Source organism: Stenotrophomonas sp. Y-13, assembly GCF_046267925.1.
GTDB lineage: Bacteria > Pseudomonadota > Gammaproteobacteria > Xanthomonadales > Xanthomonadaceae > Stenotrophomonas > Stenotrophomonas acidaminiphila_A.
Genome location: NZ_CP176501.1, coordinates 3,008,564 through 3,065,682, shown reverse-complemented (window position 1 = coordinate 3,065,682; position 57,119 = coordinate 3,008,564). Strand labels below are relative to the sequence as shown.

Annotated in this window: 46 protein-coding genes and 1 other RNA gene (2 of these 47 running past the window's edge); 39 read left to right on the top strand and 8 right to left on the bottom strand. The window is 71.7% G+C overall.

Going from position 1 to position 57,119, the window contains the following annotated elements; genetic code table 11:
• The 18 genes from ACJ7VY_RS13820 to ACJ7VY_RS13735 form a co-directional block, all read left to right on the top strand.
• Positions 1-634, top strand: the 3' portion of a protein-coding gene (locus ACJ7VY_RS13820) for a glycosyltransferase family 2 protein (protein ID WP_293762684.1). The gene continues 203 nt to the left of window position 1, outside the view; only the last 634 of its 837 coding nucleotides appear in the window; the start codon falls outside the window, past its left edge; it ends in the stop codon at positions 632-634.
• Positions 635-911: 277 nt separating this feature from the next.
• On the top strand, positions 912-1,367 hold the full coding sequence (gene bcsD, locus ACJ7VY_RS13815; protein ID WP_409475851.1) for a cellulose biosynthesis protein BcsD: 456 nt from the start codon (positions 912-914) through the stop codon (positions 1,365-1,367).
• Positions 1,368-1,389: 22 nt separating this feature from the next.
• Positions 1,390-1,698, top strand: a complete 309-nt coding sequence (locus ACJ7VY_RS13810; protein WP_409475850.1) for a hypothetical protein — start codon at positions 1,390-1,392, stop codon at positions 1,696-1,698.
• A gap of 88 nt (positions 1,699-1,786) precedes the next feature.
• Entirely contained in the window at positions 1,787-3,937 is a 2,151-nt protein-coding gene (bcsA, locus tag ACJ7VY_RS13805; RefSeq protein WP_409475849.1) for a UDP-forming cellulose synthase catalytic subunit, read from the top strand.
• Positions 3,934-6,252 carry a cellulose biosynthesis cyclic di-GMP-binding regulatory protein BcsB gene (gene bcsB / locus ACJ7VY_RS13800; protein WP_409475848.1) on the top strand — a complete coding sequence of 773 codons (2,319 nt, stop codon included), beginning with the start codon at positions 3,934-3,936 and terminating at the stop codon, positions 6,250-6,252. The genes bcsA (ACJ7VY_RS13805) and bcsB (ACJ7VY_RS13800) overlap by 4 nt, the downstream gene beginning before the upstream one ends.
• A 2-nt stretch (positions 6,253-6,254) precedes the next feature.
• Positions 6,255-7,421 carry a cellulose synthase complex periplasmic endoglucanase BcsZ gene (gene bcsZ, locus ACJ7VY_RS13795; protein WP_409475847.1) on the top strand — a complete coding sequence of 389 codons (1,167 nt, stop codon included), beginning with the start codon at positions 6,255-6,257 and terminating at the stop codon, positions 7,419-7,421.
• Positions 7,403-11,818, top strand: coding sequence for a cellulose synthase subunit BcsC-related outer membrane protein (locus tag ACJ7VY_RS13790; protein ID WP_409475846.1), 4,416 nt, complete (start codon positions 7,403-7,405; stop codon positions 11,816-11,818). The genes bcsZ (ACJ7VY_RS13795) and ACJ7VY_RS13790 overlap by 19 nt, the downstream gene beginning before the upstream one ends.
• 108 nt (positions 11,819-11,926) lie before the next feature.
• Positions 11,927-13,105 carry a nicotinate phosphoribosyltransferase gene (pncB, locus tag ACJ7VY_RS13785; protein ID WP_409475845.1) on the top strand — a complete coding sequence of 393 codons (1,179 nt, stop codon included), beginning with the start codon at positions 11,927-11,929 and terminating at the stop codon, positions 13,103-13,105.
• Between the two features lie 197 nt (positions 13,106-13,302).
• Positions 13,303-14,820, top strand: a complete 1,518-nt coding sequence (locus ACJ7VY_RS13780) for a BcsE family c-di-GMP-binding protein (protein ID WP_409475844.1) — start codon at positions 13,303-13,305, stop codon at positions 14,818-14,820.
• On the top strand, positions 14,817-14,999 hold the full coding sequence (gene bcsF / locus ACJ7VY_RS13775) for a cellulose biosynthesis protein BcsF (RefSeq protein WP_161613776.1): 183 nt from the start codon (positions 14,817-14,819) through the stop codon (positions 14,997-14,999). Before ACJ7VY_RS13780 ends, bcsF begins: the two co-directional genes overlap by 4 nt.
• The gene (gene bcsG, locus ACJ7VY_RS13770) at positions 14,996-16,642 is read left to right on the top strand and encodes a cellulose biosynthesis protein BcsG (protein WP_409475843.1); all 1,647 of its coding nucleotides are present in this window, start codon (positions 14,996-14,998) and stop codon (positions 16,640-16,642) included. The genes bcsF and bcsG overlap by 4 nt, the downstream gene beginning before the upstream one ends.
• The gene (bcsR, locus tag ACJ7VY_RS13765; protein WP_104939628.1) at positions 16,639-16,818 is read left to right on the top strand and encodes a cellulose biosynthesis protein BcsR; all 180 of its coding nucleotides are present in this window, start codon (positions 16,639-16,641) and stop codon (positions 16,816-16,818) included. The genes bcsG and bcsR overlap by 4 nt, the downstream gene beginning before the upstream one ends.
• Positions 16,815-17,570: a cellulose biosynthesis protein BcsQ gene (bcsQ, locus tag ACJ7VY_RS13760; protein ID WP_409475842.1), complete on the top strand. Its 756-nt coding sequence runs from the start codon at positions 16,815-16,817 to the stop codon at positions 17,568-17,570. The genes bcsR and bcsQ overlap by 4 nt, the downstream gene beginning before the upstream one ends.
• Positions 17,567-20,200, top strand: a complete 2,634-nt coding sequence (gene bcsA / locus ACJ7VY_RS13755; protein WP_104939626.1) for a UDP-forming cellulose synthase catalytic subunit — start codon at positions 17,567-17,569, stop codon at positions 20,198-20,200. Before bcsQ ends, bcsA (ACJ7VY_RS13755) begins: the two co-directional genes overlap by 4 nt.
• A complete protein-coding gene (gene bcsB, locus ACJ7VY_RS13750) occupies positions 20,197-22,551 on the top strand; it encodes a cellulose biosynthesis cyclic di-GMP-binding regulatory protein BcsB (protein WP_104939625.1) in 2,355 nt (784 codons plus the stop codon). Before bcsA (ACJ7VY_RS13755) ends, bcsB (ACJ7VY_RS13750) begins: the two co-directional genes overlap by 4 nt.
• On the top strand, positions 22,548-26,117 hold the full coding sequence (gene bcsC / locus ACJ7VY_RS13745; RefSeq protein ID WP_409475841.1) for a cellulose synthase complex outer membrane protein BcsC: 3,570 nt from the start codon (positions 22,548-22,550) through the stop codon (positions 26,115-26,117). Before bcsB (ACJ7VY_RS13750) ends, bcsC begins: the two co-directional genes overlap by 4 nt.
• Positions 26,101-27,234 (top strand): cellulose synthase complex periplasmic endoglucanase BcsZ, encoded by a 1,134-nt coding sequence (gene bcsZ, locus ACJ7VY_RS13740; RefSeq protein WP_321989342.1) that lies wholly within the window; start codon positions 26,101-26,103, stop codon positions 27,232-27,234. Before bcsC ends, bcsZ (ACJ7VY_RS13740) begins: the two co-directional genes overlap by 17 nt.
• A gap of 67 nt (positions 27,235-27,301) precedes the next feature.
• A complete protein-coding gene (locus ACJ7VY_RS13735; protein ID WP_321989341.1) occupies positions 27,302-28,093 on the top strand; it encodes a DUF3667 domain-containing protein in 792 nt (263 codons plus the stop codon).
• Positions 28,094-28,132: 39 nt separating this feature from the next.
• Here the strand turns inward: ACJ7VY_RS13735 and ACJ7VY_RS13730 are convergent, their stop codons facing one another.
• Together ACJ7VY_RS13730 and ettA are read right to left on the bottom strand one after the other, a co-directional pair.
• Positions 28,133-29,449, bottom strand: a complete 1,317-nt coding sequence (locus tag ACJ7VY_RS13730) for an NCS2 family permease (protein WP_409475840.1) — start codon at positions 29,447-29,449, stop codon at positions 28,133-28,135.
• Between the two features lie 202 nt (positions 29,450-29,651).
• Positions 29,652-31,316 carry an energy-dependent translational throttle protein EttA gene (ettA, locus tag ACJ7VY_RS13725; RefSeq protein ID WP_104939620.1) on the bottom strand — a complete coding sequence of 555 codons (1,665 nt, stop codon included), beginning with the start codon at positions 31,314-31,316 and terminating at the stop codon, positions 29,652-29,654.
• A gap of 216 nt (positions 31,317-31,532) precedes the next feature.
• On the opposite strand from ettA, the gene ACJ7VY_RS13720 reads away from it, so the two are divergent.
• The 11 genes from ACJ7VY_RS13720 (at position 31,533) to thiL (ending at position 41,435) form a co-directional block, all read left to right on the top strand.
• Positions 31,533-32,006: an RcnB family protein gene (locus ACJ7VY_RS13720; RefSeq protein WP_104939619.1), complete on the top strand. Its 474-nt coding sequence runs from the start codon at positions 31,533-31,535 to the stop codon at positions 32,004-32,006.
• Between the two features lie 136 nt (positions 32,007-32,142).
• The gene (glyA, locus tag ACJ7VY_RS13715) at positions 32,143-33,396 is read left to right on the top strand and encodes a serine hydroxymethyltransferase (protein ID WP_313255679.1); all 1,254 of its coding nucleotides are present in this window, start codon (positions 32,143-32,145) and stop codon (positions 33,394-33,396) included.
• A gap of 76 nt (positions 33,397-33,472) precedes the next feature.
• A complete protein-coding gene (locus ACJ7VY_RS13710) occupies positions 33,473-33,991 on the top strand; it encodes a hypothetical protein (protein ID WP_409475839.1) in 519 nt (172 codons plus the stop codon).
• A gap of 72 nt (positions 33,992-34,063) precedes the next feature.
• On the top strand, positions 34,064-34,591 hold the full coding sequence (nrdR, locus tag ACJ7VY_RS13705; RefSeq protein ID WP_054667620.1) for a transcriptional regulator NrdR: 528 nt from the start codon (positions 34,064-34,066) through the stop codon (positions 34,589-34,591).
• Positions 34,588-35,106 (top strand): GNAT family N-acetyltransferase, encoded by a 519-nt coding sequence (locus ACJ7VY_RS13700; protein WP_104939616.1) that lies wholly within the window; start codon positions 34,588-34,590, stop codon positions 35,104-35,106. The genes nrdR and ACJ7VY_RS13700 overlap by 4 nt, the downstream gene beginning before the upstream one ends.
• Positions 35,099-36,193, top strand: a complete 1,095-nt coding sequence (ribD, locus tag ACJ7VY_RS13695; RefSeq protein WP_313248127.1) for a bifunctional diaminohydroxyphosphoribosylaminopyrimidine deaminase/5-amino-6-(5-phosphoribosylamino)uracil reductase RibD — start codon at positions 35,099-35,101, stop codon at positions 36,191-36,193. The genes ACJ7VY_RS13700 and ribD overlap by 8 nt, the downstream gene beginning before the upstream one ends.
• A gap of 1,397 nt (positions 36,194-37,590) precedes the next feature.
• Positions 37,591-38,223, top strand: a complete 633-nt coding sequence (locus tag ACJ7VY_RS13690; RefSeq protein WP_409475838.1) for a riboflavin synthase — start codon at positions 37,591-37,593, stop codon at positions 38,221-38,223.
• Positions 38,220-39,320 carry a 3,4-dihydroxy-2-butanone-4-phosphate synthase gene (gene ribB, locus ACJ7VY_RS13685; protein ID WP_293765246.1) on the top strand — a complete coding sequence of 367 codons (1,101 nt, stop codon included), beginning with the start codon at positions 38,220-38,222 and terminating at the stop codon, positions 39,318-39,320. The genes ACJ7VY_RS13690 and ribB overlap by 4 nt, the downstream gene beginning before the upstream one ends.
• 100 nt (positions 39,321-39,420) lie before the next feature.
• Positions 39,421-39,888 (top strand): 6,7-dimethyl-8-ribityllumazine synthase, encoded by a 468-nt coding sequence (gene ribH / locus ACJ7VY_RS13680; protein ID WP_054667615.1) that lies wholly within the window; start codon positions 39,421-39,423, stop codon positions 39,886-39,888.
• A complete protein-coding gene (nusB, locus tag ACJ7VY_RS13675) occupies positions 39,885-40,364 on the top strand; it encodes a transcription antitermination factor NusB (protein ID WP_104939612.1) in 480 nt (159 codons plus the stop codon). Before ribH ends, nusB begins: the two co-directional genes overlap by 4 nt.
• Before the next feature lie 96 nt (positions 40,365-40,460).
• Entirely contained in the window at positions 40,461-41,435 is a 975-nt protein-coding gene (gene thiL / locus ACJ7VY_RS13670; protein ID WP_161613792.1) for a thiamine-phosphate kinase, read from the top strand.
• A gap of 93 nt (positions 41,436-41,528) precedes the next feature.
• On the opposite strand, the gene ACJ7VY_RS13665 is transcribed toward thiL, so the two are convergent.
• Genes ACJ7VY_RS13665 through ACJ7VY_RS13645 form a run of 5 tightly spaced genes read right to left on the bottom strand, consistent with a single transcriptional unit; the run spans position 41,529 to position 45,885 of the window.
• A complete protein-coding gene (locus ACJ7VY_RS13665; protein ID WP_409475837.1) occupies positions 41,529-41,849 on the bottom strand; it encodes a nuclear transport factor 2 family protein in 321 nt (106 codons plus the stop codon).
• 26 nt (positions 41,850-41,875) lie between these two features.
• Positions 41,876-43,255: an FAD-binding oxidoreductase gene (locus ACJ7VY_RS13660; RefSeq protein WP_409475836.1), complete on the bottom strand. Its 1,380-nt coding sequence runs from the start codon at positions 43,253-43,255 to the stop codon at positions 41,876-41,878.
• Positions 43,252-43,794: a metal-dependent hydrolase gene (locus ACJ7VY_RS13655; RefSeq protein WP_312345566.1), complete on the bottom strand. Its 543-nt coding sequence runs from the start codon at positions 43,792-43,794 to the stop codon at positions 43,252-43,254. Before ACJ7VY_RS13655 ends, ACJ7VY_RS13660 begins: the two co-directional genes overlap by 4 nt.
• Positions 43,794-44,168 carry a YraN family protein gene (locus tag ACJ7VY_RS13650; RefSeq protein ID WP_104939608.1) on the bottom strand — a complete coding sequence of 125 codons (375 nt, stop codon included), beginning with the start codon at positions 44,166-44,168 and terminating at the stop codon, positions 43,794-43,796. The genes ACJ7VY_RS13655 and ACJ7VY_RS13650 overlap by 1 nt, the downstream gene beginning before the upstream one ends.
• Positions 44,158-45,885 (bottom strand): penicillin-binding protein activator, encoded by a 1,728-nt coding sequence (locus tag ACJ7VY_RS13645; RefSeq protein WP_240213255.1) that lies wholly within the window; start codon positions 45,883-45,885, stop codon positions 44,158-44,160. The genes ACJ7VY_RS13650 and ACJ7VY_RS13645 overlap by 11 nt, the downstream gene beginning before the upstream one ends.
• A gap of 81 nt (positions 45,886-45,966) precedes the next feature.
• Here ACJ7VY_RS13645 and rsmI point away from each other — a divergent pair, with 81 nt between their 5' ends.
• Positions 45,967-46,791 carry a 16S rRNA (cytidine(1402)-2'-O)-methyltransferase gene (rsmI, locus tag ACJ7VY_RS13640; protein ID WP_409475835.1) on the top strand — a complete coding sequence of 275 codons (825 nt, stop codon included), beginning with the start codon at positions 45,967-45,969 and terminating at the stop codon, positions 46,789-46,791.
• Between the two features lie 161 nt (positions 46,792-46,952).
• Positions 46,953-47,304: RNase P RNA component class A (gene rnpB / locus ACJ7VY_RS13635), an RNA gene on the top strand.
• 669 nt (positions 47,305-47,973) lie between these two features.
• Here the strand turns inward: rnpB and ACJ7VY_RS13630 are convergent.
• A complete protein-coding gene (locus ACJ7VY_RS13630) occupies positions 47,974-48,738 on the bottom strand; it encodes an NRDE family protein (protein WP_409475834.1) in 765 nt (254 codons plus the stop codon).
• A 375-nt stretch (positions 48,739-49,113) separates the two neighbouring features.
• On the opposite strand from ACJ7VY_RS13630, the gene ACJ7VY_RS13625 reads away from it, so the two are divergent.
• The 8 genes from ACJ7VY_RS13625 to ftsW all read left to right on the top strand — a co-directional run.
• Positions 49,114-49,515 (top strand): division/cell wall cluster transcriptional repressor MraZ, encoded by a 402-nt coding sequence (locus ACJ7VY_RS13625; protein WP_232528718.1) that lies wholly within the window; start codon positions 49,114-49,116, stop codon positions 49,513-49,515.
• A gap of 14 nt (positions 49,516-49,529) precedes the next feature.
• Positions 49,530-50,516, top strand: a complete 987-nt coding sequence (rsmH, locus tag ACJ7VY_RS13620) for a 16S rRNA (cytosine(1402)-N(4))-methyltransferase RsmH (protein ID WP_409476818.1) — start codon at positions 49,530-49,532, stop codon at positions 50,514-50,516.
• The gene (gene ftsL / locus ACJ7VY_RS13615) at positions 50,513-50,776 is read left to right on the top strand and encodes a cell division protein FtsL (protein ID WP_054667605.1); all 264 of its coding nucleotides are present in this window, start codon (positions 50,513-50,515) and stop codon (positions 50,774-50,776) included. Before rsmH ends, ftsL begins: the two co-directional genes overlap by 4 nt.
• A gap of 115 nt (positions 50,777-50,891) precedes the next feature.
• Positions 50,892-52,751, top strand: a complete 1,860-nt coding sequence (locus tag ACJ7VY_RS13610; RefSeq protein ID WP_313248133.1) for a penicillin-binding protein 2 — start codon at positions 50,892-50,894, stop codon at positions 52,749-52,751.
• Positions 52,748-54,292: a UDP-N-acetylmuramoyl-L-alanyl-D-glutamate--2,6-diaminopimelate ligase gene (locus tag ACJ7VY_RS13605; protein WP_409475833.1), complete on the top strand. Its 1,545-nt coding sequence runs from the start codon at positions 52,748-52,750 to the stop codon at positions 54,290-54,292. The genes ACJ7VY_RS13610 and ACJ7VY_RS13605 overlap by 4 nt, the downstream gene beginning before the upstream one ends.
• The gene (gene murF / locus ACJ7VY_RS13600; protein ID WP_313248135.1) at positions 54,289-55,671 is read left to right on the top strand and encodes a UDP-N-acetylmuramoyl-tripeptide--D-alanyl-D-alanine ligase; all 1,383 of its coding nucleotides are present in this window, start codon (positions 54,289-54,291) and stop codon (positions 55,669-55,671) included. The genes ACJ7VY_RS13605 and murF overlap by 4 nt, the downstream gene beginning before the upstream one ends.
• The gene (gene mraY, locus ACJ7VY_RS13595) at positions 55,661-56,746 is read left to right on the top strand and encodes a phospho-N-acetylmuramoyl-pentapeptide-transferase (RefSeq protein WP_104939600.1); all 1,086 of its coding nucleotides are present in this window, start codon (positions 55,661-55,663) and stop codon (positions 56,744-56,746) included. The genes murF and mraY overlap by 11 nt, the downstream gene beginning before the upstream one ends.
• Positions 56,746-57,119, top strand: partial view of a putative lipid II flippase FtsW gene (gene ftsW, locus ACJ7VY_RS13590; RefSeq protein ID WP_104939599.1) — the beginning only. 934 nt of this gene lie beyond the right edge of the window; 374 of the gene's 1,308 nt are visible here — the first part of the coding sequence; the start codon lies at positions 56,746-56,748; the stop codon falls past the right edge of the window. The genes mraY and ftsW overlap by 1 nt, the downstream gene beginning before the upstream one ends.

Genomic DNA, 57,119 nt, shown 5'->3' with positions numbered 1-57,119 from the left:
CGGCTTCGCCACCGCCTGCAACCAGGGCGCGCGCGACAGCGACGCGCCGTGGCTGGCGTTCGTCAATCCCGACCTGATGGTCGAGGCCGACACGCTGGCGCGGCTGCACGCGCTGGGCCTGCCGCTGGGCGACTGCCTGCTCGGGGTGGAACAGGTGGACGAGCAGGGCCGCGCGGATGCCGCGGTGCGGCGCCGCGATCCCGACTTCGCCGCGATGCTGCGCAACCCCGCGGCCGGCGCGCGGCTGGCGCTGGCCGCCGACCCGGCGCAACCGCTGCAGGTGGTGCCGGCGCTGTCCGGCGCGCTGCTGTTGATGCCGCGCACGCTGTTCGAGCGCATCGGCGGCTGGGACGCCGGCTACCGGCTGCATGCCGAAGACCTGGACCTGTGCCGGCGCGCGCGCCAGGCCGGTGCGACGGTGGCCATCGCCAACGAACTGGCGGTGCTGCACGTGCGCGGCGTCTCCAGCCGCGCGCGGCCGTTCTTCGTCGAGTGGCACAAGCACCGCGGGCTGTGGCGCTATTTCCGCAAGTTCGAGGCGCCGCGCCGCGGCCTGCCGGTGCGCGCCGCGGTGTGGTGCGCGATCTGGGCGCATGCGGCCGCGCAGGTGCCGCGGCTGCTGCTGCGCCGCTGACGGCCCGCCGGCGCAGGCGCCAGCGCCCGGCATTCCCCCGTTGTCCCGTGCCGCCTGCAAAGCTGCCGTCATTCCGGCGTGGTTCTCTTACGGTCGTGTGCTTTGCTGTGCGCATCTCCGGCAATGCAACCGGTGCGGCGGTATGACCGCGGCGGCGGAAGCTTGCTGGGTGTTGGCTTGAATTGTGATCTAATTCACAATATTGGGTGATGTCCGATGGCGCAGGAGGCGGGATGCGGTGCGTAGGTGCGGTGCGGATGCGCAGGGGAATGGCCGGGTGAACCCGACGGAGTTGCTCGATGGGTATCGCGAACGTGCCTGTGCCCGGCAATGGCGGGGCTTCCTGCGGGCGATGGCCGCCGAATTCGACCAGGCGCTGCCGGAGGAGGAATCGGCGCGGCTGATGGCGCGTATCGGGCAGCGCTTTGCCGACGCCCATGCGCTGCCACCGGTGGCGACGGTCGAGGCCCTGCAGGCCGCGGTCAACGCGGTGTGGGCGGACTGCGAATGGGGGTGGGCGGCGTTCGAGGAGCGCCCCGACCAGCTGCGCATCGTGCATGCGGCCTCGCCGCTGGCGGCGGCGCTGGGGGGTGGCCGCTGGCACCACGGCTTCCTGGAAGGCGCCTACCGGCACTGGCTGCGTGGCGCCGGCATGCTGGCGGTTCTCGACGTGCGCCACCTGGCCACCGGCAACCGTGACATTTCGATCTTTGGCGTGGGGCGGGTGTTTTGACGATGCATGGGATGCGTTTGGCATGAGCAACAGGCAACCGGCGGCGGCGCCGCCGTGCGATGACGATGTGGCGGGCCTGTTCATGAAGCTGGGTGACGGCAAGGGACGGCCGGAGTACCGGGAATTCCCCGAGGCCGCGCTGCCCGCCGCGACGACGCGGCCGGCTGCGCCGGCAGCCATGGAAACCGTGGCCGGCGCGCAACCCGCGCCTGCGGTCGAGCCGCCCGCCACGCCGGCGGACACGCCACTGTCGCAGTTGTTCCGCAGGCTGGCCGACGCCGGCGGGACGATTCCGGACGACAGCCCCCTGGTCCGCTTGCGCGGGCAATAGGAGTGGGGCACCGACGCCACGCAGGACCGCCGTGACAGGCGCTCCGACCGGCAAGGCCGCCCGCAGGGGCGGCACACAGGGGAAATCAATGAGACTTTCAATCAGGCCCGAGGGCTCGCAGGCCCTGGCTCGCCTTGGCTTGGCCGCGCTGGTGCTGGTGGGCGTGCTGCTCATCGCCTTCGTCGTCACCGTGCCGCTGGACGTGACCCAGCAGCTGCTGTTTTCGCTGGCGGTGTTCGCCATCGGCCTGTGCCTGCGGCGCGCCCGCAACCGCACCGTGCCGCTGCTGCTGATGGGGCTGTCGCTGGTCATGTCCAGCCGCTACATGTGGTGGCGGCTGACCGAGACCATGGGCATGGGCAGCGTGGTCGACCTGACCCTGGGCTTCGGCCTGGTGATGGCCGAGGTCTACGCGTTCGTGGTGCTGGTGCTGGGCTACTTCCAGGTGGCCTGGCCACTGCACCGGCGTTCGCTGCCGCTGCCCGGGGACCAGTCGCTGTGGCCGACGGTGGATGTGTTCATTCCCACCTACAACGAACCGCTGTCGGTGGTGCGCACAACGGTGCTGGCGGCGACGGTGATGGACTGGCCGGCCGGCAAGTTGAAGATCCACCTGCTCGACGACGGCCGCCGCGAGGAATTCCGCGCGTTCTGCGAAGAGGTGGGGGTGAACTACGTCACCCGCACCAACAACAACCACGCCAAGGCCGGCAACATCAATGCGGCCTTGAAGAAGTCAGACGGCGAGTACGTCGCCATCTTCGACTGCGACCACGTGCCGACGCGCTCGTTCCTGCAGATGTCGATGGGCTGGTTCCTGCACGACGCGCGGCTGGCGGTGGTGCAGACGCCGCACTACTTCTTCTCCGCCGACCCGTTCGAGCGCAACCTGGGCACCTTCGGCAAGGTGCCCAACGAGGGCGAGCTGTTCTACGGCCTGCTGCAGGACGGCAACGACGCCTGGAACGCGACCTTCTTCTGCGGCTCGTGCGCGGTGATCAAGCGCGCGCCGCTGGAAGAGGTGGGCGGGGTGGCGGTGGAGACGGTGACCGAGGACGCGCACACCGCCATCCGCCTGCACCGCGCCGGCTACCGCAGCGCCTACATCCCGGTGCCGCAGGCTGCCGGACTGGCGACCGAGAGCCTGTCGGCGCACGTCGGCCAGCGCACCCGCTGGGCGCGCGGCATGGCGCAGATCTTCCGTGTCGACAACCCGATGCTCGGCCGCGGCCTGAGCCTGGTGCAGCGCATCTGCTACACCAACGCGATGCTGCACTTCTTCTACGGGCTGCCGCGCATCATCTTCCTGACCGCGCCGCTGGCGTTCCTGTTCTTCGGCGCGCACGTGATCCATGCCTCGGCGCTGATGATCTTCGCCTATGCGCTGCCGCACCTGGCGCAGGCCAGCCTGACTAATCTGCGCATCCAGGGCGGGCACCGCCACCTGCTGTGGAACGAGGTCTACGAGACCGCGCTGGCCTGGTACATCCTGCGGCCGACGCTGATGGCGGTGATCAACCCACGGCTGGGCAAGTTCAACGTCACCGCCAAGGGCGGCCTGGTCCACGCCAGCTATTTCGACGCGCAGATCGCCCGCCCGTACCTGTTCCTGCTGCTGCTCAACCTGGCCGGGGTGGTCGCCGGCATCGTCCGCCTGGTGATGGCCGACAGCAGCGGCGAGGTCAACACCATCTGGCTCAACCTGGGCTGGACCTTCTACAACATGGTCATGCTCGGCGCGGTCATCGCCACCTGCAGCGAGCAGCGCCAGATCCGCCGCGCACACCGCGTGCCGCTGGAAATGAAGGCGCTGCTGCACCTGCCCGACGGGCGCGCGCTGGCCTGCAGCACGGTCGATTTCTCCACCGGCGGCATGGCCATCCGCCTGGACGAGCCGCAGCCGGTGCAGCCCGATACGCCGGTGGAGATCGAACTGCGCCACCGCCAGCGCAGCCAGCGCCTGCCGGCGCTGGTACGCCACGACCGCGACGCGCAGGGGCTGAGCCTGCAGTTCGGTGAGCTGAGCATCGAGCAGGAACGCTGGCTGGTCGCTTCCACCTTCGCCCGCGCCGACATCTGGGTCTCGCTGTGGGGCCGGCACGAGCGCGACACCTTCCTGCGCTCGCTGTCCGACGTGCTCCGCGCCAGCCTGCGCGGCTTCCATCGCCTGGGCCGATTCGTCATCACGAGGGGGCGGCACGACGACGCTGCCCAGCCCGCCCCCGGAGAAACCGCATGAAGCACTGCCTGCACATTCCGCCGACCTCCCCCGTGCGTACGCGCGGCGCCTGGCTGGCCTTCACCCTGGCCCTGCTGGCCGGCGCCACCCATGCGCAGACTCCCGCCGCCGCGCCCGCGCCGCCGGGCCTGCAGCCGGAGATCGCCGCCGCCGCGCCCGTGCCGGGCGCGCTGCCGCTGCAGCGCAGCCGCGCCACGCTCAAGCAGCTGGGGCTGGACTACGAAGTGACGCTGCGTGGCGTGCAGGGCACGGCCGGCATCCCGTTCTCGATCCGCGCCGACCAGGTCGTCGACCACGCCGCGCTGCGCCTGAAGTACACCTATTCGCCGGCGCTGCTGCCGGACCTGTCGCACCTGCGCGTCACCGTCAACGACGTCACCGTGGCGACGCTGCCGGTGTCGGCCGGGGAGGCCGGGCGCCCGGTCGAGCGCGACGTCGCCATCGATCCGCGCCTGGTGACCGGCTACAACCGCATCAACCTGCAGCTGATCGGCCACTACACGCGCGAGTGCGAGGATCCGGACCACAGCAGCCTGTGGGCCAACATCGACAGCGCCAGCTACCTGGAACTGGGCTGGCTGCCGCTGCCGTTGAGCAACGACCTGGCGCTGCTGCCGGTGCCGTTCTTCGATGCGCGCGACACCCGCCGGCTGGAGCTGCCGTTCGTGTTCGCCGGGCAGCCGGGCAACGGCCAGCTGCAGGCCGCCGGCATCGTGTCGTCGTGGTTCGGGGCGCTGGCCGGCTACCGCGGCGCGCTGTTCCCGGTGTCCACCGGGGTGCTGCCGGCGCGCGGCAATGCGGTGATCGTGGCGACGCCGCGCAACCTGCCGGCCGGGGTGGCGCCGGTCGAGGTGTCCGGGCCGACGCTGGTGGTGGCCAGCAACCCCAACGATGCCGCCGGCAAGCTGCTGCTGGTGCTGGGACGCGACGATGCCGAACTGCGCGCGGCGGCCACCGCGCTGGCGCTGGGCGCACCGCTGTCCGGCGCCAGCGCGACCCTGCGCGAGGTCAAGGACGCCGCGCCGCGCAAGCCCTACGACGCGCCCAACTGGGTGCCCAGCGACCGCCCTGTGCGGTTCTCCGAACTGGTCCGCAGCACCAGCGAGCTCAACGTGGTTGGTTACAACCCGGACCTGATCCGCATCGGCCTGCAGTTGCCGCCGGACCTGTTCGTGTGGCGCAAGGACGGTATCCCGGTGGACCTGCGCTACCGCTACACCCTGCCCGAAGGCGCGGACAAGTCGGCGCTCAACATCAGCATCAACGACGCCTTCGTCACCACCCTGCCGCTCAACGGCCGTCCGCTGGCGACCTCGGTACCGCGGCAGATGTGGCAGAAGCTGGGCGCGCGCGGCGCGATGCCGATCCGGCAGCCGCTGCTGCTGCCGACCGGGCCGTTGTCGGCCAGCAGCCAGCTGCGCTTCCATTTCTTCTTCGACCGCCCGCGCGCGGAGGAATGCAAGAACACCTTCCCGGACGTGTCGGCCGCGATCGACGACGCGTCCACCATCGACCTCAGCGGGTTCGCGCACTACATGGCGATGCCCAACCTGGCCGCCTTCGGCAACGCCGGCTTCCCGTTCACGCGCATGGCCGACCTGGCCGACAGCGCGCTGGTGATGCCGGACAACGCCAGCGGCGACGACGTGGCCAACGCGCTGGCGCTGCTCGGCCGCATGGGCGCCTCGACCGGCTATCCGGCGCTGCGCACGCGCGTCATCCAGGCGCGCCAGGTCGACGAACACGCCGACCAGGATCTGCTGGTGCTCGGTTCACGCCGCAACCAGCCACTGTTCGCGCGCTGGGCCGCGGCGATGCCGGTCGGCGACGCCGCGCAGGCCCGCCGCTTCGGCCTGTCCGACTGGCTGTTCGACAAGCTGCCGGCGTTCCTGTCGCCCGACGCGCGGCGCACCGACCTGCCGACCGTGGCCGAGGTCGGCGTGCGCCCGGCGCCGGGCGACGTGCTGCTGCAGGGCTTCGAATCGCCGCTGCGCAAGGGCCGCAGCGTGGTGGCGCTGATGGCCGACGAACCGGCCCACGTCAACCGCCTGTTCGAGGCCTGGTTCGATCCCGAGCGCCTGCGCCAGTTCCAGGGCAGCGTGGTGCTGCTGCAGGGCGACAAGGTGCGCAGCCTGGCCGGCAACCAGACCTACTACGTCGGCGAGCTGCCGCCGCTGCTGGCGCTGCGCTGGTTCTTCGCCCATCACCCGCTGTGGATGGCGCTGGGCGTGGGCCTGGTGTGCCTGCTGCTGGCGATGCTGGCCGCCTGGCTGCTGCGGCGCCATGCGCGTGCGCGCCTGAAGGTGGCGGGCTGAGCATGGCGCCGGCTGCCGCGCGCATGCTGTCCCGGCGCGACCTGCTCGGGCTGATCGCCGCGGCCGCGGCGGTCGCGGCCTGCCCGCTGCGGGCGGCGACCGCCTGCGGCGTGGCGTGGCGCGACTGGCAGGGCTTCGTGCAGCGGCACCTGCAGGACGACGGGCGGGTCATCGATTTCTCCCACCCGGACCAGCGCAGCACCTCCGAGTCGCAGTCCTATGCGCTGTTCTTCGCGCTGGTGGACAACAACCCGGTGCTGTTCGACCGCATCCTGGCGTGGACCCGCCGCCACCTGTGCGGCGGACGCCCGGATCTCAACCTGCCGGCGTGGCTGTGGGGGCGCGCCGCTGACGGGCAATGGCGCGTGCTCGACGCCAATACCGCGTCCGATGGCGAGCTGTGGATCGCCTATGCGCTGCTCGAGGCCGGGCGCCTGTGGAACCGCCCCGGGCTGGCCCAGGCCGGCCGCCAGGTGCTGGCGCTGATGCGCACGGCCGAGGTGGTCGAGCTGCCGGGCTTCGGGCCGATGCTGCTGCCCGGCAACCGCGGCTTCGTGCAGCGCGACCGCTGGCTGCTCAATCCCAGCTACCTGCCGCTGTTCGTGCTGCGCCGGTTCGCGATGGTCGACCCGCGCGGCCCGTGGGCGCGGCTGGCCGAGCGCAGCGTGGCGCTGCTGCGCGCGGCAGCGCCGGTCGGCTTCGCGCCGGACTGGATCGCCTGGAACGGCACTGCGTTCGTGACCGATCCGGTCAAAGGCGCGGTCGGCAGCTACGACGCCATCCGCTGTTACCTGTGGGCCGGCATGACCGACCCCGGCGAACCGCTGCGGCGGCGCCTGCTCGACGCCCTGCCGGGGCCGGCCCGGCTGCTGCGCGCGCGCGGCGGCTTTGCCGAAAAGATCCAGACCCGCAGCGGTTCCGCCGACGGCGCCGCGCCGGCCGGCTTCTGCGCCGCGCTGCTGCCGTACCTGTCGGCGCTGGGCCAGAGCGCCATGGCGAATGCGCAGGCCAGCCGCATTCCCGCGCCAGGCCCCGCCGCCGACGCCCTTGGCTACTACGACCGCGCCCTGGTGTTGTTCGGGCGCGGCTGGATGGACCGCCGTTTCCGTTTCGCTGCCGACGGGCGCCTGCTGCCCGCGTGGAGTACGACATGTTCCGCAAAAACCTGAAACCGCTGTACCTGCTCGGCCTGTGCGTATTGACCGCGCCGGCCTGGAGCCAGAACGCCGCCTCCACCCGGCAGCTGGTCAACCAGGGCAACTACTGGCTCGACCAGGGCCGCGAGGACCTGGCCGCCGATGCCTGGCGCAAGCTGCTGGCGGCCGACCCGGCGCAGCCCGACGCGCTGCTCGGGCTGGGCCTGATCGACCTCAACCAGGGGCGTCGCGCGGAAGCGCAGCGGCGCCTGCAGCAACTGCAGTCGCGGCATCCGTCGGCGGCGCAGACCGCGCGGCTGCGTGCGGCGCTGGCGGGCGGCGGCAGCGCCGCCGGCGGTTCGCTGCAGGCGGCGCGCAGCGCGGCGGCGGCCGGTCGTTATGCCGAAGCGGTCAAGGCCTATGACGAGGCCTTCGGCGCCGGTGGGCCGCCGGATACGCTCGCGCTGGAGTACTACCAGGTGCTGGCCGGCACCCAGGACGGCTGGACGCGGGCGCGCGACGGCCTGCGCCGGCGGGTCGCCGCCGAGCCCGACAACGCTGCCGCCGCGCTGGCCCTGGCGCAGGTGCTGACCTACCGCGAGCCGGGCCGGCGCGAGGGCATCGCCCAGCTCAGGACGCTCAGCCAGCGCCCGGATACCGCCGGGCCGGCACGCAGCGCCTGGCGCCAGGCGCTGCTGTGGCTCAATGCCACCCGGGCCGACGCGCCGCTGTTCCAGGCGTTCCTGGAGCTGCAGCCGGACGACCGCGAGATCGCCGCGCGCCAGGCCCAGCTGCGCGACCAGGCGGTGCGTGCCGAGCCCGCGCCGGACCCGAACCAGCGGCTGCTGGGCGAGGGTTTCCGCGCCCTGCAGGGCGGCACCCTGGACGTCGCCGAGGCGCGCTTCGCGCAGGTGCTGCGGGCGCAGCCGAAGAACACCGAGGCGATGGGCGGGCTGGGCTCGGTGCGGCTGCGCCAGGAGCGGTTCGGCGAAGCCGCCGAACTGTTGCGCCCGGCGGCCGCGGCCAATGGCAAATGGCGCGGTGCGGCCAACGCCGCCCGCTACTGGCAGACCCTGCAGGAAGTGCGGCGGCAGCCGGGAACCGACGCGGCGGCGAAGATCCGCGAAGCCATCGCGCTGCAGCCTTCCGAACCCACCGGGTACGTGCTGCTGGGCGACCTGCTGGGCGCCGGTGATGCCGCCGCGGCCGAGACGAGCTACCGCAAGGCACTGGAACTGGATGCCGGCAACGCTGGCGCGCTGCAGGGGCTGGGCACGCTGCTCGGCCGGCTGGGCCGCGCCGACGAAGCCGCCGCAATGTTCGAGCGGCTCACCCCCGAGCAGCAGGAACGTGCCGGCGGCGCCGCGGTGCTGCGTGCCACCCTGGCGCGCGCACGCGCGCAGCAGGCGATCGCGTCGGGCAGCCTGGAAATGGCGCAGATCGAACTGGAGGATGCGGTGCTGCAGCAGCCGCGCGATCCCTGGCTGCGGCTGGAACTGGCGCGTCTTTACCAGCGCATGGGGCGCCCGGACCAGGCCGACGGCATCATGGCCGGCCTGCGCGCGCAGGACGCGGATGCGCCGCAGTCGCTGTTCGCGCAGGCGTTGTTCGCCCGCGAACGCAACGACTGGAATGGTGCCTGGGCGCTGCTCGAGCGCATCCCCGCGGCAGCGCGCGATGCCGAGATGCGCGCGTTGCACGACACCGTCTGGGTGCAGCTGCAGGCCGCGCAGGCGCGCACCCTGGTGCAGGGCAACCGCGTCGGCGAGGCGCAGCTGCTGCTGGCCCGCGCCGAGTCGGCGCTGGGCGAACGCATCGACCAGCCCGGCATCGCCGCCGCCCTGGCCGGCGCCTACGCCGACATCGGCAGCCAGCAGCGCGCGCTGGCGCTGGCGCAGCGGCTGATGCAGGGCAACCCGGACGTGGACAACCGCCTGCAGTACGGCGAGGTGCTGCTGCGCGCGCGCCAGGACGCCGAGCTGGCGGCCCTGCTGCGGCAGCTGGGCGATGCCAGCCTGGACCCGGCGCAACGCAGGCGCCTGCAGGCCCTGCGCAGCGGCTACGTGCTGCGCCAGGTCGATGCGCTGCGCGAGCTCGGCAACCTGGAGGGCGCCTACGACGTGCTGGCGCCGGTGCTGGCGCAGCAGCCGCAGGATCCGCAGACCATCGCCGCGCTGGCGCGCCTGTACGCCGCCGCCGCCGACCACGGCCAGGCGCTGGCGCTGTACCAGCAGTTGCTGCAGCTGGCGCCGGGCGATGTCGATGCGATGCTGGCCGCGGCCGGCAGTGCCGCGGCAATGCGCGACCTCGGCACCGCCGAGCACTACCTGGAACAGGCGCTGGCACGCGCGCCGCAATCGCCGGAGGTGCTGGCCGCGGCCGGGCGGGTCTACCGTGCGGCGGGCAAGAACCGCCGCGCCGAGAGCTACTTCAAGGCCGCCATCGCCGCCGCCGCGCGCGGCGCGGGGCAGCCGGACAACGGTTATCCGCACGCCAGCACCGCGCTGGCCGGCGCCGGCCGCGCCTTCAATCCCTTCGCCGGGATCACCCGCGGCAACACCCGGCCGGCCGCGCTGCGCGCCGATCCGGCGCCGCTGCCGGCCAGCGTCGCCGCGCTTGCCGCCACGCCGCCGGCCACCGCCACGCTGCCACCCGCGCAGGTCGACGCCGACGGCCTGCCGGCCCCGGTGCTGGCAACGTCCGCCATGCCCGCGGTGCCCGCCGCGGCCATCCCGGCGCCGCGGCGTGGCGCGGTACCGGCCGCGCCGGCCGGCATGTCGCCGGCCCCGGTCCGCGGGGTGATCGACGAACTGCGCGAACTGCGCGCCGACAGCAGCAGCGCGCTGGCCGCCGGCGCCGCCTACCGCAACCGTGACGGCGAAGCCGGGCTGGGCCAGCTGGCCGACCTGCAGGTGCCGCTGCAGGCCCGTTTCGGCGTCGGCGACGGCAAGCTGCAGGTGGCGGTGACGCCGACGGTGCTGGACGCCGGCCGGGTCGACGACGCCTATGCCTCGGCCAGCCGCTTCGGCGCCGGCCCGCAGCTGGCGCTGTCCGGGGCCCTGGCCGCCGACCGCGCCCCGGTCGACGACCTGGTCGGCTCGTCGCTGTACCAGGCGCTGCTGACCAACGGCGCCACCACCGCGACCCGCAACCTGATCTACGAACGCGCGCTGGACAGCGGCCGCTACCAGGAGCTGTTCAACCAGACCGACGCCACCCTCACCGCGGCCGAGCGCCGCAAGGCCACGCTGGAGCTGCTGTACGCCGATCCGCTGCCGGACTACATGCTGGGCCGCGACCTCGGCAACACCCCGATCGCCGATATCGCCCGGCAGGTGCTGGGCAGCACCGCGCTGCTGCGCGGGCTCAGTGCCGCCGAGCAGGCGCAGCTCAAGGCGCTGGCCGGTGGCAGCAGCGCCGCGCAGACGCCGCTGGCGTTCCAGGACACGCTGTATGCGATGGCGGCCAACGCCGCCGGCGCGCGCCGGCTGGGTTCGCAGGACGCCAGTGGCGCCGGGCTGTCGGTGGGCTTCGAACAGGGCGGCTTCCACGCTGACGTCGGCACCACCCCGCTGGGCTTCGGCGAAACCGGCATCGTCGGCGGGGTCGGCTACCGCGGCCGCGTCGGCGATACCCTGACCTGGTCTGGCGAGGCCTCGCGGCGCGCGGTGACCGACAGCCTGCTGTCCTTCGCCGGCGTCAGCGACGCCCGCAACGGCCTGCAATGGGGCGGCGTGACCGCGACCGGCGCGCGCATGGCCGCGACCGTGGACAACGGCCTGCTCGGCGGCTACGCCAGCCTGGCGTGGCACCGCCTGCAGGGCACCCACGTGGCCGGCAACGACCGCCAGGAACTGGGCGCCGGCGTCTACGTACACGCACTGGAAACGGCGAACCAGTCGCTGACCGCGGGCCTGAACCTGACCGCGATGCAATACGACCGCAACCTCAGCGGCTTCACCTACGGCCATGGCGGCTACTTCAGCCCGCAGCGCTACGTGGACGTGGGCGTGCCGCTGCACTGGAACGGGCGCAGCGCCGCGCAGCGGCTGGCCTGGCAGGTCGACGCCAGCGTCGGCGTGCAGAGCTTCAAGGAAGATCCGGCGGACTATTTCCCGCTGGACCCGGCGATGCAGCAGGCGGCCTACGACGCCGCGTCGCTGGCCGCGCTGCTGGGCCTGACCCCGCGCTATGTCGAACCGGTCTACAGCGGCCAGACCAAGACCGGGGTGTCCTACAACCTGAGCGCGGCGGCCGAATGGCAGTTGTCCACCCAGCTGTTCCTGGGCGGGCGCATGGAGTTCAACAACGCCCGCGACTACCGCCAGTTCGGCACCAACGTGTACCTGCGCTTCCTCCTCGACCGCCTGGGCGCGGGCCTGGGCCGGCAGCCGCAGCCGCTGCGCTCGCCCTACGCCGCGGACGAATGACCGCTGCCCGCGTGCCCGGCCCCGGCCGGGCCCGCGGCCCGCGGGGCAGGGAAGGCCACCGCGGCGGCGGCCCCCGGGCCGGGACCGGAGGCGGCGCATAATGCGCGCATGATCATCCAGTCCCTGCTCGATACCGACCTCTACAAGTTCACGATGATGCAGGCGGTGCTGCACCAGCACCCCGGGGCCATCGTCCAGTACCGTTTCAAGTGCCGCACCCCCGGCATCGACCTGGCCCGCCACCTGGACCAGATCAACGCCGAGATCGACCACCTGTGCAGCCTGCGCTTCGCCGCCGACGAGGTGGACTACATGCGCCAGCTGCGCTTCGTGAAGCCGGATTTCGCCGATTTCCTCGGCCTGTTCCACCTGGACCGCAAGTACATCGACCTGCGCGCCTCGGCCAGCGTGCCCGGCGAGATCGAGCTGGACATCACCGGCCCGTGGCTGCACACCATCCTGTTCGAGGTGCCGCTGCTGGCGATCATCAACGAGGTCTGGTTCCGCAATACCAGCGCCCCGGATTTCGCCGAGGGCGAGCGCCGCCTGCGCGCCAAGACCGCGCTGCTGCGCGATACCCCGGGCTTCGGCAACTGCCGCATCGCCGACTACGGTACCCGCCGCCGTTACTCGCACGACTGGCACGCGCACATGCTGCCGCTGCTGCGCGATGCGCTGGGTGCCCAGTACGTGGGCACCAGCAACGTGTATTTCGCCCGCCGCTACGGCATGACCCCGCACGGCACGATGGCGCACGAGTACCTGCAGGCGTTCCAGGCGCTGGGTCCGCGGCTGCGCGACTCGCAGGTGGCCGCGCTGGAATCGTGGGCCCGCGAATACCGCGGCGACCTCGGCATCGCGCTGTCCGACGTGGTCGGGCTGGACGCCTTCCTGCGCGATTTCGACATGTATTTCTGCAAGCTGTTCGACGGCGTGCGCCACGACTCGGGCGACCCGTTCGCATGGGGCGACCGCATGCTGGCGCACTTCAAGGCCAACCGCGCCGATCCTTCCAGCAAGATCCTGGTGTTCAGCGATGGCCTGAACATCGAGAAAGTGATGCGGCTGTACGACTACTTCCGCGACCGCTGCCAGGTGGCCTTCGGCGTGGGTACCCACCTGACCAACGACCTGGGGCCGACCCCGCTGAACATCGTCATCAAGATGGTCCGCTGCAACGGTCAACCGGTGGCCAAGCTCAGCGATTCGCCGGGCAAAAGCATGTGCGACGACCCGGGGTACCTGGCCTATCTGCGGCAGGTGTTCGGCCTGCCCCCGGCGCCCTGAGAACCGCAGCGGCGCGGCGCCCGGCGGCCCTGCGGGGGCATGTGCGGCCGGTGCGCGTGAGGCGGGCCGTGAGCGAGTGACATTGAGCCGGCGGCCCGCACGGGGTTAATGTGACAACGGTCAAGGATTCCCGCGAGGGATGGGGGACGCGGCGCGGCGACCTGCAAACTGGCCGCTGACTGGGAAACGATTTGAAGATGATTTCACTCGCCATCGACGGTCTGCAGCACGAACTCACCCATCTGCGCGCGGGTGGGGTGTACTGGATCGCCTGCGCCGATGCAGGCCACGCCGACCTGTTCGCCGCCGGTGTCCTGGCCGGCGCGGATGCCGTGCCGCTGGCGGTGGTGGCCGCGCTCGGGCGCTCCCCCGCACCGATGGTGGCGCCGCTGGCGGTCCACCAGGGGCCTGCGCGGATCCGCCTGCATGAAGCGGCGGTGGCCGACCTGGCGCCGGCGGTCCGCGCACTGCCGGCCGAGCTGGCGCGCTGCGCCGCCGCACGCCGTACCCTGTGCGTGCTGCAGGTGCCGGCGATCGCGCTCGAGGGCCTGCACGGCCCGCACCTCGCGCGCTGGTGCAGGCAACTGCACGACTGGGCCGCCGCCGGCAGCCACTGCGTATTGCTGCTGTGCCATGGCGAGGTGGCCACGCTGGCGCCGCGCCTGCTGCCGCTCAACCCGGTGTGCAGTGGCGTTGCCCAGCTGTACCCGCACCGCGGCGCGCTGCAGTACCTGGTCCACTACTGGAGCAACGCCGAGGGCGTGTTCGCGCATCGCGATTTCGAGGCCCGCTGGCAGGGCTTCCGGCTCGGCGTGATCGGCGCCGGCGACGGCGCGATGGCGGCGGCGCTGGCGCAGGAGGGCGGCGACCGCTTCCTCTACCTGGCGCAGGCCGACGCGCTGGAGGGCGCACCGCCGTTCTCCGCCGCCTGGCGCCTGTTCGAGAACTGGTCGGCGCTGGTCGCCGCGGCGCTGCAGGCGCAGGCGGCCACGGTGGTGCTGGCGATCGCCGAGAACGCCGATGTCGATGCCCTGGCGCGCATCGTGTTCCAGCTGCGCAGCGAGCGCGGCAACGGCCTGAAGCTGGTGGTGCGCGAGATGCAGCCGTGCCTGCGCTATGCCGACGAACGCCTGCTGCTGGAGTCCGGCGCCAGCCTGGTGGCGCCGGCCAACCTGCCGCTGGCGCGTTTCCTGACCCTGCTGGAAACGATCCAGGGCCAGCTCTGGCAGGGGCGCCTGCCGCAGGATCCGGAACGGCTGATCCGCCTGCATCGGCCGCCGGACGTTGGTGGCATCGTCACCCCGGCGCAGTTCCGGCAGCTGGCCGGCGAACTGCTCGAGCAGGGCGGTGGCGCGGTGGAAAGCGCGGTGCTGGTGCTGCAGCCGGTCGCCGGGCTGAGCCCGGTGCATGCGCTGCAGCAGCTGCAGATGCGCCGCCGCGGCGATTTCGCCTGCATGTACGCCGGCCAGGTGTGGCTGTTCCTGTTCGCCTGCCGCGGCGACGGTATCGAGCGCGCGCTGGGCAACCTGTTCCGGCTGCCCTGGCGGGAACTGTTCGATGGCTACGAGCGCCAGGCCGGGCACGACGTCGCCGCCATGAGCGCGGCCGGCGGCGGGCTTGCCGCGCCGCCGCCGCTGCAGGCGCCGGCGGTGCCGCCGGCACCCGCGCCGTCATGGACGGCGCCGCGACCGATCCGCCTGGGAGGGGAAGGATGAACGACCAACAGGTATGGAGCCTGGTGGCCGCGTGTGCGCTGGTGATGATTCCGCTGGGCGTGATGCTCGGGACGATCCTGCGCGCGCTGCGCGCGCGCCTGCGCCGCGGCCTGCCACCGCGCTACCTCAAGCGGGTCGGCGAGCGCCGCCGCCAGGATGCGCCGCGGGGGTCGGCATGAGCGAGGCCCGCACCGCCGCCGCCGCGACCGCCACGCCGCACGCGTGGCCGGACCTGCGCGGCTGGAACCTGTACTTCCTGTCCAAGGTGATCCTCGCCTGGATGGGCGCGCTGGACCTGCACATCCTGCCCAACCTGCTGCTGCTGGCGGCGCTGCTGGTGCCGCTGCCGTGGCGCGGCGCGCGCATCGCGCGCACCGTGGTCGCGGTTCCGGTGGCGGTGGCGCTGTACTACCAGGACACCTGGTGGCCGCCGTTCGAGCGCCTGCTGGCGCAGCCCGGCGTGCTGGATTTCTCCGCCTCGTACTGGCTGGAGCTGCTGGGGCGCTTCATCAACTGGCAGATGGTCGCGCTGCTGGCGCTGCTGGTCTGCGGCTACCTGCTGCTCAAGCCTTGGCTGCGGGTCACCACGCTCAGCGTGCTGGGGATGCTGGGCATGGCGGCGATGGCGCTGCCGCTGCCGGCCGTGCTGCAGTCCGCCGGCGGTGGCGATGCCGGCGCGGCGCAGGGCGCCGGCGGGGCCGGTGCGGCCGCGCGTGGCGGCCCGGCCAACAACCAGACCCTGGACGCCTACCTGGCCGGCTTCTACCAGCAGCAGGCCGGGCTGAAGACCGCCTTCCCGCCGGCCCACGGCGGCACCCCCTTCGACGTGATCGTGCTCAACATCTGTTCGTTGGCCTGGAGCGACCTGGAGGAAGTGGGGCTGCGCCAGAACCCGCTGTTCGACGGCATGGACGTGGTGTTCGACGCATTCAACTCGGCCACCTCCTACAGCGGCCCGGCGGCTATCCGCCTGCTGCGCGCCAGCTGCGGCCAGACCTCGCACACCGCGCTGTTCGACCCGGTGCCGGCGCAGTGCCAGCTGTTCGCCAACCTGCAGGCGCTGGGGTTCCAGAACGAGCTGGCGATGAACCACGACGGCCACTTCGACGATTTCATCGGCGACCTCACCCGTTACGGCGGGCTGGCGGCCACGCCGCTGCCGATCGAGGGGTATCCGCGCGCGCTGATCGCCTTCGACAAGTCGCCGCTGCGCCGTGACGGCGACGTGCTGGCCGGCTGGCTCAAGCAGCGCCAGGCCACCTCCAGCGCGCAGGTGGCGCTGTTCTACAACACGATCTCGCTGCATGACGGCAACCGCATCGTCGGTGCCGACGGGCGCGCGATGGCCAGCGACTACAAAGCGCGCGCGCAGATGGTGCTGGGCGACCTGCAGGGGTTCATCGACGCGCTGGAGAAGAACGGACGCCGCGCGATGGTGGTGGTGGTGCCCGAGCACGGTGCGGCGCTGCACGGCGACCGCATGCAGATCCCGGGCATGCGCGAAATCCCCAGCCCGTCCATCACCCACGTCCCGGTGGGGGTGAAGCTGGTCGGCATGGGCATCCCGGCCGCGGCCGGTCCGCGCCACGTGACCGCCCCGAGCAGCTACCTGGCGCTGTCCGAACTGGTGGCGCGGATCTATGCGCTCAACGCCCAGGCCAGCGCCGACGAGCGCAACTGGGACGGCCTGCTGCAGGGGCTGCCGACGACCCCGTCGGTGTCGGAGAACGAAGGCGCCAAGGTGATGGAGTACGACGGCAAGCCGTGGCTGCAGCTCAAGGGCAGCCCGACGTGGACCCCTTATCCGGAGGACAAGCCATGACCAGCAACCGGCTGCCGGCGGGCCTGACCTCGGAACTGGACGACATCGACGTGCTGCGCGCGCACCTGCAGATGCCGGAGCTGCCGTACCTGGACTTCTCCGCGCAGCGCGCGCGGTCGCAGGCGCTTGCGCGCTGGCCGTTGTTCGCCGAGCTGGCGGCGGAGCCGCGGCGATGAGTACCACGCTGTCACTGCAGGGCGTGCGCGGTGGCGTCGGGGTGACGACGATGATCGCCGCGCTCGGCCATGCGCTGCATGCGCAGGGCGAGCGCGTGCTGCTGGTCGAGTGCAGCCCCGACCATCTGCTCGGCCTGCACCTGGGCCTGCCCGCCGCCGAGGCGCGCGGCTGGGCGCGGGCCTGGCTGGACGATGGCGACTGGCGCGAGGCGGCGTTCGAAGCGCTGCCCGGGCTGGCGCTGCTGCCGTACGGGTGCGCCAGCGACGCCGAGGTGGCCACCATCGAGGAGCGGCTGCGGCGTACGCCGCGGTTCTGGGCCGAGCGCCTGCCGCTGCTGGCCGCGCAGTTCGACTGGATCCTGTTCGACCTGCCGCAGCGGCTGCAAGCGCACGTCGACACGGTCAATCAGCACGCCGCCTGCGCGCTGCCGCTGCGGCTGGCGACGGTGGACCCGGGCTGCCACGTGCTGCTGCAGCGGCGCGCACACGATGCGCGCCGGCTGCTGTGCAACCGCTACGACCCGGCGCTGGCGGTGCAGCGCGATCTGATGCAGCTGTGGATCGACGGCGGTCCGCCGCTGGTGCCGCAACCGCTGCACGAGGACGCCAACGTGGCGGCCGCGCTGGCACGCAAGCGGCCCCTGGGCGCCGACCCCGATGGCGCGCAGGCGGTGGCCGATGTCGCCAGCCTGGCGGTGTGGTGCCTGGCCGAGCGCGGACGCCTGCGCGCGCGCGCGGGACGGACGCCATGAGGCCGCGCCGCATGCGCTACCTGCGCTGGCCGCAACTGCGCGAGGCTGCGCGGGCGCCGCTGCCGACGCTGTGGCTGCTGTGGCTGCTGCAGGCCATGGGCTGGGCGCTGCTGCGGCTGGAAGGGCCGGCGTGGCAGGCACTGGCGCCGCGCCTGCCCGATGCCTTCCCGCAGCTGCGGGTCTACCGCCGCTGGCGCTTCGGCGACCCGCTGCGGATGCTGATCCAGGCCGGCTGGCTGCTGCTGGTGCGCATCACCCCGCAGACCTCGCATCGCCGCCACCGGCTGGCGGCGGCCCGGCGCCGCCATGTCGCCGGCCTGCGCGGCGCCGCCGACCGCGGCTGGCGGCGGTACCTGGACACGATGCGTGGCCTGCCGCGACGGGTCTGGAACAGCGCCGCGTGGCAGCGCGCGCGCATGACCCTGGGCGCGCTGTCCAGGCGCACGCGGCGGTGGCTGACGTACGGCGTCGGCGTGGCCACGCTGGGCCTGGCGCTGCTGTGCGTCACCCAGCCGTTCAGCTATTTCGCGCAGTTCGTGTTCGTGCTGCTGCTGTGGGGCATCGCGCTGCTGGTGCGGCGCATGCCGGGGCGCTACGCCACGCTGATCCTGGTGGTGCTGTCGATCACCGTGTCGTGCCGCTACCTGTGGTGGCGCTACACCGCCACGCTCAACTGGAACAACGATTTCGACCTGGCCTGCGGCGTGGTCCTGCTCGCGGCCGAGACCTATTCGTGGCTGGTGCTGATGCTGGGCTACGTGCAGGTGGCGTGGCCGCTGCAGCGCAAGCCTTCGGCGCTGCCGGCCGATCCGCGCGACTGGCCGACCGTGGACGTGCTGATCCCCACCTACAACGAGGAACTGTCGCTGGTGCGGCACACCGTGAATGCGGCGCTGGGCCTGGACTGGCCGGCGGACAAGCTGCGCATCCACCTGCTCGATGACGGCAGGCGCCCGGAGTTCCGCGCGTTCGCCGCCCAGGCCGGGGTCAACTACATCACCCGCAGCGACAACCGCCACGCCAAGGCCGGCAACCTCAACCATGCGCTGACCCAGCTCGACGGCGAGCTGGTGGCGATCTTCGACTGCGACCACCTGCCGGTGCGTTCGTTCCTGCAGGTCACCACCGGCTGGTTCCTGCGCGATGCGAAGCTGGCGCTGGTACAGACCCCGCACCACTTCTTCTCGCCGGACCCGTTCGAGCGCAACCTGCGTGTGTTCCGCCGCGACCCCAACGAGGGCGAGCTGTTCTACGGCCTGGTGCAGGACGGCAACGACCTGTGGAACGCGGCGTTCTTCTGCGGTTCGTGCGCGGTGCTGCGGCGCGCGGCGATCGACGATATCGGCGGCTTCGCCACCGAAACCGTCACCGAGGATGCGCACACCGCGCTGCGCCTGCACCGCAACGGCTGGAACTCGGCCTACCTGCGCATTCCGCAGGCCGCGGGCCTGGCCACCGACAGCCTCGGCGCCCACGTCAACCAGCGCATCCGCTGGGCGCGCGGCATGGTGCAGATCTTCCGCATCGACAACCCGCTGCTGGGCAAGGGCCTGAGCCTGTTCCAGCGCTTCTGCTACGCCAACGCGATGCTGCACTTCCTGGCCGGCATCCCGCGGCTGGTGTTCCTGACCGCACCGCTGGCGTTCCTGCTGCTGCACGTCTACATCATCTACGCGCCGGCGGTGGCGATCCTGCTGTTCGTGCTGCCGCACATGGCGCACGCCAACCTGACCAACTCGCGGATCCAGGGGCAGTGGCGCCGGCCGTTCTGGGGCGAGGTCTACGAGACCGTGCTGGCCTGGTACATCGCGCGGCCGACCACGGTGGCGCTGTTCAGCCCGGCCAAGGGCAAGTTCAACGTCACCGAGAAGGGTGGCACCCAGGCCGGCGACCGCTTCGACTGGAAGGTGGCCCAGCCCTACCTGGTGCTGGCGCTGCTCAACGTCGCCGGGCTCGGGTTCGCGGTGTGGCGCTTCCTGCACGGCCCGGCCGACGAGCGCGGCACGGTGATCGTCAGTTCGCTGTGGGTGCTGTACAACCTGCTCATCGTCGGCGGCGCGCTGGCGGTGGCCGCCGAAGTGCAGCAGGTGCGCCGTACCCATCGCGTCAGCCAGCGCCTGCCGATGGCGCTGCGCCTGCCCGACGGGCGCACCCTGCGCGGGGTCATGCACGACTATTCCAACGACGGTGTCGGCCTGGAGCTGGCGCGCGCGCCCGCGCAGGAACTCGCCGCCGGCACCGCGGTGACCCTGCTACTCGGCCGCGGCCGCCGCGAGTTCGCGTTCGCCGCGGTGGTCCAGCGCAGCGTCGGCGCGCGCCTGGGCCTGCTGCTGCGGTTCGACGACGAATCGCAGCGGGTGGAGTTCGTGCAGTGCACCTTCGCCCGCGCCGATGCCTGGCTGGACTGGCACGCCGGCTACCAGCCGATGAGCCTGCCGCGCAGCCTGTGGAGCGTGATCAAGCTCGGCTGGCAGGGCTACCGCCGGATCGGCGATTTCGCGCCGATCGATCTCGACCGGCCGATGCACTGGAGCCGCCGCGCAATGCGCTGGGTGGCCAGTTTCGCGCCGCAACGTCCGCTTCCTTCCTACCCGGCTGACCCAGCCGCTGACCCGGGGCTTCGTCCATGAGCATTTCCACTTCGCTGCGCTGGTTGCTGCTGCCGCTGTTGGCGCTGCCGGTCGCCAATGGTTCCAGTGCGCCGCAGGCGGCAACGGCCGCCGCCGCCCCGGTCGCCGATGCCACGCCAGCGCCCGGCGCCGCCGCGATCACGCCGCCGTCGGCGGCGGCCGCAACGGGGCCGGCCTGGGCCGGCGCCACCTGGCCGTGGCAGCGCGCCAGCACCCTGGCCCAGCTTGGCCGCCGCCAGGACACGCTGCTGTCCGGCATCCGCAACACCACCACCTTCGAGTTCCAGGTGCGCCGCGACCGCCTGGTGCGCGCGGCCGAACTCGACCTGGCCTTCACCCCGTCGCCGTCGCTGCTGCCGACGCTGTCGCACCTGCGGGTCTATCTCAACGACGCGCTGATGGACGTGGTGCCGATCGGCAACGACCAGCTCGGCCGGCCGGTGCAGGCCAAGGTGCCACTGGACGCGCGGTTGATCGCCGACTTCAACCAGGTGCGGCTGGAGTTCGTCGGCCACTACACCGACATCTGCGAGGAGCCGACCCACAGCTCGCTGTGGGTCAACCTGTCCAGCAACAGCACCCTGCGCCTGGGCGGCCAGCCGCTGGCGATGCAGGACGACCTGGCCAACTTCCCGCTGCCGTTCTTCGATCCGCGCGACAGCGCGCGGCTGGAACTGCCGGTGGTGTTCGCCGGGTCGCCGTCGGTGGCGCAGCAGCGCGCGGCCGCGCTGATGGCGTCGTACTTCGGCAGCATGGCCGGCTGGTGGCGGCAGGCGCGGTTCCCGGTCAGTTTCGACCGGCTGCCGGCGCAGGGCCACGCGGTGGTGATGGCGGTGAACGGCCGGTTCCCTTCGGTGATCGCCGACCATGCGCCGGTGCAGGGACCGGTGATCGAACTGCGGTCGCTGCCGGATGACCCGCAGCGCAAGCTGCTGCTGGTGCTGGGCCGCAATGACGCGGACCTGCAGACCGCGGTGTCGGCCATCGCCGCCGGCAACGTGCTGTTCCGTGGGACCCGCGTGCAGGTGGACGAGGTCAAGCCGCTGGCGCCGCGCAAGCCCTACGATGCGCCGAACTGGGTGCGCACCGACCGCGCCGTGCGCTTCGGCGAGCTGCTCGACTACCCGCAGCAGCTGCGCGCCAGCGGCATCGCGCCGCAGCCGATCGTGCTCAACCTCAACCTGCCGCCGGACCTGTTCATCTGGCGCAACCAGGGCATCCCGCTCAACCTGCGCTACCGCTACACGCCGCCGTTCAGCAGCGACGAGTCGCGCCTGAGCGTGGGCATCAACGACCAGTTCATTTCCAGCTTCCCGCTGATCCGCCGGTCCGGCAAGCAGGGCCTGGAGGAGATCCGGCTGCCGGTGCTCAGCGGCGATGCCGGCGCCGGCGACGGCAAGCTGCTGATCCCGGCGCTGAAGATCGGCGACCGCAACCAGCTGCGCTTCGATTTCAACTTCGCCAGCGTCATGGGCAGCGCCCAGCGCGACCATTGCCAGACGGTGCTGCCGCCCAACCTGCAGGCCGCGATCGAGGAGGATTCGACCATCGATTTCTCCGGCTTCCACCACTACATGGGCCTGCCGGACCTGGCCGCGTTCGCGCTCAGCGGCTTCCCGTTCACGCGCATGGCCGACCTGTCCGAGACCGTGGTGCTGATGCCGCCGCGCGCCAACCCGGCGCAGGTCGGGCTGCTGTTGAACCTGGTCGGCGGGCTGGGCGTGCAGAGCGGCTATCCGGCCTATGGCCTGCGCGTGAGCGACGACTGGAAGCAGGCCGCGCGGCTGGACGCCGACGTGCTGATGCTGGGCGAACTGCCGCAGGAACTGCGCGGCAGCGACCAGCTGTCGCTGATGATCGACAACCAGCGCACCACGCTGCGCAATGGCCGGGTGGGCTCGCCGCAGGAAGCGGTGATCGAGGCGCGCCTGGGCAGCAGCGGCAGCGATGCGGCGATCAACCGTGTCGGCGTCACCGCCGACGCGCCGTTCGCCGCCATCATCGGCCTGCAGTCGCCGCACCACGCCCAGCGCAGCATCGTCTCGCTGGCTGCCAGCAAGGACGCGGACTACGCATTGCTCGACGACGCGCTCAGCGACATCGGCAAGCGCGAGGCCATTGCCGGTTCGGTATCGATCCTGCGCAGTTCCGGCATCCACAGCCAGTTCGTCGGCGAGCATTACTACGTCGGCTCGCTGCCCTGGTGGCTGCTGCTCTGGTACCACCTGGCCGACCATCCGGTGCTGCTGGCGGTGCTGGCTACGGTGGTGGTGCTGATGGTGGCGTTCCTGCTGTGGCGCGCGCTGCGCTGGGTGTCGCGGCGCCGGCTGGAAGCGGCGGACCAGGGATGAGCCGCCGGCTTCCGCTGCCGCTGGCGCTGCTGGTTGGCCTGGCCGCGGTCGGCCAGGCGGGCGCGCAGGCGCTGCCGCCCACCCCGGGAGGCAGCCTGGCCTCGCAGCGGCAATGGCTGCTGCAGCAGGTGCGCATCGGCGAGGCCACCGGGCGCCAGCGGCTGATCGAGGACGCGCTGGCGCGGCTGCGCCTGCTGGCGCCGGATGACCGCGCCACGATGCTGGCGATCCTGGAAGTGCAGTTGTCGCAGCAGAAGATCGACGACGCCACCGCGACCTTGGCGCGGCTGCGCCAGGTGGGCGCGGGGAGCCGCGAGCTGGCGGCCGGCGAACGCCTTTGGTCGGCGTATCGCGGCGACATGCAGGCGCAGTTGCAGGAGGCGCGCATGCTCGCCACCGGCGGGCGCAACGCCGAGGCGCTGGCGATCTATCGGCGGTTGTTCAACGATGACCCGCCGGGCATGCAGCTGGGCCTGGAGTACTGGCGCCTGCGCGGCGCCGAAGCGGCCGGCCGGCCGCTGGCGATCCGCCGCCTGGCGGCGCTCGACGAGGCCTATCCCGGCAACACCGCGCTGCTGCAGACGCTGGCGCAGCTGCTGTTCGCCAGCGGTCGCGACGGCGAGGCGCTGGCCGCGCTGCAGCGCATGGGCAACAACCCCGAAGCGCTCACCTATGCCGCCGACGCCGAATGGGATTACCTGTCCGCGCGCCAGGCCGACGCCAGCAACGTACGCCGGCTGCAATCCTTCATCGCCCGCTATCCCGGCTGGGTACACCTGGAGGACGCGCGCAGGCTCTACGACGAACAGCGCAGGCGGGTGGGCAACCCGGCCTGGCTGGCCGGGCTGCGCGGCACGCAGCTGCTCGACGCCGGCCGCAACGCGGAGGCCGAGGCCGCGTTCCGCCAGGCCCTGGCCGGCTTCCCGGACGAGGCCGACTTCCACGGCGGGCTGGGGCTGGCGCTGATGCGCCAGGGCCAGCGCGAACCGGCGCTGGCGCAGTTCCAGAAGGCGCAGCAGCTGCAGGCCGATACCAGCAACAGCGACAAGTGGCGCGACCTGATCGCCAGCACCCGCTACTGGCTGGTGATGGAGCAGGCCGATGCCGCGCTGGAAGCCGGCGAGCTGGATCGCGCGCAGTCGCTGTACGCGCAGGCGCGCCGCCAGCAGCCGCGCGAGATCAACGCCCAGCTCGGGCTGGTGGACGTGGCGGTGGCGCGCGGCGACGACGACGCGGCCAGCCGCGAACTGCAGGCCGCACGGCGCATCGCGCCGAACGACGCCAACGTGGTGCGCAAACTGGTGCAGTTCTACGGTCGCACCGATCCACAACGGATGGAGGCCTACATCGCCAGCCTTCCGGCGCCCCAGCGCGCGCTGTATGCCGATGAGCTGCGTGCGCTGCAGCTGTCGCGGTTGCGCGAGCAGCGCGAGCGTGCGCTGGCCGCGGGCGACATGGCCGAGGCCATCGCGCTGGGCCGCGAGTTGAGCCGCGAACAGCCCGACGACCCGTGGCTGGCCTACTCGCAGGCCAACGCGCTGCGCGCCGGCGGTGCGGTCGACGAGGCCGACGCGGTGATCGCCGACATGGCCGCCAGGGCCGGCAACACGCCGGCGGCACGTTACGCGCAGGCGCTGTACCTGTCCGGTTCTGATCGCATCCCCGCGGCGCTGGCCGCGCTGGACGCGCTGCCCACCGCGCAGTGGGACGACGACATGCATGCGCTGGCCACGCGCCTGCGCCGGCAGCAGGCCACCGCACGCGCCTGGGAACTGCGCGCGGCCGGTCGCGAGGACGAGGCCGTCGCGCTGTTGCGGCAGTTGCCGCAGGACGCGGACATCGTGCTGATGCTGGCCGACTGGGCGCGGCTGCGCGGCGACAGCGGCCAGGCACTGCAGCTTTACGCGCAGGTGCTGCAGGCCCAGCCCGGCAACGCCGATGCGCAGCTGGGCAGCGTGCAGGCACTGATCGACCGCGGCGACCTGGCAGCCGCGCGCGCGCGCATGGCGTCGCCGCCGGTGCTGGCGCCCGGCGACATCGGCCAGCAGCGGCAGCTCGCCGCGATCTGGTCCGCGCTGGGCGACGACGCCCGGGCGCTGGACGTCCTGCGCGGGGTGCTGGCGGCCGCCGACGGCCCCGACCCGCAGTCCTGGCGCGATGCCGCGCGGCTGCTGCGCGGCCGCGACCCGCAGCAGGCGCTGGACATGTATGCGCGTGCGATGGCCGACAACGGCCTGATCGCGCCGGGGCAGGCACAGCCGCGCGACGACCGCGCGCTGACCCGCGCCAGCCGCGAGACCGCCGGCGACGACTGGCTGCGGCGCAGCCTGCGCGGCGACGTGGAAAGCCTGTACCTGGAGCAGAACCCGACGTTGACGCTGATGCAGGACGCGGGCCGCCGCAGCGACGGCACCCCGGGCATCTCCAGGCTCGCGCGCGACACCCGCATCGTCCACCTCGACGCGCCGTTTGCCGGCGGGCTGGGCTGGGCGCGGCTGGAACAGGTGCGGCTGGACGCGCGTCGTTTCGAAACCGACGCCAATGGTTTCCACGACCAGGACTTCGGCAGCTGCCAGCTGTACCTGCTGCGCGCGGACGGCAGCCGGCTGCAGGCACCGGGCTGCGACACCCGCCTGCACCAGCGCATGAACTCCGGTGCGGGCCTGGCCCTGGGCTGGCGCACGCACGACGACCGCTGGCGTTTCGACATCGGCCACACGCCCGCCGGCTACGTGGTCGGCAACTGGCTCGGCGGCGCCACCGTCAACGGCGACCTTGGCCGCTTCGGCTGGGGCGCGACGCTGTCGCGGCGGCCGATGACCAACTCGCTGCTGTCGCAGGCCGGCGCGGTGGATCCGCGCAGCGGCATCGCCTGGGGCGGGGTGACCGCCAACGGCGTGACCTTCAGCCTCGGCTACGACCAGGGCGGTCGCAACGGCATGTGGTCCAACTGGAGCTGGCATCGCCTGACCGGCCGCAACGTCATGGACAACGACCGCGCGCGCGCGATGGCCGGCTGGTACCACAAGCTGGTGCAGCGCCCCGACCTGCGGGTGGATGTCGGCCTGACCGGCATGTACTGGCGCTATGCGCGCGACCTGGGCGGCTATTCGCTGGGGCAGGGCGGCTATTACAGCCCGCAGCAGTACGCGTCGCTGAGCGTGCCGGCGAGCCTGGCCTGGCGCAACGACGACTGGTCGCTGCGGGTCGATGCCTCGCTGAGCGTCTCGCGTGCGCGCACCCGCGCGATCAGCCGCTTCCCCGAGGCATCGCTGGTCGACCGGGTGCTGGCCCAGCTGCAGCCGCTGTATGGCCCGCTCACCCTGGACCCGGCCGGGCTGTACAGCGCCGATGCCAGCAGCACCGGGACCGGCCACCGCCTGTACCTGGCGCTCGAGCGCCGGCTCGGCGACCACCTGGTGCTGGGCGCCGCCGGCACCGTGCAGCGCAGCCAGGACTACTCGCCGAACACGTTCCAGCTGTATCTGCGCTATACCCTCAAGCCCTGGCAGGGCAACCTGCCGCTGCCGGTCACACCGCTGGTGCCCTATGGCGAACTCCGCTGACCCCGCGCGCCGCGCGCTGTTGCAGGCGCTTGCGGCCGCACCGTTGCTGGGCCTGGTGCCGGCCGCCGCCGCGGCTACCGGCTGGCCGCGCTGGCAGGTGCTGGTGGACAGCAGCCTGAGCGCCGACGGGCGCATGATCGACCGCAGCCAGGACGACCTGCGCACCACCTCCGAAGGCCAGTCCTACGCGCTGTTCTTCGCACTGGTGGACAACGACCAGGCGCTGTTCGACCGGGTCCTGGCGTGGACGGTGGACAACCTTGCCGCCGGCGACATGGGCAAGCGCCTGCCGGCCTGGTTGTGGGGACGCGATGCCAAGGGCGGCTGGGGCGTGCTCGACGCCAACCCCGCCGCCGATTCGGACCTGTGGCTGGCCTATGCGCTGCTCGAGGCCGGCCGGCTGTGGCATCGCCCGGCGCTGCAGCGCATCGGCCAGGACATGCTGGCGCAGGTGCGCGCCAGCGAGATCGTCGACCTGCCCGGGTTGGGGCCGATGCTGCTGCCAGGCCCGCAGGGCTTCGTCGAGGACGGCGCCACCCGGGTCAATCCCAGCTACCTGCCACTGCCGCTGCTGCGCCGCTTCGCCGCGGTGGACCGCGACGGCCCATGGTCCGCGCTGGCCGGCAATACCCTGGAGCTGCTGCGGCAGACCGCGCCGCACGGCTTCGCCCCGGACTGGGCGGCATGGCGCGACGGCACCTTCGTGGCCGATCCGGTGCGGGGCGCCAACGGCAGCTACGACGCCATCCGCTGCTACCTGTGGGCGGGCCTGCTGTCGCCGCGCGACCGCCTGTTCCGGGCGCAGCTGCAGGCGCTGGCCGGACCGCTGCGGCGGCTGCGCGACGGCGCCCCGATGTGGGAGAAGGTCGACACCCGCAGCGGCGTGGGCAGCGGCGAAGGCGGCTATGGGTTCCGCGCCGCGCTGGTGCCGTACCTGCTGGCGCAGGGCGAACGCGGGTTGGCGCAGTCGCTGCAGGCCAGCCTGCCCACCCCCGACCGGCAGCGCGGCGACGCGCCCGCCTACTATGCGCAGATGCTGACCCTGTTCGGCGACGGCTGGGCCGAGGGACGTTACCGTTTCGGCGCCGACGGGCAGTTGCAGCCGCGCTGGCGCTGAGGCGGCCGCCGCCGCCAACCGCCGGCTGCGTTCTGGCTAGAATGCGTCCCTTCCAACAGGCGCGGGCATGGGGATGCACGACAACGACCACTGCATCAACTGCGCACGCGCGGTCACCGGCCCGGAGCAGAAGTTCTGCCCCGGCTGCGGCCAGCCCACGCCGGTCCACCGCATCGACTGGCATTTCCTCGGCCACGAGCTGGAGCACAGCGTGCTGCACATGGACCGCGGCATCCTGTATTCGCTCAGGGAACTGATGCTGCGCCCGGGCAGGTTGATGCGCGACTACATCGACGGGCGCCGCGGCAACCACGTCAAGCCGCTGCTGCTGGTCATGGTGACCGCGGCGGCGGTGGTGCTGCTCAGCCGGCTGTTCGCCGGCGGCACGGTGATGGAGACGGATGCGCCCGCGGGCATGGCGCAGGGGCTCGAGCCGGGTGCCGCGGCGCTGGTGGCGCGGTACGTCGCCGCGAGCAAGGCGGTCGCCGGCTGGATCGACGCGCATTTCGCCGCCTTCACGCTGGCGCTGCTGCCGATCGAAGCCTGGGTGCTGCGGCTGGTGTTCGGCCGCTATGGACGCCTGAACTATCCCGAATGGCTGGTCATCACCGCCTTGCTGACGGTGCAGGTCTTCGTGGTCTGGAGCGTGCTGATCCCGTTCGAGCGCTGGATCCCGAGTACCCAGGTATGGGTGGGGCTGGCCGGCGTCGCCTACGCGGTGTACTCGCTGCTGCAGTTCTTCGAGGGGCGCCCGGCCTGGTCGACGATATGGCGCGCCCTGCTGGGCTACGGCGTGTTCTCGGTACTGAGTTCCGTGGCCGTGGCCCTGGCCATCTTCGTACTGATGCTGGTGTCGTGAGCGGCCGCCGCGCTGGCCGCGAACCGGCGGGTGCCGGTTTCACTCCAGCGCGAAGCGCAGCACGAACAGCCCCGCCACCAGCCACAACGCCGGCCGCGCCTCGCGCCAGCGGCCGGTGCCGGCCTTGAGCACGGCATAGGCGATGAAGCCGAACGCCAGGCCGTTGGCGATGGAGTAGGTGAAGGGCATGGCCAGCGCGCACAGTGCCGCCGGCACCGATTCGGTGAGGTCGCCCCATTCGACGTTGACCAGCTCGCGCAGCATCAGCCCGGCCACGAACAGCAGCGCCGGCGCGGTCGCATAGGCCGGCACCATGCCCGCCAGCGGCGAGAACAGCAGCGCGGCCAGGAACAGCGCCGCCACCACCAGCGCGGTCAGCCCGGTGCGGCCACCGGCCTGCACCCCGGAGGCGCTCTCGGCGAAGGCGGTGGTGGAACTGGTGCCCAGCAGCGAACCGGCGACGATCGCGCTGCTGTCGGCCAGCAGCGCGCGGCCGAAGCGCTTCCTGCCATCGGCCAGGTCGAGCAGGCCGGCGCGGCCAACCACGCCGTACAGCGTGCCGGTGGCGTCGAACACCTCCACCAGCACGAACACCAGCACCACCTGCAGCAGCACCGCCAGCGGCGCGCCGCCGTCGTGGTGCAGCAGCCCGGGCAGGTCCAGCTGCAGGAAGGTCGGCTCCAGGCTCGGCGGCAGCGATACCAGGCCCTGGTACTGCACGTCGCCGGCCAGCCAGCCGGCGGCGGTGACCGCGAGGATGCCGATCAGGATGGCGCCGCGCACGCGCCGCGCCTCGAGCACGGCGATCAGCAGGAAGCCGCCCAGCGCCAGCAGCGGCGGCACGGTGTTCAGCGGGCCCAGCGCCAGCATGGTGTCCTGGTTGGCGACGATCACGTTGGACTTCTGCAGCGCGATGATCGCCAGGAACAGGCCGATGCCGGCGACGATGGACGCGCGCAGCGAGGCGGGGATACCGGCCACCAGCCACGCGCGGATGCCGCTCAGCGACAGCACCAGGAACACCAGCCCGGAAATGAACACCGCCGCCAGCGTCTGCTGCCACGGCAGCCCGGCCGCGCCGACCACGGTGAAGGCGAAGAACGCGTTGAGGCCCATGCCCGGCGCCATGCCGACCGGGAAGTTGGCCGCCAGCGCCATCACCGTCGAGCCGATCGCCGCGGCCAGGCAGGTGGCCACGAACACCGCGCCCGGGTCCATGCCGGTGGTGCCGAGGATGTCGGGGTTGACGAACACGATGTAGGACATCGTCAGGAAGGTGGTCAGCCCGGCCAGCACTTCGGTGCGGACGTCGGTGCCGTGCTGGCGGAGCTTGAACAGGCGGTCGAGGAGGCGCATGGGGGAATCCGGGCTGCCGGGTGGGGGAGGACGCGCTGCCCCTGGAGTGAAGGGGGCAGCGCCGGGGGCGGTCGCCACGCCATCCTGCGGTCGCGGCCATGACGGGGGCGTCGCCACGCGCCGTGCCGGCCGGCACCCATGTCCGGGCGGGGCGGGGGCTGGAAAGCGGACGGCCGCATCGCTGCGGCCGTCCGGGTGCTGCTTACTTCAGCGCCTTGAACCGCAGGCGCTTGGGACCGGCGTCGTCGCCGAGGCGGCGCTTCTTGTCCTCTTCGTACTCGCGGTAGTTGCCCTGGAAGAACTCCACGTGCGAATCGCCCTCGAAGGCGATGATGTGGGTGGCGATGCGGTCCAGGAACCAGCGGTCGTGCGAAATGACGAACGTGTTGCCCGGGAACTCCAGCAGCGCGTCTTCCAGCGCGCGCAGGGTTTCGATGTCCAGGTCGTTGGACGGTTCGTCGAGCAGCAGCACGTTGCCACCCTGCAGCAGGGTCTTGGCCATGTGCAGGCGGCCGCGTTCACCACCGGACAGCGAGCCGACCATCTTCTGCTGGTCCTGGCCCTTGAAGTTGAAGCGGCCGATGTAGGCGCGCGACTGGATCTCGACGCCGTTGATGTTGAGGATGTCCAGGCCGCCGGAGATTTCCTGGAAGACGGTGTGGTTGCCTTCCAGCTTCTCGCGGCTCTGGTCCACGTAGGACAGCTGCACCGTCGGGCCGATCACGATCTCGCCCGAATCCGGCTTCTCCTGCCCGGTGATCATCTTGAACAGGGTCGACTTGCCGGCGCCGTTGGGGCCGATGATGCCGACGATGGCGCCCGGCGGGATGATCATCGACAGGTTGTCGATCAGCAGGCGGTCGCCGAACTTCTTGGAGACGTTCCTGAACTCCATCACCGAGTTGCCCAGGCGCTCGCCCGGCGGAATGAAGATCTCGTTGGTCTCGTTGCGCTTCTGGTAGTCGACCGACTGCAGCTCTTCCAGGCGGGCCAGGCGCGCCTTGCCCTTGGAGCGGCCACCCTTGGCGTTCTGCCGCGACCACTCCAGTTCCTTGGCGATCGCCTTCTGGCGGGCCTTTTCCTGGTTCTCTTCCTGCTTGAGCCGCTCTTCCTTCTGCTCCAGCCACTGGGTGTAGTTGCCCTTCCACGGGATGCCGCGGCCGCGGTCCAGTTCCAGGATCCACTCGGCGGCGTTGTCCAGGAAGTAGCGGTCATGGGTGACGGCCACCACGGTGCCGGTGTAGCGGTGCAGGAACTGCTCCAGCCACTCCACCGACTCGGCGTCCAGGTGGTTGGTCGGTTCGTCGAGCAGCAGCATGTCCGGCTTCTGCAGCAGCAGCCGGCACAGCGCGACGCGGCGCTTCTCGCCGCCGGACAGCTTGCCGATCACCGCGTCCCACGGCGGCAGCCGCAGCGCATCGGCGGCCACGTCCAGCTGCTGTTCGACGGTGTGCGCGTCACCGGCGGCGAGGATCGCCTCCAGGCGCTCCTGCTCCTTGGCCAGCGCGTCGAAATCGGCGCCTTCCTCGGCGTAGGCCGCGTACACGGCTTCCAGTGCGGCCTGCGCCTGCAGCACGTCGCCCACGCCTTCCTCGACGGCCTGGCGCACGGTGTGCTCCGGGTTCAGCTCCGGCTCCTGGGCCAGGTAACCGACCTTGATGCCGGGCTGCGGGCGGGCCTCGCCCTCGAAATCGGTGTCCACGCCGGCCATGATCTTGAGCACGGTGGACTTGCCGGCGCCGTTCAGGCCCAACAGGCCGATCTTGGCGCCCGGGAAGAACGACAGCGAGATGTCCTTGATGATCTGCCGCTTGGGCGGGACCACCTTGCTGACGCGGTTCATGGTGTAGATGTATTGCGAGGACATGACGTCTCCGTAGCGCACGCCCGCGCCCGGTCCGCAAGGCGGACGAGCCCGAGGCAAAAGGGAATGGGCGATTATAGCGGGAAGCCGCCCCGCACCGGCGGCCGCGGCACGGCTGGCCGGACCATGAATGGCGGTATCGGTAACCGTTTCCAGCCGGAAACCGTTCAGATCGCGTGAGCATGATGGAATGCGTCCATCAACACCGCGAGGGCCACCATGAAGATGCACCGACTTGCAGTCGCCGCGATGACCACCCTGCTGGCCTTCGGCGCCACGGCCCCGGCCTTCGCCGCCGGCGACCGCGACCACGATCGCGGCCGCCACGGCTGGGACGACCGCGGCCGCGGCCACGGCCATGACCGCCGCGAGTGGCGCGAGGACCGCCGCGACTGGCGCGACGACCGCCGCCACTACAACGCCGGCTACCGCGAGGGCTACCGCGACGCCCGCCACAACGACCGCCGCTACTACGCCCCGCCGCCGCGCGTGGTCTACCGCCCCTACGGGTTCGAGCGCGGCTACCGCTACAGCAACTACTACGGCGGCCCGGTCTACGTGGTCAACGACTACGACCGTTACCACCTGCGCCGGCCGCCGCACGGCCACCGCTGGATCCGCGACGACCGCGGCAACCTGCTGATGGTGGCCATCGCCACCGGCATCATCGCCGACATCGTGTTCAACCACTGAGCCGGCGGCGGTCGCGTGACGGCAGGGCGCCCCCGGGGCGCCCTTGCTTTTCGGGCGCGGCGCGGGCGGCGGCCGGTGCGGGGCCGGGGAAGCGCTACAATCGGCGCTCTCCCCGCCCACCCTCCCAGGAGCCGAGATGTTCCCGCGTGACGCCCGTATCGAGTCCTACGACCCCGAGTTGGCCAAGGCCATTGCCGCCGAATGCCAGCGCCAGGAAGACCATGTCGAGCTGATCGCCAGCGAGAACTACGCCAGCCCGATGGTGATGGAAGCCCAGGGCAGCCAGCTGACCAACAAGTATGCCGAGGGTTACCCGGGCAAGCGCTACTACGGCGGCTGCGAGTACGTGGACATCGCCGAGAAGCTGGCCATCGACCGGCTCAAGCAGCTGTTCGGCGCCGACTATGCCAACGTGCAGCCGCACAGCGGCTCGCAGGCCAACCAGGCCGTGTACTTCGCGCTGCTGCAGCCGGGCGACACCATCCTTGGCATGAGCCTGGCCCACGGTGGCCACCTGACCCACGGCGCCAAGGTCAACGCTTCGGGCAAACTGTTCAATGCCGTGCAGTACGGGGTGAACGAGCAGGGCCTGATCGACTACGACGAAGTCGAGCGGTTGGCGCTGGAGCACAAGCCGAAGATGGTCGTGGCCGGGTTCTCGGCCTATTCGCAGATCGTCGACTGGGCGCGCTTCCGCGCCATCGCCGACAAGGTCGGCGCCTACCTGTTCGTGGACATGGCGCACGTGGCCGGCCTGGTCGCCGCTGGCGTCTACCCGAACCCGATCGAGCACGCCCACGTGGTCACTTCGACCACCCACAAGACCCTGCGCGGCCCGCGCGGCGGCATCATCATCGCCAAGGGCGCCGGCGAGGAGATCGAGAAGAAGCTGCAGTCGATCGTGTTCCCGGGCATCCAGGGCGGCCCGCTGATGCACGTCATCGCGGCCAAGGCGGTGGCCTTCAAGGAAGCACTGGAGCCGGCGTTCAAGGCCTACCAGCAGCAGGTGGTGAAGAACGCCCAGGCGATGGCCGAAACGCTGATCGCGCGCGGCTACAAGATCGTGTCCGGCGGCACCCAGAACCACCTGATGCTGGTGGACATGATCGGCAAGGACGTGTCCGGCAAGGACGCGGAAGCGGCGCTGGGCAAGGCCCACATCACCGTCAACAAGAACTCGGTGCCGAACGACCCGCGTTCGCCGTTCGTCACCTCGGGCCTGCGCCTGGGTACCCCGGCCATCACCACCCGCGGCTACAAGGAGCCGGACTGCGTGGCACTGGCCAACTGGATCGCCGACGTGCTGGACAACCCGAACGACGACAACGTCATCGCCGGCGTGCGCGAGAACGTGACCCTGCAGTGCCGGCAGTTCCCGGTCTACGGCTGACAGGGGACAGGGAGGACGCCCCATGGCACGTTTCCGCCATGGGGTCTTCGGCAAGCTGGCCGTTCCAGGAGGAAGAATGAAGCGAGTGCTGTGTGGTGGTCTTGCCCTGTTGTTCTGCATGGTGTCGCTGCAGGCGTACGCGGAGGAGGCCGAGCTGACATCGCGGCGGGATCATTCGCTCAATGCCAACCGCGATCTTCCGATCACCTGCAAGCAGGGTGATCTGGAGCGCGTGCCGGGCAGGACCCTGGGCCAGGTGTTCGGTGATGCCTGGCCTGTGCAGCCCGAACCGGCCTCTCCGCAGGCGTATGAGGCGGCGCGGGTGCTCGCCGTCCAGTCCAATCCGGCGCTGACCCGTGGGTTGCCGCCGCAACCTGGCCTGGTAGTCTCCGCGGTGCTGGTGGACAGCACGGGGAAAGCACTGGAGGTGGTGCCGGTCTGCGCGACCGACGAAGGCTATGACGTCGTCACCAAGCGCCTGCTGATGCGCGCCAGATACCGGCCGGCGACAGTGAATGCGCAGCCGATCACCAGTGTGGCGATGGTGGTTTCCCGCTACCGGAACGCGATGTTTCAGGGTAACGGCGAGCGTTGACGCATCCGACGCTGCGCCCGGATCGCGGGTAACCTGTGTTCGCGTCCTGATCCTCTCCACTGGTTCCAGCCCATGCACTGTCCCTTCTGCCAGCACACCGATACCCGCGTGATCGACTCGCGCGTTTCCGAGGATGGCGCGACCATCCGCCGCCGGCGCGGCTGCGAAGCCTGCGGCGAGCGCTTTTCCACGCTGGAGACCATCGAGCTGAAGCTGCCGGTCATCGTCAAGAGCGATGGCGGGCGCGAGGCGTTCGATGCGCGCAAGCTGCGGGTCGGCTTCGACCGCGCGCTGCAGAAGCGGCCGGTGGCGGAGGAGCGGATCGAGGCGGCGGTGCGCGCGGTGGTGCACCAGCTGCGCATGAGCGGCGAGCGCGAAGTGCCGTCGATCCGCGTCGGTGAGTTCGTGATGGACGAACTGCGCAAGCTCGACCATGTCGGCTACGTGCGCTTCGCCTCGGTCTACCGCAGCTTCGAGGACGTGGCCGACTTCCGCGACGAGATCGAGAAGCTCGAGCGCGACCACCCGGCCGGCGACGAGCAGCTGTCGCTGCTGGACGCCGCCACCGCCGCACGCCGCGAGCGCAAGGCATCGCGCTGACGCCGGTGCGCATCGTCGGTCTGCAGGCGCGGCCCGGTTGGCTGCCGGCCTTGGCGCGGGCGCATGTGCAGGCCTTCGGCACGCTGCTGCCGGCGTGGACCGTCGAGCAGGCCGAGGCCGAGCTGCGCATGCAGCGCGACGACACCATTCCCTGTACCTGGGTGGCCGAGGACGACGCCGGCTGGCTGGGCTCGGTGAGCCTGCTGCATGACGACCACGAGCAGATCCGTGGCTGGTCGCCGTGGCTGGCCTCGCTGTATGTGCGGCCCGATGCGCGTGGCCGCGGCGTTGGCGCGCGGCTGGTCCGGCACTGCGTGGCGCAGGCCGCGCAGCTGGGCGTGCCGCGCCTGTATCTTTACTGCGAGGCGGCGATGGTGCCGTGGTACCACGCACTGGGCTGGGCACCGCATACCCGGCTGCAGCTCGGGCCACTGGCGGTCACCGTGATGCGGATCGATCCGGCGCCGCCCCGAGGCGGTACGCCACCTGTTTCCGATGAGGTTTCCCATGCATGAGTTCACCGCCACCGATCACCAGATGATGGCGCGCGCGCTGCGCCTGGCCGAACGCGGGGCATGGACCACGCGGCCCAATCCGATGGTCGGCTGCGTCATCGCCCACGGCGACGCGGTCGTCGGCGAGGGCTTCCACCAGCGTGCCGGCGGCCCGCATGCCGAGGTGTTCGCGCTGCGCGCGGCCGGCGCGCGCGCGCGCGGCGCCACCGCCTACGTCACCCTGGAGCCGTGCGCGCACTATGGGCGCACGCCGCCGTGCGCCCTGGCGCTGATCGAGGCGGGCGTGGCGCGGGTGGTCGCGGCGATGGGCGATCCGTTCCCGGATGTCGATGGCGGCGGCTTCGCGCTGTTGCGCCAGGCCGGGATCGAGGTGGCGGTCGGGCTGATGGCCGGGCAGGCGCGCGCGCTCAACCGTGGCTTCCTGTCGCGCATCGAGCGCGGCCGGCCATTGGTGCGGGTGAAGCTGGCCGCCAGCCTGGACGGGCGCACCGCCATGGCCAGCGGCGAATCCAAGTGGATCACCGGCGAGGCGGCACGCGCCGACGTGCAGCGCTGGCGTGCGCGTGCCGGGGCGATCCTGACCGGCGCGGCGACGGTGCTGGCCGACGACCCGGCGCTGACCGCGCGCCCGGAGGCCGGCGAGTTCCTGCCGCCGCTGCGGGTGGTGCTCGACGCGCGGCTGCGCACGCTGGCCTGCGCGCGGGTACGTGACGGCGGCGCGCCCACGCTGTACCTGCACGATCCGGCGTTGCCGGCGCCGGCGCTGCAGGGCGCCGAGTTCGCCGCCGCGCCGCTGCTGGCCGATGGCCGCTTCGACCTGGCCGCGGTAATGGCGCTGCTGGCCGCGCGCGGCATCAACGAGGTCCACGTCGAAGCCGGCCCGACCCTGTGCGGGGCGTTGCTGCGCGCGGGGCTGGTCGACGAGCTGCTGCTGTACCTGGCGCCGTTGCTGATGGGCGAGGGCGCGCGTCCGCTGCTGGCCGGGCTGGGCATCGACACGATGGCGCAGGCACGGCCGCTGCAGGTGGGCGACCTGCGCATGGTCGGCAAGGACCTGCGCCTGCTGCTGCACCCCGCCACCCCGTAGGTGCGGGGCTCGCCCCGCACAACGTCGGCAAGGACCTGCGGCTGCACCTCGCCACCCCGTAGGTCCGGGGCTCGCCCCGCACGTTCCTGCCACGGTTCGCGGAAAGCCGTGCCGGGCAAGCCCGGCACCTACGGAGGTGCGCTGCCGCCGCAACGTGCAGGAGCGCACGTGCGGGCGAGGGCGTGCGGCCGCTGGGGGTAGGTGCGGGGCTCGCCCCGCACAGGGTTGGCAAGGACCTGCGGCTGCACCCCGCCATCCCGTAGGTGCGGGGCTCGCCCCGCACGCTCCCGCCACGGTTCGCTAAAAGCCGTGCCGGGCAAGCCCGGCACCTACGGAGATGCGATGCCGCCGCAACGTGCAGGAGTGCATGTGCGGGCGAGGATGTGCGGCCGCTGGAGGTAGGTGCGGAGCCCGCCCCGCACAGGGTCGGCAAGGACCTGCCGCTGCACCCCGCCACCCCGTAGGTGCGGGGCTCGCCCCGCACGCTCCCGCCACGATTCGTGGAAAGCCGTGCCGGGCAAGCCCGGCACCTACGGAGATGCGATGCCGCCGCAACGTGCAGGAGCGTATGTGCAGGCGATGGGGCGCGGCCGCTGGGGGTAGGTGCGGGGCTCACCCCGCACAGGGTCGGCAAGGACCTGCTGCTGCACCCCGCCATCCCGTAGGTGCGGGGCTCGCCCCGCACGCTCCCGCCACGATTCGCGGAAAGCCGTGCCGGGCAAGCCCGGCACCTACGGAGGCGCGCTGTCGCCGCGAGGTGCAGGAGCGCACGTGCGGGCGAAAGTGCGCGGCCGCTGGAGGTAGGTGCGGAGCCCGCCCCGCACAGGGTCGGCAAGGACCTGCTGCTGCACCCCGCCATCCCGTAGGTGCGGGGCTCGCCCCGCACGCTCCCGCCACGGTTCGCGAAAGCCGTGCCGGGCAAGCACGGCACCTACGGAGGTGGGCTGCTGCTGCAACACTGCCATCCATCTGCCGGACAGGTCCGCTGCGGGCGGGCTGGTACAATGCGCCGGCCGGTTCGCCGGCAACCACGAACGTCTTCAGGGCGGGGTGTAATTCCCCACCGGCGGTAGGTGCGCGGTTCCCCGAGGGGAGCGCGCACGAGCCCGCGAGCGCCGAGGCCGGCACGCGAGTCCGCTCGCGGGAATCCGCACCATGCGGGTTCCAGCGGCCGAGGGTCAGCAGATCCGGTCCGATGCCGGAGCCGACGGTTGGCGATGCCGCGAATGCGGTGCCGCCTAGAGTCCGGATGAAAGAAGACGGCCCGCGCGCGGCCCCGCCGTGCGTGTGCCTGTATGCCTTGCGGCGTTTTTCGCTCTCCAACCGCGGGAAACGTTCATGAAAACCCTCTCCATCCTCCATCCGCTCTCCCGGCCGCTGGCCATGGGGGTGCGCTGATGTTCACCGGCATCATCGAAGGCGTCGGCCGCCTGGCCGCGCATGAGCCCGTCGGCGGCGACGTCCGCTTTACCTTCGAGGTCGGCAGCCTGCCGTTCGAGCAGGTGCGGCTGGGCGAGAGCATCGCGGTCAACGGCGTGTGCCTGACCGTGATCGCATTCGACGCCAACTCGTTCCAGGCCGATGCCTCCACCGAGACCCTGGGCCTGACCACGCTCGGCCGGCTCGCGGTCGGCGCGGCGTTGAACCTGGAGCGCGCCATGCGCCCGAGCGACCGCCTCGGCGGCCACCTGGTCAGCGGCCACGTCGATGGCATCGGTACGGTACTGTCGATCCATGACGACGCCCGCGCGCAGCGCTGGCGCTTCGCCGCGCCCGCACCCCTGCTGAAATACATCGCGAAGAAGGGCTCGATCTGCGTCGATGGCGTCAGCCTCACCGTCAACGAGGCCGACGACGCCGGTTTCGAGGTGGCGCTGATTCCGCACACCGTCGCCCATACCCGTTTCGCCCACACCGGCGTCGGCGACGCCGTCAATCTGGAAATCGACCTGGTGGCGCGCTATGTGGAAAAACTGATCGGAATGCCGGCCGACGGCCGGCATCTACAAGGCCAGGGAGCCAGCGCATGAACTTTGCCCCCGTCCCCGAACTGCTGGAAGAGATCCGCGCTGGCCGCATGGTGGTGATCGTCGACGACGAGGACCGCGAGAACGAAGGCGACCTGATCATGGCCGCCGAGCTGGTCAAGCCGTCGGACATCAATTTCATGGTCACCCATGGCCGTGGCCTGGTGTGCCTGCCGCTGACCCGCGAGCGCGCCGGCCAGCTCGGGCTGGCGCCGATGGTGCGCGCCAACACCGCGCAGTTCCAGACCAACTTCACGGTCAGCATCGAGGCCGCCGAGGGCGTGACCACCGGCATCTCCGCCGCCGACCGCGCCCACACCATCCGCACCGCGGTCAGGCCCGATGCGCGGCCGTCGGACCTGCACCAGCCCGGCCACATCTTCCCGCTGATCGCCCAGCCCGGCGGCGTGCTGACCCGCGCCGGCCACACCGAGGCCGGGGTCGACCTGGCGATGCTGGCCGGGCTGGAGCCGGCCGGCGTGCTGGTGGAAATCCTCAACCCCGACGGCACCATGGCGCGGCGTCCCGAGCTGGAGGTGTTCGCGCGCGAGCACGGGCTGAAGATGGGCTCGATCGCCGACCTGATCGCCTACCGCCTGGCCACCGAGCACACCGTCGAACGCGTGGACGCGCGCGAGATCGACACCGAGTTCGGCGCCTTCACCCTGGTCACCTACCGCGACCGCATCGCCCACGACCTGCATTTCGCGCTGGTCAAGGGCCAGCCGCACAAGGACACCCCGACCCTGGTGCGGGTGCAGGTCGAGAACCCGCTGGCCGATCTGCTGCACTGGCGCCGCGACGATTTCGGCGTGGCCGCCACCGACGCGCTGCGCGCCATCGCCGGCGAGGGCCACGGGGTGATGGTGGTGCTGTCGGCGCCGCGCGATTCCGACGCGCTGCTGGCGCGCCTGCGGCGCGAGCCGGAAGTGCGCCCGGCCGGCAAGGACAAGGATGTGGGCCAGTGGCGCCGCAACGGTGCCGGCGCGCAGATCCTGGCCGACCTGGGCCTGGGCAAGCTGCGCGTGCTCGGCACCCCGCGCCGGCAGATCGGCCTGGCCGGGTATGGCCTGGAGATCGTCGAGACCCTGCAGCCCTGAGCGCCGCGGGGCGGCCTGGTCCCGCGCCGCGGCCGTCGTGTGCGGGGCACGCCCCGCACCTACACGGTAAACTGACCCACCTTTTGCATCGCACCGCCCCATGAGCCACTACGAAGGCGACCTCCGCCCGGCCGGATCGGCCCGTTTCGTCATCATCGCCAGCCGCTGGAACGCGCGCATCACCGACGTGCTGGTGGCCGGCGCGCGGCAGAGCCTGGCCGGCAACGGCATCGGCGAGGACGCCATCGACGTGGTACGCGTGCCCGGCGCCTGGGAGATCCCGCTGGTCGCCACCCGCCTGGCCGCCGCCGGCCGGCATGCGGCCATCATCACCCTGGGCTGCGTGATCCGCGGCGACACCCGCCACTACGAGCACGTGGCCGACCGCTGCGCCGAGGGGCTGATGCGCGCGCAGCTGGATTTCGGCGTGCCAGTGCTCAACGGCGTGCTGGCGGTCGAACGGGTGGAGGATGCCGAGGCCCGCGCCGGCGGCAGCCACGGCAACAAGGGCGAAGAAGCCGCACTGGCGGCGTTGGAAATGGTCAATCTTCTGGAGCAGCTGCCATGAGCAACAAGAACCACGGCAAGCCTGCCGGCAAGCCCTTCCGCCGCGACGGCGTCGACCCGGTGCTGCGTTCGCGCGCGCGCCGCCGCGCGCTGCAGGCGATCTATGCGTGGCAGATCTCCGGCGGCAACGCCGAGTCGCTGCTGGCCCAGTTCGCCCACGAGCAGGCCCACGAAGTGGCCGACCTGGCCTACTTCGAGAACCTGCTGCGCGGGGTGCTCGACCACCGCCGCGAGCTGGACGAGGCGCTGGCGCCGTTCGTGGATCGCCCGGTCGAAGAGGTCGACGCGATCGAACGCGCGGTGCTGCGCGTGGCCGCCTACGAGCTGCGCCACCGCGTCGACGTGCCGTACCGGGTGGTGATCAACGAGGCCATCGAGACCGCCAAGCGTTTCGGCTCCGAGCATGGCCACACCTACGTCAATGGCGTGCTCGACCGCGCCGCCGTGGAATGGCGCAAGGTCGAATCGGGCCAGTAACGCCGCTGCCGGTGCGCGGGTGCGCCGGCCGCTTCCAGCACGACGCCGGGGCCGGCCGCAGCGGCGCCGGCGTTTTCGTTCCAGGAATGCCTGCCCATGAGCCTTGACGAGTTCGCCCTGATCGAACGCATCGCGCGCCGCACCCGGGCGCGCGCCGACATCGTGCTGGGCATCGGCGACGACGCGGCGCTGCTGCAGCCGGCGTCGGGGCAGCAGCTGGCGGTCACCGCCGACACCCTCAATGCCGGCGTGCACTTCCCGGCCGAGAGCGCCCCGGCCGACATCGGCTGGAAGGCGCTGGCGACCAATCTGTCCGACCTGGCGGCGATGGGCGCCGTGCCGGCCTGGTGCACGCTGTCGCTGTCCCTGCCGCAGGCCGAGGGCGACTGGCTGGATGCCTTCGCCGACGGGCTGTTCGCACTGGCCGATGCCAGCGGCATCGCCGTGGTCGGCGGCGACACCACGCGCGGGCCGTTGTCGATCTCGATCACCGCGATCGGGCAGCTGCCGGCCGCGCAGGCACTGCGCCGCGACTGTGCGCGGGTGGGCGACGACATCTGGATCAGCGGTCATCCTGGCGACGCCGCCGGCGCGCTGCGGCTGTGGCAGCAGGGCCGGCTGGACGTGCGCGTCGCCGCGGCCGACGCCGATTGCGAACGCCTGCGCCAACGGCTGCAGCGGCCGATGCCGCGGCTGCGGCTGGGGCTGGCGCTGCGTGGACTGGCGCATGCGGCGGCCGACGTCTCCGATGGCCTGCTCGCCGACCTCGGCCACATCGCCTCGCGCAGCGGCGTGGCCGCGGTGGTGCAGGCCGATGCGCTGCCGTTGTCGTCCGCCCTGTGCGACGCGCTGGGGACCGATGTCGCGCGCGACTGCGCGCTGCGCGGCGGCGACGACTACGAACTGTGCTTCACCGCCGCGCCGGAACGGCGCCAGGCACTGCATGCGCTGTCATCGACGCTGGCGCTGCCGTTGACGCGCATCGGCGTGATCGCCGGGGGGCGCGGCGTCCGCTGCGAGGGCGATGCCGGCGGCGAGCGTGCCGCGGGCTATCGCCATTTCACGGCGTAGGTCGCCCGCCGCGCCGGCATGTGCGCGGCGGTGCCGCTCGGCGCGCACGGGTCGGGGTGTGCCGAGCGGGCAGGTGCCATCGCCCTGGATCACCTACCCGCCTGAAACGTGCGGTACCTCATTCACTCGAACGCCTTGCAGGTGCAGGCGATGACCCGGGCATCGACGCCGGCGGATGCCGCATCGGCCTGGACGCATAGGTCGGGATGCGCGCGCCAGCCCTGTGTTCCAGCTGGCGCGGATGGCCGCCTTGCCGCGCCGCACGCCGCTGGTTTCCGGGAGTAATTGGCGACCGCAGGGCGCGGTGAACACCGCTTCTTCGTGGACCCGCGCCGGCCAGGCGTCGACGTCGTGGGCGTTGCATGCCGCGGCCCGGCGCGCGGCGGACTGCGCGGGGCGATGTCCAGGGTCCATTGCCCCGCGTGGTGGTGGCGACGGGCCTACGCGGGGGGCAGTACCTTGCCCGGATTGAGGATGCCGTCCGGGTCCAGCGCCTGCTTGATCGCGCGCATCGCCGCCAGCGTGGCCGGGGTGAAGGCCTGTGCCATGAAGTCGCGCTTGGCCAGGCCGATGCCGTGCTCGCCGGACAGGGTGCCCCCCAGCCCGAGCGCCAGTGCGAACACCTCCGGCAGCGCGGCGTGCGCGCGCGCGTTCTCGCCGGGGTCATCGGGGTGGTAGAGGATGTTGACGTGCAGGTTGCCGTTGCCGGCATGGCCGAAGGTGACGATGGGCAGCGCGAAGCGCGCCGACAGCGCCTGCACCCCGGCCACCAGTTCGGGGATGCGTGAGACCGGCACCACCACGTCCTCGTTGATCTTGCCCGGCGCGATGCTCTTCAGCGCCGGCGACAATGCGCGCCGCGCCGCCCACAGCCGCTCGCGCGCGCTGCCGTCCATCGCCACGTCCAGCGCCAGCAGGCCCTCGCCCTCGGCCGCCTGGGCCAGCGCGTGCAGGCTGGTGGGCAGGGTGTCGTCATCGCCGTCGGCGTCGATCAGCAGCATCGCCCCGGCATCGGGCACCTGCGCGCCGTTGCCGCGCAGCAGTTCCAGGCTGCGCGCGTCCATGAACTCCAGCGTGGTCGGGGTGGCCGGCTGTGCCATCACCCGCGACACCGCCGCCGCGGCGCTGGACGCGTCGCGGTAGAGCACGCGCAGCCCGGCCTGCGCGCGTGGCCGCGGCGCCAGCCTGAGCGTGGCTTCGACGATCAGCGCCAGCGTGCCCTCGCTGCCGACCAGCAGGTGGGTGAGGTCGTAGCCGGTGGCGTCCTTGGTCCACGGGCCGCCGCATTCGATCAGTTCGCCGGCGCCGGTCACCGCCACCAGCCCGAGCACGTTGTCGCGGGTGGTGCCGTATTTCACCGCGCGCGGGCCGCCGGCATTGGTGGCCAGGTTGCCGCCGATGCTGCAGCTCTCGAAGCTGGACGGGTCCGGCGGCCAGAACAGGCCATGCGGCATCAGCGCCTGCTGCAGCTCGCCGTTGAGCACGCCTGGCTCGACCACCGCGCAGCGGTCGCCGGGGCGCAGCGCGAGGATGCGGTTCATGCGCGCGAACGACAGCACGATGCCGCCTGCGACCGGCACCGCGGCGCCGGTGGTGCCGGTGCCGGCGCCGCGCCCGACCAGCGGCACGCCGTGCGCGCGGCACGCCCGCACGATGGCCTGCACCTGCGCGCGGTCCTCCGGCAGCGCCACGCCCAGCGGCAGCGCGTGCCGCCAGGAGTTGTCCTGTGCGTGCGCGGCCAGGGCGGCGGGGTCGGTGCGCCAGTGCGCGCCGAGCAGGTCGGAGAGCGTCTGGTCGAATACGGCGGGCAGGGCGTTCATGGGGTGCGGGAACCGGCAGGGGAACGGGAGTGGATCAGGCGCCAGCCGAGTACCGCCAGCGCCAGCGGCAGCCACACCCAGCGCAGTTCGGACAGCACGGTCTGCAGGCCGCGTGCGCTGAAGAAGCCATTGGCGAAGGGCGAAACGCGGATCGGCCGCCACGGGGCGAACAGGCGCGCGTCGCTCCACGGCCACCCCAGCGCGACGCCGAGGCCGCCGGAAGTGAGCGCGTCGAGCAGCGGGTGCGACAGCGCGCAGGCGAAGACGAAGCCCGCCGCCCGCGCCGGCCCCGCGCGCAGCGGCCGGTGCAGGGCCAGTGCCAGCGCCGCCAGCACCGCGCAGAACAGCAGCGAATGGCTGGCGCCGCGATGGCCGAAGGCATCGGCATAAGGAATATGCAGGGCAAACGCCAGCACGTCGGCATCGGGCAGCACCGCGGCGACGATGCCGACGCAGAGCAGCCGCGCGGAGATGTGGCCGCGCCGGCTGGCGCAGTACAGGGCCAGCGGCACGGCGGCATGGGTGAACACGCTGGGCATCAGCTGTCGTCGGCGCGGAAGGCGTCGCGCAGCCAGTGCAGCTGCGGCGGCTCGCCACTGGCTTCGACCACGTCGAAGCGGCACGGTGCCTGCGCGTGGGCGGGGTGCGCGCCCAGGTACAGCTGTGCGGCCAGCAGCAGGCGCCGGCGCTTGCCGGCATCCACCGAGGCGGCGCCGCCGCCGAACGCGCGGCTGCGGCGGTAGCGCACTTCCACGAAGACGATGCCGCCGGTGGCCGGGTCCGCCATCACCAGGTCGAGTTCGCCACCGCGGTAACGGACGTTGCCGGCGAGCCAGCGCAGGCCGGCCTGCTCCAGGTGGCGGCGCGCGGCGGCTTCCACCGCGGCGCCGCGTGCGGCCTGGTCAGCGGCCATCACCGATCGGCACCGGCTGGCCGGCGCTGAAGGTGGACCACGCCGGGGTGCGCAGCACGTTGCCGAAGCCGTCCAGGTGCAGGGTGCCGGTGGCGCCGGCCAGGCCGCCCTGGGTGCTGTTGGCCAGCTTTTCCAGGTAGGCGGAGATCTTCCAGGCGTCGAAACCGAAAGCGAACAGGCGCGCGGCGGCACCACGCGCGGTCGGCAGGGTGGCGGCCAGCTCGCTGGCCGCGGGCAGGCCCGCCGCGCCACGCACCGTCCATGCCTCGCTCGGGAACGCGATGCCGTCCAGCGCCATGTCCTCCTCGGCCTTGCCGGTGCCCGACACCAGCTGCGAGGTGCCCACGCGGGTGGCGCCACCGATGCCGGCCAGCGCCAGCTGCGGTGCCAGCGCCCGTGCCTGCGGGCCCTTGACCGCCAGGAACACCGCGTCCACCGCGCCGGCCTGGCGCAGGCGCGCGCCGATGTCGCCGGGGGCGTCGCCGACGGTGAGGCTGGCGACAACCTTGCCGCCGCGCTCGGCAAAGCGCTCGCCGAAGGCGGCGGTGGCGCGGCGGCCGTTGTCGTCGTTGCTGCCGATCACCAGCACCTTGCCGCGCTCGCGCGCCAACAGGTATTCGGCGGCCATGATGCCGTCGTCCTCCGGTGCCAGCGAAAAACCGGCGCTGCCCGCGGGCGGGCTGTCCTTGCCACGGTTGAGCGCCAGCAGCGGCACCTGCAGCGGCTCGCGGCCGAACAGCGCGTCGACCTCGTCGCGGCCGAGCGGGCCGACCACGAAATCGGCGCCGCCGGCCACCGCCTTGTCGTAGGCGGCGATGGCGCCGGCCGGCGTGCCGCGGGTGTCGATGAAATCGACCTGCGGGCGGCGCCGGTACTCGCCGTAGTAACCGGCCAGCAGGCCATCGCGCACCGGCGCGGCGGCCGTGGCCAGGGTGCCGGACAGCGGCAGCAGCACCGCCATCTTCAACGGCGGGCGATAGCCGTCGGCGTCGGCCGGCGGGCGCTTGCTGGTATCCAGTTGCCACGCGGCATCGCGCTCGAACGGACGCGGCAGCGGCAGGCCGCGGCCGATCAGCGCGCGCCCTGCATGGTTGTAGAGCGGGTCGCCGGCCGCCAGCGCGGCGCTGCGGCTGGCCAGGGTGGCGTCGTCCAGCCCGGCCAGCAGGCGGGTGATGGCGCGCTGGTTGTCGGTACGCGCGGCACCGGCCAGCAGCACGCCGGCACGGGCGCGGGCAGCGGCCGCGGCGAAGGCGTCGCCATTGGCTTCCAGTGCCTGGCCGCGGGCCAGGTGCCAGCGCGCCTGCTGCGCCGCCGGCAACAGGTCGGGCTGCTGCGTGCCCAGCGCCTGCAGTGCGGCGGCCGGCTGCTTGTCGGCCAGCGCCAGTTCCGCGCCCAGCAGGGCATGGCGCTGGCGGCTGGCGCCGCTCAGCTGGCGCGCCTGCACCTGCGGCAGCAGCATGCGTGCGCGCGCATCGTCGTTGGCTTCGTGCCAGGCGAACGCGGCATCGGCCAGCAACTGTGCCTTTGCGGCGCCGCGGACCAGCGCGGCTTCGGCTTCCAGCTGCTGCGCGGCTTCGCGCGGTTTGCCCTGTTCGAGCAGGGCGATGGCGGCCTGCTGCCCCGGCGAGGTGGTCGGTGCCGGGCCGGTGGTGGCGCAAGCGGCCAACAGCAGCAGCGACAGGGACAGGGCGGTGATCCGTGCGGCGGGCTTGTTCATTCGGGGTCCGTTCAACGGCACGCGGCGGCGCCGGGTGGGTGACACGGTAGGATTCTACCCTTGCCCATGGAAAAGCCGATGATGCCCGCCGCCCCCGCCACCCTGTACGTTGTCGCCACCCCGATCGGCAACCTTGCCGACCTGAGTCCGCGCGCGCAGGAGGTACTGCGGTCGGTGGCCGCGATCTGCGCCGAGGACACGCGCCATACCGGTCAGCTGCTGTCGCACTTCGGCATCAGCCGGCCGCTGGTGGCGCTGCACGACCACAACGAGGAGGCGATGGCCGAGCGCGTGGTGGCGCGCCTGCTCGGCGGTGAATCGATGGCGGTGGTGAGCGACGCCGGCACCCCGCTGGTCAGCGATCCGGGCTTCCGCCTGGTGCGCGCGGCGCGTGCGGCCGGGGTGAAGGTCAGCCCGGTGCCCGGCGCCTGCGCGGCGATCGCCGCCTTGAGCGTGGCCGGCCTGCCCAGCGACCGGTTCGTGTTCGAGGGCTTCCTGCCGGCCAAGGCGGCGGCCCGGCGCGAACGCCTGCAGCGCCTGGCCGGTGAAACCGGCACCCTGGTGTTCTACGAATCCTCGCACCGCATCGCCGAGTCGCTGGCCGACATGGCCGCCGCGTTCGGCGATGAACGCCCGGCGGTGGTCGCGCGCGAACTGACCAAGCTGTTCGAAACCGTGCTCGACGGCACCCTGGCGCAACTGTGCGCGGCGGTCGACGCCGACGACAACCAGCGCAAGGGCGAGTTCGTGGTGATGGTGCAGGGCGCGGCCGACGACGAAGCGGCGAAGATCGCCGAAGGCCGCCGGCTGCATGCCCGGCTCAAGGAACACCTGCCGCCGTCCATCGCGGCCAAGCTCGCCGCCGAACTGAGCGGCGCGCCGCGCAAGCTGCTGTACGGCGGTTGAGGCCGCGCCCTGGCACGGGCGCGGGTGGGGCGTTGCCTGCCGCCCGGGGCCGGGGCAGTCGCCGCGGCGACAGGCCGCGCATGCCGGAACCTGAAGTCTGTCCGGCGGACTTTCGCGGTAATGCCCGCAGCGCCGCCGCCAGCACGTACAATGCGCACGGCGGAGTCGGCCGGACAGTCGCGTCGTTCCTTCGGGAACGCCGAGGAAAGTCCGGGCTCCACAGGGCAAGGTGCCAGGTAACGCCTGGGCGGCGCGAGCCGACGGAAAGTGCAACAGAAAGATACCGCCTACGTCTCCTTCGGGAGGCCGGTAAGGGTGAAATGGTGCGGTAAGAGCGCACCGCGAGTCCGGTAACGGACCGGCACGGCAAACCCCACCTGGAGCAAGACCAAATAGGGACCTAATGGCGTGGCCCGCGTCGGGTCCGGGTAGGTTGCTCGAGCGTCACGGTGACGTGGCGCCTAGAAGAATGACTGTCCACGACAGAACCCGGCTTACAGGCCGGCTCCGCCGCTTTTCCCGCCTGCTGGCGGGAAAAGCCCCACAGTTTTGTACCGCGGAGGCGGTACAAAACTGTGGGCCCCGGGCCCTTTGCCCTCCACAACCCCGCGCCTGTCGGCGCGCCCCCTTTACTAAAGGGGGCTGTGGCTCCGGTTGCATGGCTTTGCTCGCTTCGCATCGCGTTCGGCCGGCGTAGAAGCGGGCTGATCTTTGCGCTGGTCGTGGTCTGGAGCTGCTGCTCCGGTGGCATGGCTTTGCTCGCTTCGCGTCGCGTCGGGCAGGCGTAGGAGCGAGCTGATTCTTGCGGTGGTCGTGGTCTGGAGCTGCTGCTCCGGTGGCATGGCTTTGCTCGCTTCGCATCGCGTCGGGCAGGCGTAGGAGCGGGCTGATCCTTGCGCTGGTCGTGGTGTGGAGCTGCTGCTCCGGTGGCATGGCTTTGCTCGCTTCGCATCGCGTCTGGCAGGTGTAGGAGCGGGCTGGTCCTTGCGCTGGTCGTGGTCTGGAGTCGCTGCTCCGGTGGAATGGCTATGCTCGCTTCGCGTCGCGTCGCGTCGCGTCGGGCAGGTGTTGAAGCGGCCTGATTCTTGCGCTGGTCGTGATGTGGGGCGCTGCTTCGAAGGCATGGTTTGCCCGCTTCGCATCGGGGTGGGTGCGTGGGGCGATACGCGTGCCGCGGTGTGGTCAGGGCGCGATATCCAGCCGGCTGTGGCCCAGGAACACGCCTTGCGGGCCGAAGCGGCGTTCGGCGATGAAGCCGTGGCCGTCGTGGTCGATGGCGATCACGGTGCTGGCGCGGGTGCCGTAGTCCTGGCCGCGGATGAAGGCGGCCGACAGCAGGCGCTCCAGCGGCAGGGTGATGCCGGTCGCCGGCAGTTCGGCGTCGTCCGGGCGCCATTCGTCGGCGAGCGCGGCCCACAGGTCGTCCAGCGGCGGGTCGTCCCGTCCCAGCCAGTCCTCCAGCGCGGCTGCCAGGCGCCGGGTTTTCGGCCACGGCGCGTCGAGCGCGCCGTTGGACATGCCGTGCACGCCCGGTGCCAGGGCCTGCCGTGCCGGCGGGTGGTTGCCCAGGTAGTGGCAGCCGTCGGCGTCGGCCAGCAGCAGGTTGAACGGTGCGTAGTCGCCGGCCTGGGCCGCCAGCCGCTCGACCTGCCCGGCCGCAGAGGGGCCGGCGCCGGCCAGGTAGTCGGCCACCAGGGCGCCGCGCGACGGTCCGCCGCTGGTGGCGCCGGGGTCGCGCACATTGGTGATCACCGCCACGCGGCCGTTGCCGCCGATGCCCATCCAGGTGCCGCCCGAGCGCAGGTCGCGGCCGGCGACCACGCCCTCGTGCGGCGCCGGCCAGCGCGCCAGGGCCGCGCTCGGGCGGGCGTGGAACTCGTCGCGGTTGCCTGCCATGAACAGGCGCCAGCGGGGGTGGGATTTCCAGGCGAGCGCGACCAGGCACATGGCGCCAGTGTGCCTGCCTGCGCGGGTCGCGGCCACGGCGCGCTGAATGGTGGGCCTGCCCGGGCGGCGTTTTCACGCGGCTTCCACACGCCTGAATTTCCTTGAAATCTCAAAATTTGAGACGAAACAGCAACTTGTGGATAAAGTTTGAACAAGTCTCTAAAGATCGGCGCAAGCCCTTGATGCGAATGACGATTTTGCCCGCTAAAAGTTGTTGACAAGCCTTCGCCCGCTGCTAAGGTGGTCATCCGAGGGAAAACCGGGTTTTTTGTGGTTTTCCGTGGTTCAATGACCGCCCAGGCGACATCAGGCACTGAAGGTAGAGACGGCGTGTTTCAAGGCGAGACGGCCATCACGGTTGACGACAAGGGACGCATGGCGGTGCCCACCGCCTACCGCGACCTGGTCGCGCGTGCCAGCGGCAACCGCCTGGTGCTGACCTACAACCCGTTCGAAGCCGGGTGCCTGTGGCTGTACGCCGAGCAGGAGTGGGAGCGGGTGCGCGACGACGTGATGGCCAAGCCCAACACCCAGCGCGTGGTGCGCACCCTGCAGCAGAAACTTGTCGGCTCGGCCGCCCATCTGGAACTGGATGGCAATGGCCGCATCAGCCTGCCGTCGAGCCACCGCAACGCGGTCGGCATCGAGAAGAAGGCGGTGCTGATGGGCATGGGCGACAAGTTCGAACTATGGAGCGAGCAAGCGCATCGCGCACTGATCCAGCAGACGTTGTCTGACGAGGATCTGGGCGATGGGCTGCTCGATCTGAAGTTGTGAGCCGGGGTGCCCGGGTGCGCGGTCAAGCGCAGGCCGGTCACCCTCCGGTGTCGCAGCCGCCGGCGGCTCACCTGCCGGTGCTGTACACCCAGGTCCTGCAGGGCCTGAGGGTGATCGAGGACGGTACCTATCTGGACGGCACGTTCGGCCGTGGCGGCCACGCCGGCGGCGTGCTGCGCCAGCTCGGCGCGCATGGCCGCCTGCTGGTGATGGACAAGGATCCGGAAGCCATCGCCGTGGCCGAGCGCGATTTCGCGCCGGACCCGCGCGTGGCGATCCATCGCGGCAGCTTCGCCGACCTGCTGGGCTGGAGCGAGACCGCTGCCGGCCTGGATGGCGTGCTGTTCGACCTGGGCGTGTCTTCGCCGCAGCTGGACGTGGCCGAGCGCGGTTTCAGTTTCGGCAAGGACGGTCCGCTGGACATGCGCATGGACCCGGACGCGGGCGAAAGCGCGGCGCAGTGGCTCAACCGCGCCGAGGAGCGCGAGATCGCCGACGTGCTGTGGACCTATGGCGAGGAGCGGCAGAGCCGCCGCATCGCCCGCGCCATCGTCCAGTACCGCAGCGCCAGGCAGCCGTTCTCGCGCACCGCCGAACTGGCCGAGCTGATCGCGTCGGTGATGCCGCGCGGCAAGGACAAGATCCACCCGGCCACGCGCAGCTTCCAGGCCATCCGCATCCACATCAACCGCGAGCTGGCCGACCTGGAGGCCGGTCTGGATGCGGCGCTGGCGCGGCTCAAGCCCGGTGGCCGGCTGGCGGTGATCAGCTTCCATTCGCTGGAAGACCGCATCGTCAAGCAGTTCATGAACCGCCACGCCAAGGCGCCGCCGAGCAACCGCCGGCTGCCGGAAGTGCAGGCGTTCGTGCCGACCCTGGACCTGGTCGGCGGCGCCATCAAGGCCGGGGACGACGAGCTGGCGGCCAACCCGCGCGCGCGCAGCGCGGTGCTGCGGGTGGCGGAAAAGCGCGCGCCGGCCACCGACGGAGGTGCCGCATGAGCCGGCTGCTGCTGGTGGTGCTGCTGGCCTGCACGATCGCCTCGGCGATCGGCGTGGTGTTCATGCGTCACCGCCATCGCCAGCTGTTCGTGGAGCTGTCGCGGCTGGAGCACGCGCGCGACGAACTCAATATCGAATTCGGCCGCCTGCAGCTGGAGCAGGCCACCCTGGCCCAGGCCACCCGCGTGGACCAGGAGGCGCGCGGGCGCCTGGGCATGAAGTTCCCGGAAGCCGGCGACATCGTGGTGGTGCGGCCATGAGCACGCGCCAGGATACCCGTTGCGCATGGCGACGCCGCCCGCAGGGTGGCGCAGGGCTGGTTTGTGCCCCTGCAAAACCGGCATTCCCGCCGTCCATGGCGGCCAGGGGTGCGCGATGAACGCCCCCCGCCGCAACCGCAACCGCAGCCAGTTCAACCTGCGCAGCCGCATGCTGATGGTCGGCGCGGGCCTGGGCCTGTGCGCGGTGACCCTGGTCGGCCGCGCCGCTTACGTGCAGCTGGTCAACAGCGATTTCTACCAGCGCCAGGGCGAAGCGCGTTACCTGCGCGAAGTGCCCATCGCCACCTCGCGCGGCATGATCACCGACCGCAACGGCGAGCCGGTGGCGGTGTCCACCCCGGTCGCCTCGATCTGGGTCAACCCGCAGGAGCTGCTGCGCGCGCCCGGACGCATCCCCGAGCTGGCGCAGGCGCTGTCGCTGCCGGTGGACGAGCTGACCGCCAAGCTCACGCAGAAGGCCGACAAGGAGTTCATGTACCTGCGCCGGCGCATGAACCCGGACGTGGCCGAGCAGATCGTCGCGCTGAAGATTCCCGGCGTGTTCGCGCAGCGCGAGTTCCGCCGCTATTACCCGCAGGGCGAGGCGATGGCCCACGTGCTGGGTTTCACCAACATCGACGACCATGGCCAGGAAGGGCTGGAGCTGGCGTTCGACGAATGGCTGCGCGGCAAGCCCGGTGCCAAGAAGGTGATCCGCGACCGCAAGGGCGCGATCGTGGAGAGCATCGACCTGGTGCGCGCCGCCGAGCCCGGCAAGGACCTGACCCTCAGCATCGACCGGCGCATCCAGTTCCTGGCCATGCGCGAGCTGCGCAACGCCGTCACCGCCAATGAAGCCGCCGGCGGTTCCATCGTGATCATGGACGTGGCCACCGGCGAGATCCTGGCCATGGCCAACCTGCCGACCTACAACCCGAACTCGGTCAGCGGGGCGACCCCGGATGCGCGCCGCAACCGCGCCGTGACCGACCTGGTCGAGCCGGGTTCGACGATGAAGCCGCTGACCATCGCCACCGCGCTGCAGCACCGCGTGGTCACCCCGGACACCATCATCGACACCAACCCCGGCTACCTGTCGCTGGGGCGCTATACGATCCGCGACGTGCCGCGCAACAACGGCGTGCTCAACGTCACCGGGGTGATCACCCGCAGCTCCAACATCGGCGCGGCCAAGATCGTGGCGCGGCTGCCGGACCAGACCTTCTACGACGCGGTGCGCGCCTTCGGTTACGGCGTGGCGCCGCACAGCGGCTTCCCGGGCGAATCGGCCGGCGTGGTGCCGTCGCCGGGCAGCCCGGGCTGGTACGGTACCACCAAGACCACCATGTCCTACGGCTACGGCCTGTCGGTGACGCCGCTGCAGATCGCGCAGGCCTACTCGGCGCTGGCCAACGGCGGCCGCGTGATCCAGCCGACCTTCGTCAAGGGCCAGCACAACGAAGCGCGCCAGGTGATCGAACCGGCGGTCGCGCAGGAAGTGGTGCGGATGATGGAGACGGTGGTCACCCAGGGCGGTGCCAAGCAGGCGGCGATCCTGGGTTACCACGTTGCCGGCAAGACCGGTACCGCGCGCAAGAACGGCCCCAACGGCTACGAACGCGGCCACTACAACCTGCTGTTCGCCGGCGTGGTGCCGGCCACCAACCCGCGCTTCGCCGCGGTGATCGTGGTCAACGACCCGCGCGGCAGGCTGCAGTACGGCGGCCTGGTATCCGCGCCGGTGTTCCACCACGTGATGGAGGGCACCCTGCGGCTGATGGACGTGCCGCCGGACGACATCCAGTCGTGGCTGGCGGCGCAGGCCGCGGGCAAGGTCGGCGGCAACCCGCTCCACAACCCGGCCACGCTGCCGGTGCCGCAGGACCCGGCCGAGCCCAATATCGACGCCGAGTTCAACGCCGCCATTCCCACCGCCACCGCGCCGCAGCCGGTCACGCCGGAGGTGCGCCAGTGAGCCGCACGATGCCGCTGTCGCAGCTGCTGCCCGACCTGGCCCTGGCCCGTGATCCGCAGATCGGCGGGCTGGTGCTGGACTCGCGTCAGGTGCGCCCCGGCGATGCCTTCGTCGCCATCGCCGGTTTCGGCGCGCATGGGCTGGGCTTCGTCGAGCAGGCCCGGGCCGCCGGCGCCAGCGCCATCCTGTTCGACCCGCCGGCGCCGGCGGAACTGCCGGCACCGGCCGATGCCATCGCCGTGCCCGGCCTGCGCAGACGCATGGGCGCGATGGCCGACCAGTTCCACGGCCAACCCTCGCGCGCGATGACCATGGTCGGCGTGACCGGCACCAACGGCAAGACCTCGACCGTGCAGCTGCTGTCGCAGGCCTGGCACCTGCTGGGCATCCGCAGCGGCAGCATCGGCACGCTCGGCGTCGGCCTGTACGGCGACGTGGTGCCGACCGGCTTCACCACGCCGCTGGTGCTGCAGATGCATGAAGTACTGGCGCGGCTGCGCGACCAGGGCGCGCAGGCGGTGGCGATGGAAGTCAGCTCGCATGCGCTGGACCAGGGCCGCGTCGATGCCGTGCATTACGACGTGGCGGTGTTCACCAATCTCACCCGCGACCATCTGGACTACCACGGCGACATGGCCAGCTACGGCGCGGCCAAGGCGCGGCTGTTCCACCGCGACGGGCTGAAGGCAGCGGTCATCAACCTGGATGACGCGTTCGGCCGCGAACTGGTCGGCACGCTCGCCAGTGGCGTGCGCGCCATCGGCGTGAGCTCGACCGGGCAGGCCGGCGCCACGGTCCGTGCCGAGGCCCTGGTGCTGGACGGGCAGGGCATCGGCTTCGACCTGGTGATCGGCGGCGAGCGCCACTCGCTGCGCTCGCCGCTGCTGGGCCGCTTCAACGTCGACAACCTGCTGGCGGTGGCCGGCGCGCTGCACGCGCTGGGCCAGCCGGCGGCGACCATCGCCGGCGTGCTCGGCCGGCTGCAGCCGATCCGCGGCCGCATGAACCGCCTCGGCGGGCAGGGCGAGCCGACCGTGGTCATCGACTACGCGCACACCCCCGACGCGCTGGAGCAGGCGCTGCGCAGCCTGCACGGCCACCTCGACGGCCGCCTGCTGTGCGTGTTCGGCTGCGGTGGCGAGCGCGATACCGGCAAGCGTCCGCAGATGGCGGCCATCGCCCAGGCCCATGCCGACGTGGTGTTCGTCACCGACGACAACCCGCGCGGCGAGGATGGCGACGGCATCGTCGCCGACATCATGGCCGGCTTCGCCACGCACGCCGAAGCGGCGCGCCAGCCCACCGAAATACACGTACAGCGCGACCGTGCGCGCGCCATCGGCGCGGCCATCGCCCAGGCCGGCCCAGGCGACATCGTGCTGGTCGCCGGCAAGGGGCACGAGCCCTACCAGGAGATCGCAGGCATCAAGCATCCATTCGACGACACCGACGTCGCCTCGCGCGCGCTGGCCAACCGCCGCCAGGGCGTGTGCGCCACGCACGGCTCCAACGACGGCCAGACCGCGGGAGGTGCCCGATGAAGCGCACCCCGTTGTCGCTGATCGCGCACTGGGCCGGCGGCGAACTGCATGGCGAGGATGCGAGCATCGACGCCATCGGCAACGACAGCCGCACGCTGGCGCCGGGCAGCCTGTACCTGGCCCTGCGCGGCGAGCGCTTCGACGGCCACGATTTCGCCGCCAGCGCCGTGGACAACGGCGCCAGCGCACTGCTGGTCGAGCGCCTGCTGCCGCTGGACGTGCCGCAGGTGGTGGTCGCCGACGCCGAACGCGCGCTGGCCCGGATCGCCACCGCGATGCAGCGCGACCGCGCCACCCGCGTGTTCGCCATCACCGGCAGCAACGGCAAGACCAGCGTCAAGACCCTGCTGCTGGCGATCCTGCAGCACGTGGCGATGGTCGAGGGCCGCCAGGTCTACGCCACCCCGGGCAACCGCAACAACGAGATCGGCATGCCGCTGGCGGTGATCGACGCGCCGGAAGACGCCGATTTCGCGATCTACGAGATGGGCACCGGCAAGCCGGGCGACATTGCCTACCTGACCGCCATCGCCGCGCCGGACGTGGCACTGGTCAACAACGTCGCGCCCGCGCACCTGGAGCGCATGGGCAGCCTGCTGGAGATCGCCAACACCAAGGCGGCGGTCTACGACGACCTGCGCGAAGGCGGGGTGGCCGTGGTCAACGCCGACGACGCGTTCGCCCCGTTCTTCGCCGAGCGTGCCGGCGCCCATCGCGTGCTCCGCTTCGGCCTGGAAGCCAGCGCCGACGTCACCGCCAGCGCCATCGTGCTGGCCGAAGCCGGTTCCCGTTTCCGCCTGCACGCGCCGCAGGGCGAGGCCGAGGTGGCGCTGCAGCTGCCGGGGCGGCACAACGTGCTCAATGCGCTGGCCGCCGCATCGCTGGCGCTGGCCGCCGGCATCGCCCTGCCGCGGGTGGCCGAGGGCCTTGCGCAGGCGCGCCCGGTGGCCGGCCGCCAGGTCGCGCATGTGCTGCCCGGCGGCGCGGTGCTGGTCGACGACAGCTACAACGCCAACCCGGGTTCGCTGGCCGCGGCGATCGCCGCGCTGGCCGCGGGCAAGGAAGACGCCTGGCTGGTGCTGGGCGACATGCGCGAGCTTGGCCCCGATGCCGAGGCGCTGCATGCGCAGGCCGGCCGCCGCGCGCGCGAAGCCGGGCTCAAGCGGCTGTATGCGCTGGGGCCGCTGAGCGCGGCCGCCGCCGCCGCGTTCGGCGAGGGCGGGCGCCATTTCGACAGCCACGCCGCGCTCGCCGCGGCGCTGGAAGCCGACCTTCATGCTGGCGTGCGGTGCCTGGTCAAGGGCTCGCGCGGCAGCGCCATGGACAAGATCGTGACCGCGCTGCTCAAGCGTGGCGAGGACACACCGCATGTTGCTTGAACTGGCCCGTTGGCTGCAGCAGCTGGACGACCTGTTCCGGTTGTTCAACTACCTCACCTTCCGCGGCATCCTCGCCGCGCTGACCGCGCTCGGCCTGTCGCTGTGGCTGGGGCCGGCGGCGATCCGCCGCCTGGCGCAGCTCAAGGGCGGGCAGCCGATCCGCAAGGACGGCCCGCAGTCGCACTTCTCCAAGGCCGGCACCCCGACCATGGGCGGCGGCCTGATCCTGCTGTCGGTGCTGCTGTCGGTGCTGCTGTGGGGCGACCTGCGCAACCGCTACGTGTGGCTGGTGATGGCGGTGATGCTGTGCTTCGGCGCCATCGGCTGGTACGACGACTGGATCAAGATCGCCAGGCGCGACCCCAACGGCCTGAAGTCGCGCTGGAAATACCTGCTGCAGTCGATCTTCGGCCTCGGCGCCGGCCTGTTCCTGTTCCATACCGCCGACGTGCCGGCGGCGCTGACCCTGTACATCCCGATGTTCAAGGCCATCGCGCTGCCGCTGGCCGGGATCAGCTTCGTCGCCATCGCCTACTTCTGGATCGTCGGCTTCTCCAACGCGGTCAACCTGACCGACGGCCTGGACGGGCTGGCGATCATGCCGACCGTGCTGGTCGCCTGCGCGCTGGGCGTGTTCGCCTACGCCTCGGGCAACGCGGTGTTCTCCAGCTACCTGCAGATCCCGCAGATCCCCGGGGCCGGCGAGCTGGTCATCATCTGCGCGGCGATCGCCGGTGCCGGGCTCGGTTTCCTGTGGTTCAACACCTACCCGGCCATGGTGTTCATGGGTGACGTCGGCGCGCTGGCGCTGGGCGCGGTGCTGGGCACCATCGCGGTGATCGTGCGCCAGGAGCTGGTGCTGGTGGTGATGGGCGGCGTGTTCGTGATCGAGACGCTGTCGGTGATGATCCAGGTGGCCAGCTTCAAGCTGACCGGCAAGCGCGTGTTCCGGATGGCGCCGATCCACCACCACTTCGAACTCAAGGGCTGGCCCGAGCCGCGGGTGATCGTGCGCTTCTGGATCATCTCGGTGGTGCTGGTGCTGATCGGCCTGGCGACGCTGAAGGTGCGCTGATGGACGATACCGCGCGCCAGGCAACCCGGCTCGAAGCGATCGGCGGCCACTACGACAAGTGGCTGCTGGGCGCGGCCGTGGCGCTGGCGTCGCTGGGCATCGTGATGGTCGCCTCCAGCTCCATCGCGCTCACCCAGAGCCCGTTCTACTACCTGACCCGGCACCTGGTGTTCATCGGCATCGGCGTGGCGCTGGCGGCGGTGGCCATGCGGGTGGAGCTGCGCGACGTCGAGAAGTACAACCACCTGCTGCTGCTGGGCTGCTTCGCGCTGCTGGTGGTGGTGTTCGTGCCCGGCCTGGGCAGCACCGTCAACGGCGCGCGCCGCTGGATCAACCTGGGCGTGTCCAAGTTCCAGACGGTCGAGGCGGTCAA

Excerpts from the sequence above, each read along its gene's own strand:
- ACJ7VY_RS13810 (WP_409475850.1), top strand. The coding sequence starts at position 1,390 with ATGAGCAACAGGCAACCGGCGGCGGCGCCGCCGTGCGATGACGATGTG.
- ribD (WP_313248127.1), top strand. The coding sequence starts at position 35,099 with ATGCATGAGTTCACCGCCACCGATCACCAGATGATGGCGCGCGCGCTG.
- ACJ7VY_RS13690 (WP_409475838.1), top strand. The coding sequence starts at position 37,591 with ATGTTCACCGGCATCATCGAAGGCGTCGGCCGCCTGGCCGCGCATGAG.
- bcsB (WP_104939625.1), top strand. The coding sequence starts at position 20,197 with ATGAGCATTTCCACTTCGCTGCGCTGGTTGCTGCTGCCGCTGTTGGCG.
- ribH (WP_054667615.1), top strand. The coding sequence starts at position 39,421 with ATGAGCCACTACGAAGGCGACCTCCGCCCGGCCGGATCGGCCCGTTTC.
- ACJ7VY_RS13780 (WP_409475844.1), top strand. The coding sequence starts at position 13,303 with ATGATTTCACTCGCCATCGACGGTCTGCAGCACGAACTCACCCATCTG.
- ACJ7VY_RS13710 (WP_409475839.1), top strand. The coding sequence starts at position 33,473 with ATGAAGCGAGTGCTGTGTGGTGGTCTTGCCCTGTTGTTCTGCATGGTG.
- ACJ7VY_RS13625 (WP_232528718.1), top strand. The coding sequence starts at position 49,114 with ATGGCGGTGCCCACCGCCTACCGCGACCTGGTCGCGCGTGCCAGCGGC.
- ACJ7VY_RS13660 (WP_409475836.1), bottom strand. The coding sequence starts at position 43,255 with ATGAACGCCCTGCCCGCCGTATTCGACCAGACGCTCTCCGACCTGCTC.
- rsmI (WP_409475835.1), top strand. The coding sequence starts at position 45,967 with ATGCCCGCCGCCCCCGCCACCCTGTACGTTGTCGCCACCCCGATCGGC.
- bcsR (WP_104939628.1), top strand. The coding sequence starts at position 16,639 with ATGACCAGCAACCGGCTGCCGGCGGGCCTGACCTCGGAACTGGACGAC.
- ftsL (WP_054667605.1), top strand. The coding sequence starts at position 50,513 with ATGAGCCGGCTGCTGCTGGTGGTGCTGCTGGCCTGCACGATCGCCTCG.
- ACJ7VY_RS13650 (WP_104939608.1), bottom strand. The coding sequence starts at position 44,168 with ATGGCCGCTGACCAGGCCGCACGCGGCGCCGCGGTGGAAGCCGCCGCG.
- ACJ7VY_RS13655 (WP_312345566.1), bottom strand. The coding sequence starts at position 43,794 with ATGCCCAGCGTGTTCACCCATGCCGCCGTGCCGCTGGCCCTGTACTGC.
- thiL (WP_161613792.1), top strand. The coding sequence starts at position 40,461 with ATGAGCCTTGACGAGTTCGCCCTGATCGAACGCATCGCGCGCCGCACC.
- mraY (WP_104939600.1), top strand. The coding sequence starts at position 55,661 with ATGTTGCTTGAACTGGCCCGTTGGCTGCAGCAGCTGGACGACCTGTTC.
- ACJ7VY_RS13665 (WP_409475837.1), bottom strand. The coding sequence starts at position 41,849 with ATGGACCCTGGACATCGCCCCGCGCAGTCCGCCGCGCGCCGGGCCGCG.
- bcsZ (WP_409475847.1), top strand. The coding sequence starts at position 6,255 with ATGGCGCCGGCTGCCGCGCGCATGCTGTCCCGGCGCGACCTGCTCGGG.
- nusB (WP_104939612.1), top strand. The coding sequence starts at position 39,885 with ATGAGCAACAAGAACCACGGCAAGCCTGCCGGCAAGCCCTTCCGCCGC.
- ACJ7VY_RS13630 (WP_409475834.1), bottom strand. The coding sequence starts at position 48,738 with ATGTGCCTGGTCGCGCTCGCCTGGAAATCCCACCCCCGCTGGCGCCTG.
- bcsC (WP_409475841.1), top strand. The coding sequence starts at position 22,548 with ATGAGCCGCCGGCTTCCGCTGCCGCTGGCGCTGCTGGTTGGCCTGGCC.
- glyA (WP_313255679.1), top strand. The coding sequence starts at position 32,143 with ATGTTCCCGCGTGACGCCCGTATCGAGTCCTACGACCCCGAGTTGGCC.
- ACJ7VY_RS13720 (WP_104939619.1), top strand. The coding sequence starts at position 31,533 with ATGAAGATGCACCGACTTGCAGTCGCCGCGATGACCACCCTGCTGGCC.
- ACJ7VY_RS13610 (WP_313248133.1), top strand. The coding sequence starts at position 50,892 with ATGAACGCCCCCCGCCGCAACCGCAACCGCAGCCAGTTCAACCTGCGC.
- bcsQ (WP_409475842.1), top strand. The coding sequence starts at position 16,815 with ATGAGTACCACGCTGTCACTGCAGGGCGTGCGCGGTGGCGTCGGGGTG.
- ACJ7VY_RS13735 (WP_321989341.1), top strand. The coding sequence starts at position 27,302 with ATGGGGATGCACGACAACGACCACTGCATCAACTGCGCACGCGCGGTC.
- bcsA (WP_104939626.1), top strand. The coding sequence starts at position 17,567 with ATGAGGCCGCGCCGCATGCGCTACCTGCGCTGGCCGCAACTGCGCGAG.
- pncB (WP_409475845.1), top strand. The coding sequence starts at position 11,927 with ATGATCATCCAGTCCCTGCTCGATACCGACCTCTACAAGTTCACGATG.
- nrdR (WP_054667620.1), top strand. The coding sequence starts at position 34,064 with ATGCACTGTCCCTTCTGCCAGCACACCGATACCCGCGTGATCGACTCG.
- bcsA (WP_409475849.1), top strand. The coding sequence starts at position 1,787 with ATGAGACTTTCAATCAGGCCCGAGGGCTCGCAGGCCCTGGCTCGCCTT.
- ettA (WP_104939620.1), bottom strand. The coding sequence starts at position 31,316 with ATGTCCTCGCAATACATCTACACCATGAACCGCGTCAGCAAGGTGGTC.
- ACJ7VY_RS13790 (WP_409475846.1), top strand. The coding sequence starts at position 7,403 with ATGTTCCGCAAAAACCTGAAACCGCTGTACCTGCTCGGCCTGTGCGTA.
- bcsZ (WP_321989342.1), top strand. The coding sequence starts at position 26,101 with ATGGCGAACTCCGCTGACCCCGCGCGCCGCGCGCTGTTGCAGGCGCTT.
- bcsB (WP_409475848.1), top strand. The coding sequence starts at position 3,934 with ATGAAGCACTGCCTGCACATTCCGCCGACCTCCCCCGTGCGTACGCGC.
- murF (WP_313248135.1), top strand. The coding sequence starts at position 54,289 with ATGAAGCGCACCCCGTTGTCGCTGATCGCGCACTGGGCCGGCGGCGAA.
- ACJ7VY_RS13645 (WP_240213255.1), bottom strand. The coding sequence starts at position 45,885 with ATGAACAAGCCCGCCGCACGGATCACCGCCCTGTCCCTGTCGCTGCTG.
- ribB (WP_293765246.1), top strand. The coding sequence starts at position 38,220 with ATGAACTTTGCCCCCGTCCCCGAACTGCTGGAAGAGATCCGCGCTGGC.
- bcsG (WP_409475843.1), top strand. The coding sequence starts at position 14,996 with ATGAGCGAGGCCCGCACCGCCGCCGCCGCGACCGCCACGCCGCACGCG.
- bcsF (WP_161613776.1), top strand. The coding sequence starts at position 14,817 with ATGAACGACCAACAGGTATGGAGCCTGGTGGCCGCGTGTGCGCTGGTG.
- ACJ7VY_RS13730 (WP_409475840.1), bottom strand. The coding sequence starts at position 29,449 with ATGCGCCTCCTCGACCGCCTGTTCAAGCTCCGCCAGCACGGCACCGAC.